A 55031-nucleotide genomic window follows, 5' to 3' on the forward strand; every position below is an offset into this window, starting at 1 on the left:
CCCGGTGCAGACGCGGGCGCTGTCGGGCGTGGATTCGCTTTATTCCATCGTGCAGATGCCCAAGGGCTTTCCGGTTGCCACCATGGCCATCGGCGCCGCTGGTGCGGCCAATGCCGGGTTGATGGCCGCTGGCATCCTCGCCCTGCAGGATCCCGCGCTTGCCACCCGTCTGGACGACTGGCGCGCAGCCCTTTCTGCCTCGATCCCGGAGGAACCCGTCGATGACTGATCCTTTGCAGCCCGGCGCAACAATCGGAATTCTCGGCGGGGGTCAGCTGGGGCGCATGCTGTCAGTTGCGGCCTCCCGCCTTGGCTTTAAGACGCATATTTTTGAACCTGGCGCCAACCCGCCCGCAGGCGATGTGGCTCACATGGTCACCACTGCTCCGTACGAAGATGAGGCCGCGCTGGCCGCCTTTGCCGCCTCGGTGGATGTCATCACCTATGAATTCGAAAACATCCCCACCGCGGCTCTGGATGTGCTGGAGCAACACCGCCCGATCCGCCCCGGGCGCGAAGCCCTGCGTGTGTCGCAGGATCGGCTGACGGAAAAGGCCTTCCTGCAGGACCTGGGCCTGCAAACCGCCCCCTTTGCCGATATCCCGGATCAGGCCGCACTGGACGCGGCGCTGGCAGAGATCGGCGCGCATGCGATCCTGAAGACGCGACGCTTTGGTTATGATGGCAAGGGGCAGGCGCGGATCATGACCGCCGAGGACGCCGCACCCGCGCTGGCCTCGCTCGCCGGTGCGCCTGCCATTCTCGAAGGGTTTGTCAATTTCACCCATGAAGCCTCGGTGATTGCCGCGCGCAGCCCTAGCGGCGAGGTCGCCTGTTTCGATCCCGGCGAGAACGTGCACCGCGACGGCATCCTGCACACCACTACCGTGCCTGCCCGCCTCAGCCAGAGCCAACGCATGGATGCGGTGCTGATGGCGGCGAAGATCCTGAACGCGCTCGATTATGTCGGCGTCATGGGGGTCGAGCTCTTCGTCACCCCCAAAGGGCTGGTGGTCAACGAGATCGCGCCGCGCGTCCACAACTCCGGTCACTGGACCCAGAACGGCTGCGCGGTGGATCAGTTCGAACAGCACATCCGTGCAGTGGTCGGCTGGCCGCTGGGCGACGGTCAGCGGCACAGCGATGTGGTGATGGAGAACCTGATTGGCGACGACGTTACCCGTATCCCCGATCTGGCGCGGGAGCGCGATTGCGCCTTGCATCTCTATGGCAAGGCCGACGCCAAACCCGGGCGCAAGATGGGCCATATCAACCGGGTCATTCGCGCGCAGAAATAACACTTCGCCAGCCGCACGCATCCGAAATTCGCCAATGGCGGGTTTCGGGCGCAGCACCGAGGGCCCGCCAGCCGGGCGTGAGAGGCTGCGCTCCCCCCCTACCCGTTTGAAGGTTAGCCTAGAAAGCGCGCTGCGATATCGCCGCTCATATAGCTGACGCGCCCGCCCGACAGGGTTGCCGCAACCCGCTGGCTGTCTTTCTCAAGGATCACCACATCGGCGCGTTTGCCTGGCGCCAACTCTCCGCGATCCTCCAGCCCCAGAACTTCGGCAGGGCCCTTTGAAACCAGATCCCAGGCCCCTGCCAGATCCAGCAGCCCGCTACGGGCCAGCATCAGCGCAGCGCGGCGCGGGCTTGGATAGTGATAGTCCGAGGCAATCGCATCACAGAGCCCCATGGCGATCAACTCAACCGCAGACACGTTGCCCTTATGCGAGCCACCCCGCACCACGTTCGGGGAGCCCAGAATGATATGATCGCCCCCGGCCCGTGCCGCCTCTGCCGCTTCCAATGTTTCCGGAAACTCGCTGATCCGCACACCGCGACCCCGCCATTCGGCCCGCATGGCCGCGTTTTGGTCATCATGGCTTCCAAGACGCACGCCCATAGCGCCAAGTTCGGCGCAGATCGCATTCAGGGCAGCAGGCACCTCATCCGATCTGGCGTGCATATCCTGCAGCATCTGCCAGTGGACCTCCGGGTTGCGCCCCGCCTTCAGCGCCTGCCCCACAAGCCGGGGCGGCTTCTTTCCCGCTGCCAGCCGGTCATGCGGCAGGTGATCATTGAAAACGACATAGCCCACTCCGGCCGCCGCAATACGCTGAGGCAGGCCCGCGTAGTCATCCAGCATATGAGTCTCGAACCGCAGCTGTGGTAGGATATCCGTCACTACCCGGTCCCGCACAGCAGTGATCGCAGCAAAGACCTGGTCGGCATAGTCCGGCGCGCGCAGCCCGCCTTCCCAGCTGTGGAACTGCGCCAGAACCGCCGTGGTGATACCGTTGGCAGCCAATTCTGCCTCGGCAGCGATCACGCCCTCGCCCATCTGCTTCATCGCGCCGCGCCGGGGGGCGAGATGGCGTTCGAACCCGTCGCCGTGCAGGTCGATGATGCCCGGCAGTACCAGATAGCCAGACAGATCCACCGCGCGACCGGCGCGATCCGCGACGATTGCCCCCTCCGCGAGAGAGAGTTCCGCGCCCGGCACCAGCCCCTCAGGCAGCAGCACATCGGCGCCCTGCAGCGTCAGTTCAAGTGTCATCAGCTCCCGGCTCCTTTGCCGCCTTGTCGGTACACGCGCCCTCATCGCACAGGCCGTCGGGCAGGCCAAGCACCGCATCAAGCCAGGTGATCTTGGGATCGAACCGGCCATGCTCCAGAAAATGTAGCGCCTGGGCGATGACCAGCGGATTGTTCATCATGAATGTATGGGTGACCGGCAGTACGATGTGATCGGCCATCCCTTTGAGCCTGGTGCTTTGAACCGAAACCTTGCCATCGTCCTGACCGGGAATGAGACTGGACCACACCGGGTTGAGCGAGCGGTTCCCCGCTATAATCCCCAAGGGGAAATCCGCAGGCGGCAGCCGGTTCGGCAGGCTCTCCGGCCCGGTGCCCAGCTGCAAACCCGCCGGTCCGTGCAGCAGGCCAAACACCTCCCAGTCGCCCAGTTCGTCCACCAGTTCGCTACCATGGTTCGGAGGCGCTAGCATGACAACGCGGCCCAGATTTTCCGGTCGGTTGTCCTGCAGCCATTGTCGCACCAGAATGCCGCCCATCGAATGGGTAATCAGATGCACCGGCTGATCGCCGCAGGCCGCAAAGGCATCAGGGAGCGTCTGTTCGGCCAGCACGGCCACAGGTTCCTCGGTCGAAGGATAGCCCGGGCTCTGCACGGTGATGCCGCGCCCCTCCAGAACCTGTTCCATCACCGAGAAGGACGATTCCGTGCGAGCCAGCCCGTGCAGCAGGATGGCGCAATCCGCCAGAGCGGGCAGAGGCAGCAACAGGGACAGCGCTGCAAGAACAGGGGACATAAGACGTTTCATGCAGATCAGATAGACATGCACCGCGCCAGCGAAAAGCCCCTATCGCGCGCGCGGTGCGCTCCAGATCACCAGGGCAATCCCGCCAAGGACCGCACAGGTTCCCAGCGCCAGCCGCAGCCCCACGGGTTCGGCCAGAAAGACAAAGCCTCCCAGAATGGCAATGATCGGGACGCTCAGCTGGATCGTCGCAGCGACCGCAGGCTGCAATTCCGGCAAAACACGGTACCAAAGCGCATAGCCCATCCCCGAGGTGACAGCCCCGGATATCACCGCCAGCAGGATACCTTCGGGCGAGACATGAAGCGATGCCGCCGCAAACAACATGAAAGGCAGCATCATCAGGGTTGCGACCACAAAATTCATCGCGCTGGCCCGCAAAGGATCGCCCGCGCCGCGCCCAAGCAGGGTATAGGCCGCCCAGCCCAGACCGCTGAGCGTCATCAGCGCAGCAGCCCCCGGCGGCACCTGCACCGGGCCGCTGGGCCAGACCACATAGGCGAGACCCGCAAACGCCACCAAGGCTCCCAACACCTGACCAGCCGTTGTCCGACTGCCACGCAGCGCGCCCCAGCCGAACATGGAAATCTGCACCACGCCAAACAGAACCAGCGCGCCAAGACCAGCATCAAGTCCCTGATAAGCGAGACAAAATCCAATCATATAGAGGGTCAGAGCCGCCCCGCCCAGCAGGGCGTCTTTCCATGCTGCGACCGGCGTCTCCCCCGCCCTCTTGCTTCGTGACCGGGCCGCTTGCAGCGCGACCAGAAGCACCAGGGCTACGGCGCCAGAAGCAAGGCGCAGCAGGCCAAAGCCCATCGCATCCATATAGCCCCAGCCGATGGCCATGCGGCCCAGAACCGAATTCGCCGCAAAGGCAATCAGGACGAGCAGAACCAGAACAACGAGTTTCATCACCGGCCTCCGTTTCAGGCCGGAATGACCCGCCTATCAGTTCAGAATACGCAGGTCGGTATCACCGTATCCGCAGGTGTAGCAACAGTCATTGCACCTTTGTGAATTGTTGAGACCGACACCCCAGTACTTGTTGCTGTCGCCGCGCACCCAGGCGCCATAGCAGATCGTCTCGCCGGTCTCACAGCTGAGGCTATATTCGCGCACATCGTAGTCGTCGACGATATAGACCTGACCGTCTCCGGGCCAGGCACGGCGATAGTCCTGACTGTAGAATTCCAGACTTACGATATGCGGATAATCGCTGCGGATCGTCCATTTCAGACTGTCCGCCTTTGCTGCCTCGACAGCTCCAAAAGTGGCAGCAACAACCGCCAGCAATGCCAATCCCTTCATCACGTCCCCCAGTGCACAATTTTTTGAACGGGTTCAGCGTACGGGACAACTTCGAAGAAAATCAAAATATTTCGATATTGGCGCAGGTCTGGAACGAAAAACGGGCAAGGAGGCACACTCGCTCCCCCAAAAAAAGAAAAAGGGGCCGCCCGAAGGCGACCCCAAATCATCCGGTTGGATGGCGTGACTTACATCATGCCGCCCATGCCGCCCATGCCGCCCATGTCGGGCATGCCGCCGCCAGCTGCGCCATCTTTCGACGGCTTGTCAGCAACCATGGCTTCGGTGGTGATCAGCAGGCCTGCGATCGAGGCTGCGTCTTCCAGTGCGGTACGGGTCACTTTGGCCGGGTCGATCACGCCGAAGGAGAACATGTCGCCATATTCTTCGGTCTGAGCGTTGAAGCCGAAGTTCTTGTCGGAGCTTTCGCGGACCTTACCGGCCACAACCGCACCGTCGACACCTGCGTTCTCGGCGATCTGGCGCAGCGGCGCTTCGATAGCCTTGCGCACGATCACGATACCGGCGTTCTGGTCGGAGTTTGCACCTTCCAGACCTTCCAGCGCCTTGCCGGCCTGAACCAGAGCAACACCGCCACCGACGATCACGCCTTCCTGCACGGCTGCGCGGGTCGCGTTCAGAGCATCGTCCACACGGTCTTTGCGCTCTTTCACTTCGACTTCGGTCATGCCGCCGACGCGGATCACGGCAACACCGCCTGCCAGTTTGGCAACGCGCTCTTGCAGCTTCTCACGGTCATAGTCCGAGGTGGTTTCTTCGATCTGGGTACGGATCTGAGCAACGCGTGCTTCGATCTCGGCCTTCTCGCCTGCACCGTCAACGATGGTGGTCTCGTCTTTGGTGATCTCGACTTTCTTGGCGGTGCCCAGCATGTCCATGGTCACGGACTCGAGCTTCATGCCCAGATCTTCGGAGATAACCTGACCGCCGGTCAGGATCGCGATGTCCTGCAGCATGGCCTTGCGGCGATCACCGAAGCCCGGCGCCTTGACGGCTGCAATTTTCAGGCCGCCGCGCAGTTTGTTGACAACCAGAGTTGCCAGCGCTTCGCCTTCGACGTCTTCGGCGATGATCAGCAGCGGTTTCTGCGATTGGATGACCTGCTCCAGCAGCGGAACCATCGGCTGCAGGGAGGAGAGTTTCTTCTCGTGCAGCAGGATCATGCAGTCGTCGAGATCTGCAATCATCTTGTCCGGGTTGGTGACGAAGTAGGGCGACAGGTAGCCACGGTCGAACTGCATGCCTTCGACCACGTCGGTCTCGGTTTCCATGCCTTTGTTTTCTTCGACAGTGATGACGCCTTCGTTGCCGACTTTCTGCATCGCGTCTGCGATCTGCTGGCCGATTTCGGCTTCGCCGTTCGCGGAGATGGTGCCAACCTGAGCGACTTCAGCGGAGTCGTTCACCGGGCGAGCCATTTCTTTGATGCCTTCAACGACTTTGGCGGTTGCCATGTCGATGCCGCGCTTCAGGTCCATCGGGTTCAGACCAGCAGCAACCTGCTTCAGGCCTTCGCGCACGATCGCCTGGGCCAGGACGGTTGCGGTGGTGGTGCCGTCACCGGCTTCGTCGTTGGTGCGGGAAGCAACTTCCTTCACCATCTGGGCGCCCATGTTTTCGAACTTGTCTTCCAGTTCGATTTCCTTGGCAACCGAAACACCGTCTTTGGTGATGCGCGGTGCGCCAAAGGATTTGTCCAGAACCACGTTGCGGCCTTTGGGGCCCAGGGTCACTTTGACAGCATCAGCGAGAACGTTCACGCCGTTCAGCATCTTGTTGCGGGCATCGGTGTCGAATTTGACGTCCTTAGCAGCCATATCTGTTTCTCCTCGAGAAAATCTGTAGTTGTCAGCGATAAAGGGGGATCAGAGAAGCCGGTGGGCTTACTCGATGATGCCCATGATGTCGCTTTCTTTCATCATCAGCAGCTCTTCGCCGTCGACGGTAACTTCTGTGCCGGACCACTTTCCGAACAGGATGTTGTCGCCGGCTTTGACGGCCATTGCGATCAGCTCACCGCTGTCTTTGCGGGCGCCTTCGCCGGTGGCGACAACAACGCCTTCGGAGGGCTTTTCCTTGGCGCTATCGGGGATGATCAGCCCGCCAGCGGTTTTCTCTTCGCTTTCGGTGCGGCGCACCAGCACACGGTCATGAAGCGGTTTCAATGCCATCTTTGCAGCTCCTTAATAGGCTCAAAGGTTGTTATATCTGGTCTGCCCCTGCTCCCCGCAGAGGCGTTATCACTCACACCCAGTGAGTGCTAACGGAGCAATAGCTAGGCAGCGGCCTGTGCCGAGTCAACAGGTTTGATGCAAGAAAATTGGCCCGCCGCACGCGAAAAATTCGGATGCCGCCATGCAGCAAAACGACGGGCAGCGCGCGGACCTGATCAAGAAAGACTGTGATCCCAGTCCGCTAACCCGGTGCGCCCCTGTTCGCTCAGCTGGTAGATGCCTTTTTCGACCTTGGTGAACCAGCCATAATGATTGTCCCGCATCAGCGTCGTGGCGCGTCCGACGCCGGTTGCCCGCGCCACCTCGGCACCCTTGCAGGCACCATTCTCAGCCAGATGTGCGGCACAGATCAGGGCATCCTGACGATAGGCCGTAACGATTCCATGGCGGGTGGCGCCGCCTGCATTCGGATCCCCGCGCAGCCGGTCGAATTCGCGCAGCAAGCGCTGTTTGCGGACCTTGGATTTGCGCGGCGCATAGGGACCGGGATCGCATTGCACCTCGACGCGGCCATCGGCCAGCACCGTGATCAGCCCAAGGCCAAGCCGACGGCATAAGGACAGGTTGTCCTTCAGCGTCCGGCGCGCCTGTTTCCCCTTTGGCTTGGGCACCGCGATATAGACCAGATCAGTGATCCCCTGCCGCGCCACGGCCTGATGGAACAGCGACAGCGAGAAGCGCAGCTTCAGCTCCACGATGACAGGATTCTCATCCCCGCGCCGCGCCACCACATCGGCGGCGCCGACCTCTCCCTTCACCTCATACCCCTGCCGTTCCAGCAGCGCCTTGATGGGGGGATATAGCTGTTCTTCTTTTTCCATGCCCGCAGCATAACCAGCGATGACAGCAAGAAAAACCACAGAAGCCAGATCGCGTCCTGCTTGTCGTGCGTGCCGCCCGCCCATAGCATGAGGGCCACAGACAAAAGGACATACCATGCGCGCCTTCCTCCTTCTTTTCCTCTGCCTTCTGCCCGGTGGGGTGTTTGCGGCCTGCGGCGGCAACGACCTTCGCCTGACGCTGAGCCCGGCCGAGCGCGAACAGATCCAGGCCGACCTCGCCGATGTGCCCTTCAAGGAAGGCAACCACTGGATTGCGACCAAAGGCACCCGCCGGGTGCATGTGATTGGCACGATGCATCTCAATGATCCCCGCATGGAGAAGATCACCAAAGATCTGAGACCACTGATCACCGGCGCCGACACGTTACTGCTTGAAGCGACGAGCGCAGATCAGGCCGCCATGCAGAAACAGATGGGGAAAACCCCATCCCTGTATCTGATCACCGAAGGCCCCTCCCTGATCGACCGCATGGGAGAAGAGGACTGGGCGCTGCTCTCTGAACGCAGCGCGGCGCGTGGCATTCCGCCCTGGATGGCTGCCAAGATGCGCCCCTGGTTTCTGTCACTGTCGCTTTCCCTGCCGCCGTGCCTCAAACAGAAGGAGCAAATCAAAGACGGCATGGACCGGCGTCTGGAGATGCTGGCGCATGAAAACGGTGTTGCGACGGCATCACTCGAAGACCCGCTGACGGTGATCGAAACGCTGAACCTGCACCCGCTGGGCGAACAGGTCCGGCAGATGCGCGCCACATTATCGATGTACGGAAACGGCAGCCCCGATGATTACCACACCATGGCGGAAAGCTATTTCGACGAAGAGGCCCGATTCTATCTCGCCTTGGCCAAGCAGCGTTTTAAAGCCGACACCAACCTGCCCGCCGCCGAGGCCGAGGCTCTCTGGGCCGAGGCGATGCAACTCCTGATCCGCGAGCGCAACCACAACTGGGTCCCGGTGATCGAGGCTGCCGATGGCGACCGCATCGTCGTTGCCGTCGGGGCGCTGCATCTTCCGGGACCGGATGGCGTGCTGAACCTGCTGGCCAAACAGGGGTATCATCTGCAACGCGCCGCGTTCTGACACCTGACTGGCGTAACCTGCATTCAGGTGATACGGGTTCCTGTGCGACCTTTCGCCCAAAACCGTGTCCCCGGCGCCTCCTGCATGGCCGCCCCGCAACAGCTGCAACGCTGGCGGGGTGACAAACCTCCCTGCCCTGTTATAAGGCGCGCAAAATCGCCCGCTATGTATAGGACTGCATCATGACCACGCTTGTTTTCGGCCACAAGTCTCCCGACACCGATTCCACCGGCTCCCCCATCGTCTGGGCCTGGTACCTGAACGAGATCAAAGGCATCGACGCCGCGCCCAAACTGCTGGGTGAACCCAACACCGAAGCCGCCTTCATGCTGCAGCGCTGGGGCCTCGAGAAGCCCGAGATCATCGCGGATGTGGCTGACGATCAGGCCGTTGTCATCGTGGACACCAACAACCCGGCCGAACTGCCTGCCAACATCAACGGCGCCGACGTTCAGGCCATCATCGACCACCACAAGCTGGTTGGCGGTCTGGAAACCAAGGGCCCGATCGACATCACCATCCGTCCGCTGGCCTGCACCGCGACCATCATGCACGACCTGATCGGCGATGACATGGCGAAGATGCCCGAAGCCATCAAAGGCGCCGCGCTGACCTGCATCCTGTCCGACACGCTGGAGTTCCGCTCGCCCACCACCACCGATCACGACCGCGCCGTCGCCGAAAAACTGGCCGCCGATCTGGGCATCAACATCGCCGACTACGCAGCCGAGATGTTCGCCGCGAAATCCGATGTGTCCTCCTTCTCCGATGCCGAGCTGATCCGCATGGACTCCAAGGAATACGAAGTCGACGGCACCAAGTTCCGCGTCTCGGTTCTGGAAACCACCGCGCCGGGCGTCGTTCTGGACCGCAAGGCCAGCCTGATGGACAGCATGACCACCGTCGCCAGCGAAGACGGCGTGGATCAGGTGCTGCTGTTCGTTGTCGACATCCTGAACGAAGAAGCCACCCTGCTGGTGCCAAACGATCTGGTCAAAACCGTCGCCAAGAAAAGCTTTGACGCAGATGCGACAGGCGACACCGTCGTTCTGCCCGGCGTGATGAGCCGCAAGAAGCAGATCATCCCGAACCTCAAGGTCTGAGTTCGAGCACATTTTCTTATGAAAAGGCGCCCCTTGGGGCGCCTTTTTTCTTAACTCGGCAATCCATCGAAACAATGCACACCGTCGGGAACGTGGTGGAATGCCTGTTTCTCGGCCAGGTACAGCGCTACTTTCGGGCCGCCGAACCGGGCCGGATCGTCAAGCGTTCCGATTTTCACAATCACCGCCTCCAGACCGTCGCGGTGGTTGGCCACATGCGTGCCGCAGCTTTCGCAGAAATCGCGCGTCACCATCGCATCGGCTGCATCACGCCGGAACTGTCTCGGGGTCCCTTGGATGTAACTGAACCCCTGTTTCGGCATCACCATGAACAAATTCGGCGCGCCGCCCGAATGATGCTGACAAGACCGGCAGTGACATTGCCCCTTCATCAACGGCCTGCCTTCTACCTGGTAGCGTAGCGTACCGCAGAAACATCCACCTTCCATTTTCATCACGTCTCTCCTTCTGGCTTTGCCACAAGATGGACAGGGGCACGTCGGCATCATAGTGTCGCATTTGACATCTTTCAGGCCAAAATGGACAAATGCCCACTATCGACACCATCATCCTTTGCCCCGATCCCTGCCAGCGCTCCAGTCTCGCGATCTCGGGCGACATGCTGGAGGCGGCCAACCGGGTTGCCCGTATGAACGGAAAGCCCCCCTATTTCACGGTCAGGCAACTCACTCCGAGTCAGGCACTTGCACCGGATGCTTCGGCGCAGCTTGTGATTCTGCCGGGGATGGGTCTTGCGACCGAACGCGAGGTGCGTGAGACGACACAAACCATCCAGTTCGCCACGCTAACTGACGCGCTGGTCAAACTGGCCGCGCCCGGAACGATCATCGCCGGGTCCTGTTCGGGCTGTTTTGCTTTGGGGCAGGCAAGGTTGCTGGACGGTCGGGTGGCCACGACAACATGGTGGCTGGCCCCTTTGCTGAAGACCATGTACCCAAGGGTCCGATTGAACAGCCGCGACATTGTAGTGGAGGATGGCCCGCTGGTCACCGCCGGGGCTGCATTCTCACACATCGACCTTCTGTTGCAACTAATCGAACGCTATGCCGGTTTCGCCGTTGCCGAAGACTGTCGTCGTTTCATGATGGCTGATAGCCGCCCCAGCCAGTTGCCTTATCTTTCGGTTGCCACTTTGCTGTCCGCAGCGCCCGATCTGCAGCAGGCCGAACTCTTCTTACGTCGCAACATCAGGCGACAGGTGAGCATTGCCGAACTGGCGGCGGCCTGCGGCATGTCTCCGCGCACCTTTTCCCGGCACCTGCAACGCGTTACCGCGATGACCCCGACGGCTTTTGTTCAGACCCTAAGGGTCACGGAAGCAATCCGTTTGCTCCGAACCCGGGGCCTGACCGCCGATGAGATCGCAGCTCGTGTGGGTTATGCTGATGCAACCGCGCTACGCCGCGCAATGCGGAAAAGAACCGGTCGGACCCTCGACAGTTTTCGGGAGGAACAATACCCGTAACCACGGCGCGGTAGATTGACCAGCGGCGCCCGGCGCCACTGGTCCAATAGATTCAGCCGCGACCACCGCCATGGCCACCACCGTGTCCGCCACCATTGCCAGCGCCACCGCCATTTCCTCCGCCGCCATTTCCGGCGCCACCTTGACCACCACCGCCGTTGCCGCCGCCATGGCCACCGCCGCCATTTCCGGCACCGCCCGCATCGGCGCTTTGACCGCCACCGCTACCCTGGCCAGTGTCACTGCCCGCGGTGCCCAACTTGCCATGCGCGCTCCGGGTCATGACGCCGTTCATCTCATCCTCGCCCGGGGTGTCTTCGGAAACCGCCTGATTTTCATCGTGATACTGGGACAGGACCTCGTCGTCCTCTTCCGCCCAGGGGTTTGCATGCGATGCGAGCACCGGATGCGCCGATGCCACAAGGACGGCCACGGCCATTGCCGGTGCAAGTCGTTGAGTGAAGGTTTTGTATGTCATTGCTATGCCTTTTCAGATCACTTGTCGTGTTCGCACGCACACACATTGTGTTTTCAGAATGTTTAATAAACCCCTACCCACCCACATCTTGCTCCGCCTAGGCGAAGACTCGCCACCAGGTCCTGTCTTGCGCCGAAACCCGCCGCATCGGGCACGGGGAATTCAAGCTGGCGCGGGGATGGGAACTCGGGCATATCTGGCGCCGTATTGCCGCGCCCGCAGTTTCACAGAGGAAAGGACCCGATCATGACCCGCATCATCGAAACGCTTGCCGAGGTTTCCGATCCCTACCGGGCGCTGTTCGTGGACCTTTGGGGCTGTGTGCACAACGGCATCACCGCCTACCCCGAGGCCGTTTCCGCCCTTCAGGCCTACCGCCAGCGTGGCGGCATCGTTGTACTGCTCACCAACTCTCCGAAACCGCGGGCCGGTGTGGCTGAGCAGCTGGCGCAATTCGGCGTGCCGCAGGATGCCTATGACACCATCGCAACCTCCGGCGACTCCGCGCGGGCCGCGATGTTCACCGGGGCCGTTGGGGAGAAGGTCTATTTCATGGGGGAATGGCAACGCGATGCGGGGTTCTTTGAACCTCTGCATGTGATCGACGCACCTGTCGAAATCACCCGCGTCCCGCTGCAGGAAGCAACCGGCATCGTCTGCTGTGGCCCCTTTGATCCGATGGCCGACCCCGGCGTCAACCGGGCTGATTTTCTCTATGCCAAGCAGAAGGGCATGAAACTTCTCTGTGCCAATCCGGATATCGTGGTGGACCGAGGCGAAACCCGGGAATGGTGCGCCGGGGCGCTGGCGCGGCTTTACACGGAAATGGGCGGTGAGAGCCTGTATTTCGGCAAGCCGCATCCGCCGATCTATGACCTAGCCCGCCGCCGCCTGGCAGAGCTGGGACAGGACATTGCCGATGGCGATATTCTGGCTATCGGCGACGGCCCACACACCGATGTTTCGGGTGCCATGGGGGAAGGAATTGATTCCCTCTTCATCTCGGGCGGGCTTGCGGCATCGGAAACCAAAACGTCGCACCAACCGGAACCAGAGGCACTAACCGCATACCTGACAAAGGAAAACAGCGCACCGACCTTTACCATCGGCCGCCTGCGGTAAACCAGAAAAGCCTTGATTTTCTGCAACTGCAAAGTAATAAAGTTGCAGAACAGGGCGCCCATGCGTCCAAAAATTTCAAAGGCATCTACCCGAGCCAGTCAACCCGGAGGGGCGCATGTTGGATAACCTGCCACGCGGAACCATCTGCATCGAAGACATTGAAATGGGCATGGTCCGCTACCTGCGGAAGGTGGTGACGGATGAGGACATTCAGAAATTCGCCGATGTCTCGACCGACCATAACCCGGTCCATATGGATGACGATTATGCCCGCGACACCATCTTTGAAGGCCGTATTGCCCATGGGATGCTGACCGCCGGTCTGATTTCCGCCGTCATCGGGGAGCAGCTGCCCGGTCATGGCACCATCTACATGAGCCAATCACTCAAATTCCTCGCCCCTGTGCGCCCCGGCGACATGGTGCTGGCCGAGGTCGAAGTGACCGACATCCAGATCGACAAACGCCGGGTCAAACTCGATTGCCGCTGCATGGTCGATGGCAAGAAGGTTCTGGTCGGCGAAGCCATGGTGATGGCGCCCTCGCGCAAGTTCGACTGACCAGGCGCGGCCCTGTCCGTAACGGCAGCACATCGCGCGCTTGCAAGCCCTGCCACAGGGCGCTAGGCAGGCGCCATGCGCATCATCCGTGACTATCAGTTTGTAGAAGAGCGGGATCGCGGCGCCTCTGCCGCGATCGGGAATTTCGACGGCGTTCACCGCGGTCACCGCTCGGTCATCGATCTGGCCCGCAAGGCGGCGCCGGAGGCCCCTCTGGGCGTGGTCACATTTGAACCGCATCCGCGCGAATTCTTTGCCCCCGCCGCGCCGCCCTTTCGCCTGATGTCCGCCGCCGCGCGCGCATCGCGGCTGGAAAAACTCGGCGTGGATAAGCTCTATCAGCTGAATTTCAACGCCGCCCTGTCCGGGCTGACCCCGGAAGATTTTGCCAGCAAGGTACTGGCCGAAGGTCTGGGTCTGAAACACGTGGTGGTGGGCGCCGATTTCTGTTTCGGCAAGGGGCGCGCCGGCACCGCCGAGGATCTGATCCGCTTTGGGCAGGATCTGGGCTTTGGCGTCACCATCGCGCCGCTGATGGAGTATTCCGAACATACCGTCTCCTCGACCGCGATCCGCCAAGCGCTGAGCGATGGCCGCCCTCGCGACGCCGCGGCGATGCTTGGGCACTGGCACCGCATCGAAGGCACTGTGATCGGCGGCGAACAACGCGGCCGCGACCTGGGCTTTCCCACTGCAAACATGTCCATCGATGGGCTGCACCCGCCCGCATTCGGAGTCTATGCGGTGCTGGTCGATGTGCTGGATGGCCCGCACAAGGGCAGCTACCACGGCGCCGCTTCGGTCGGGGTGCGCCCGATGTTCGATGGCGATCATCCCAATATCGAAACCTTCCTGTTCGACTTCACCGGTGATCTTTATGGCGCCACCCTGTCCGTGGGGCTGGTGGACTACCTTCGCCCCGAAATGACCTTTGACGGGCTGGAGGGGCTGATCGCGCAGATGGACGCCGATTGCGCCAAGGCCCGCGACATACTGGCAAACGCATGAAACGATCTGGTATCGAACGCTCCGGCCTGACCCCGCGTTTTTGGGAGAAAAAGCCGCTCGACAAACTGTCTCAGAAGGAGTGGGAGGCGCTCTGCGATGGTTGCGGCAAATGCTGCCTCAACAAGCTGGAAGACGAAGACACCGGTGAAGTCGCCCTCACCCGCGTGGCCTGCCGCCTGCTGGACGATCAGACCTGCCGTTGCGCCCATTACGAGAACCGCCACCAGTTCATTCCTGAATGTATCGTGCTGAAGCCGGACAATCTGGACACCCACGCCTATTGGATGCCGCAGACCTGCGCCTATCGCCTGTTGTGGGAGGGCAAACCGCTGCCCGCGTGGCACCCGCTGGAAACCGGCAGCCCGCACAGCGTGCATGAGGCGGGCGTATCCGTACAGGGCATGACCGTTTCCGAATTCGACACCCCCGAAGAAGACTGGGAAGACCATATCATCGAGGAGCCCATCTGATGTTTTTCGCCTCTGACAATTCCGGCCCTGTGCACCCCGAGGTTCTGGAGGCGTTGACAGAGGCAAACATGGGCTATGCCATGGGCTATGGCGCCGATGCTCAGATGGAGGCGGTACGCCACCGCCTGCGCGATATCTTCGAAGCTCCCGAGGCAGCGATCTATCTTGTCGCCACCGGCACCGCTGCCAACTCCCTTGCGCTGGCAACGCTGTCGCAGCCCTTCCAGACGATTTTCTGCAGCCCCGTGGCCCATATCCACGAGGATGAATGCAACGCCCCGGAATTCTATACCGGTGGCGCCAAGCTGACGCTGGTGCCGGGCGGCGACAAGATGAGTGCCGAGGCCCTGCGCCAGAGCATCGCGGGTGAGGAAGTGCGCGGCGTGCACGGACCGCAACGCGGCCCGGTCTCCATCACACAAGTCACCGAACGCGGATCTGTCTATACCACCGATGAACTCTCCGCCCTCTGCGCCGTGGCCAAGGACTATGACCTGCCGGTGCATCTGGATGGCGCGCGTTTCACCAACGCGCTGGTGTCGCTGAAATGCTCGCCTGCGGACATGACCTGGAAAGCGGGGATCGATGTGGTGTCCTTTGGCGGCACCAAGAACGGGCTGATGGGCGTCGAAGCGGTGATTTTCTTTGATCCCAAACACGCCTGGGAATTCGAATTGCGCCGCAAACGCGGGGCGCATCTGTTCTCCAAACACCGCTATCTGTCGGCGCAGATGCTGGCCTATCTGCGCGATGATCTTTGGCTGTCCAGCGCGCAGGCTGCCAATGATTCCTGCGCCTTCCTGGCAGACGGGTTGCAGGCCGCAGGCGCCACGCTGGAGATGCCGCAGGCCAATATGGTCTTTGCCGCCCTGCCCCGCGCCACTCACCAGCGGTTGCTGGATGCAGGCGCGGTCTATCACCTGTGGGATGGCCCGCTGGATGGTCCCGGGGATGAAATGGTCACCGCACGTTTCGTCTGCGACTGGTCGATCAGTCGGGACGAGATCACAGCCTTTCTGAACCTTCTGTAATCTGACCTGCGCCTCAGGCGCCCTGCCCTGTCAGCGCCGAGGCCAGCCGATCTGCCGCCCCTGCGGCAAAGCTGGTCCGCCTATGGGCAATCCCCATCCGGCGGCGCACATCCTTGGCGTCACGCAGCGGGCGCACCACGATCCGCTGCGAAGCACGGCCATGGGACATCGGCACCAGCGCCACACCCAGCCCGGCAGCGACCAGATCCAGCAGTTGGGCATCGTGCATGGCCTTGGCCGCAACAGGCAGAGCCTTTTCCGGGTCAGGATCCTGCAGAACCCCGCCGAACAGATCTGCCGAGGGGCAATAGGGACGCGCGATCATGGACACCTCAGCCAGATCCGCGAGGCTCAGTTCGGCCTCCCGGCTCAGCGCGTGCCCGACAGGCAGGGCTACGCCATAGCCTTCTTCCCACAAAGATCGGAACGGCATGCCCTGCGGCGCGCAGTCTTCGGCGCAAAGCACTACATCGGCAAGTGCCGCATCGTCAGTGAACTGCAGCACCGCGCCCTCCGCATCCCGGGTGATTGCCCGTAGCCCCTGTTCAAAGGGCGAAGTCAGCACATCCGCAAAGCAATAGAGACGCAGCACGGGCCGCACCCGCCGGGCCAGCCGATCCTCCATCTGGTTGAGGCTGTTCAACACCACCCCTGCCATCTGGTACAGCTCACGGCCCAGATCCGTCGGCACCAGCCCCGCAGCGCCCCTGTGAAACAACGGCCCCCCGTAATGCGCCTCCAGCCGGGCAATGGCGGCAGAGACCGACGGCTGGCGCACCTCGTTCAGCCGCGCCGCCGCGCTGAAGGTTCCGGTTTCATAAGCGGAGCGAAAATACCTGAGTGGCGCAAGATCATTCATAGGCATCAGCTATACCATGGATAGCCGATCCAGCAATTACCTATAGGCCTACGGTCTGCCAGAAAGACCCCACTCGTTACATCAGCAAGAAAGTGGAGCTTACCATGAACATCCAGACGGGCACCCCGCCATCAAATGATCAATCTCAGGGCCCTGTGATTGATCAGGTCCTGCGCCTGTTCGAGGCTGCAGATCCTGCAATCCTCGGACTTCTGGCCGAGGACATTGATTTCCGTATCGATCACTACAAGGATGAGGCCGACACCAGCTGGCAGCAGGCAAATGGCGTGAGTGAGCTTGGCGGCCTGCTGGCCCGACTGGGAACAGAGGTCTTCCCCAAGGGCACGCGTATTCTTGACCTCTCCACCACGCCGCTCGGCAATGGCTGGGCGATGACGCGTTTTGAGCAGGAGTTCTTCTACGGCGTGCGGGACGGTATGGTGCGCAGCGTCACCTATATCACCTCTCACGAGGAGGCCGGGAAGCTCGATTTCTTCAGAGAGACTGTCACCACAATCACCACATTGTGATAGAAACCGGGAGGTCCTAACGGCCTTCCGGCGCCGTTTCGCGGTCTGTATCGCTCCAAAAGGCACGAATCGCGGCTGCGGTTTCGGCAGGATGGGTGATCGACACCATATGCCCGGCGTCCGCGATCACCCCAGATCGGGCGTTGGGCAGACGGCGCAGCAGACCGTCGTTGACCACGCCGATGATAGGGTTGGTTTCACTGCCGCGCAGCAGCAGGATCGGCAGATCGAGCGCCTCAAGAACGCCCGGCGCCAGAACCCCCGGCCGGTCCTGATAGACCGCCGCGTCACAGGCCGGAACGATATGGATGGCCCGCGTCATCGCTGCGCGGGTGGTCTCGGGCAGGTCCGGCCAGCGCGGCGCGCCAGAGCTCCAGCTGCGGTTGAACAACCGCGCCGCCAGCGCCTCGTCCCCGGCCTCATAAGCGTCCAGGAAGGGCCTGTTCTCCTCCTGAACCCGGGTGCTCATTTCCGGATCATCCTCCAGCGCGACCCGGAACAGAACCGGCTCGATCAGGGTCAGGCTGCGCACCTGGTCCGGCCGGGCCAGCGCCATACGCAGCGCCACTGTGGCGCCAAAGGAATGACCAATCAGATCGATCGGCTGGCCCTTTGGCATCAGCGACAGGCCTGCCGCCGTGTTGCGATCCTGATAGTCACCCTGCCGGTCCCAATCCGGGCTGCGACCATGGGACAGCATGTCAAAGGCCGTGATGGTCACGGCCCCTTCCAGTGCCTCGCACAGACCGCGCCAGGTCCCGGAATGCGCCAGCGAGCAGTGCACCGCCAGCATCTGGCGGGGCCCCTCCCCGAAACTGCGAGAGAATACCGGTTGTGGCAGGTCGTGCGGCAGATCTTTCATCCAGGGTTTACTCCGACAGGTGCCGGTCCAGATCATCCAGCCGGTCCTGGCCCCAGAACTTGGCGCCATCACCGGTGACATAGAAGGGTGCGCCGAAAACACCAGCGGAAACCGCGTCTTCAAGGTTCTGACCGTACGTCTCAGCGCCCGCCAGAAGGCCACTGTCTGCCAAAGAGGCATCAAACCCCGCCGCCGTTAGGCACTCGCGGATCACGGCATCCTCGGCGATGTCCTTTTCCTCGGCCCAGCAGGCGCGCAGAATGCTCTGCACCAGGGCACCCAGATCACCGCCCCCTGCGTTCTGTGCTGCGATGATCGCATAGGAGGACGGCGCCGCATTGGTGGGCCAATGTGCGGGCTTCAGGTTGATCGGCAGGTCCAGCTTCTTGGCCTGACGCTCCATCTCGATCAGGCGGTATTCCTGACGGGCCGGATGACGGTCCTTCGGAGCGGTGCCGCCGGTGCGCGGGAAAAGCGCCTGAATATCGAACGGTTTGTACGTAATTTGTGCATCATGCGCGGCGGCAAGCTGCTCGAGCCTGTTTCCCGCAAGATATGTGTAAGGGGACAGGGTCGAGAAGTAGAAATCAATTGTTGCCATGTCGCTTTTCTCCGGCTTTGAACTAGGCTGGAACCTAGGCGCATGCTAAGCGGGGTTCAATATCACGAATCTGACACATTGCCGTTGCTGCCCGGGGATATCAGCCAATGCCGACCATGAACGAACCCAAGCTTATCGCTGGGAACGCCAACCTCCCGCTCGCCAATTCCATTGCCCGCCGCATGAGCATGCACCGCGGCGTCGATCAGGGGCTGGTGGATGCCCGTGTCGAGCGGTTCAACGACGGAGAGATCTTCGTAGAAGTCTACGAGAACGTCCGTGGCGAGGATATGTTCATCATTCAGCCGACCTCGAACCCGGCCAATGACAACCTGATGGAGCTGCTGATCATCTCGGATGCGCTGCGCCGCTCTTCGGCACGCCGCACCACCGCTGTAATCCCCTACTTCGGCTATGCCCGGCAGGACCGCCGCACCAAGGCCCGCACGCCGATTTCGGCCAAACTGGTGGCCAACATGCTGACCGGCGCCGGGATCGAGCGGATCCTGACCATGGACCTGCACGCGGCGCAGATCCAGGGCTTCTTCGATATTCCCGTGGACAACCTCTACGCCTCGCCGATCTTTGCGCTGGATGTGAAGCACCAGTTCAAGGACAACATGGCCGATCTGATGGTCGTTTCGCCCGACGTCGGCGGTGTGGCCCGAGCCCGCGAGCTGGCGAAACGCATCAACGCCCCCCTGTCGATCGTCGACAAACGCCGTGAAAAGCCCGGTGAAGTGGCCGAGATGACCGTAATCGGGGATGTAACGGACAAGATCTGCCTGATCGTCGACGACATGTGCGACACCGCCGGCACGCTGTGCAAGGCGGCGCAGGTGCTGCTCGACAATGGTGCGCGCGAGGTACACGCCTATATCACCCACGGCGTCATGAGCGGCCCGGCAGTGGAACGCGTCACCAACTCGGTGATGAAATCGCTGGTTCTGACAGACACCATCCAGCCGACCGAGGCAGTTTCGGCCGCGCCTAACATCCGTATCCTGCCGACCGCGCCCCTATTCACGCAGGCGATCCTCAACATCTGGCACGGCACTTCGGTCTCGTCGCTGTTCGAAGACAAGACCCTGATCCCGATCTACGAGTCGCTTTACAGCCACGTCTGACGGCCTGCACGCCCCGCTGGGTGCAGCGACCGGAAGTCCGAAATAACACCGGCCCCGCGCGAGTTCTTCGCCGGGGCCGTTTGATTACCGGGATGTGCTCAGCAGAGCCGCGCTCAGAGGCTGGTCAGTCCACCACCCAGTCATCCTCGAACGGCATATCGCCAATGGCCATCCAAGCTGCCCGTACCCGCGCAACGCGGCTGTCGGCCCAGGTACGAAACACCACATCAAACCCGGTGGCGGTTATATTCTCGGCAACCAGTTCGGCCCGCACAGCAGCCGAAGTATCCATGTCCCACATCGACATCGACACTTGCACCGCGGGCGGGCGGGCAAAGGCTTCGGAAAACCGCACGGTCTTGCGCCGCTCCCGGGCGCCCTCCCCTGTCCACATGCTGCCGCCGCTGTCGAACTCGGAAAACACCACAAGATCGCCCTGATCAATCCCGGTGCGCGGGTTTCGCAGTCTTTTCATGAATTTCCAATCCTCCGCTCGCGGGCAGCCTGACGCACCCACAACCCTGAAGCGTCATAAAACCATCTGAGCGCACAAAAGAAAACCGGCCCCATAAGGGCCGGTTTACAAAGTCTTTCTCGCTTGGCGCGGAACCTTAGAGGCTCATGTGGGTGCCAAGGGCCTCCATGTCCGCCAGAAGTTTCGCGGCTTCCTCGACGATGTCGTGGGGCTGCTCTTCTTCCTTAGCGGTCTTGTAGGTCTCACGTGCGTCCTCGATCAGCTCATCCAGGTGCGCACGGGTCATTTCATCCATCGGGATTGCCTTTTCGGCCAGAACCGAGAGCGCCTCGGAACCGATTTCGGCAAACCCACCGGTGACCACATACTCCGAAGTGCCTTGGGGGCTTTCGACCCGCAGGACACCCGGGCGCAGCGTGGTGATGGTCGGCGCATGCATCGGCATAGCCGTCATGTCGCCTTCCGCGCCGGGGATCTGAACCGCGCTCACCTGAAGCGAAGCAAGGCTCCGCTCCGGGCTCACGAGGTCGAATTGCATGGTATCAGCCATCAGGGCCCTCCTTAGGCCGCCTCAGCAGCCATTTTCTCGGCTTTTGCCTTCACCTCTTCGATGCCGCCAACCATGTAGAAGGCGCCTTCGGGCAGGTGGTCGTATTCGCCGGCCACAACTGCCTTGAACGAGGCAATGGTGTCTTCCAGCGGAACCTGCACACCATCAGAACCGGTAAACACTTTCGCAACGTCGAACGGCTGGGACAGGAAGCGCTGGATCTTACGGGCACGGGCCACGGTCAGCTTATCTTCCTCGGACAGTTCGTCCATACCAAGGATCGCGATGATGTCCTGCAGCGACTTGTAGCGCTGGAGGATCTGCTGAACGTCGGAAGCCACTGCGTAGTGCTCTTCGCCAACGATCTGCGGGTCCATCAGGCGCGACGAGGAGTCGAGCGGGTCCACAGCCGGGTAGATGCCCAGCTCGGAGATGGCACGGTTAAGAACCGTGGTCGCATCGAGGTGAGCAAAGGTGGTTGCCGGTGCGGGGTCGGTAAGGTCATCCGCGGGAACGTACACAGCCTGGATCGAGGTGATCGAGCCGTTCTTGGTGGAGGTAATACGCTCCTGCATCGCACCCATGTCGGTTGCCAGCGTCGGCTGGTAGCCCACAGCGGAGGGGATACGGCCAAGCAGAGCCGAAACCTCGGAACCGGCTTGGGTAAAGCGGAAGATGTTGTCCACGAAGAACAGAACGTCGGTACCGGACTGGTCACGGAACTGTTCCGCCAGGGTCAGACCGGTCAGCGCAACACGCGCACGGGCTCCCGGAGGTTCGTTCATCTGACCATAAACCAGCGCAACCTGCGATTCCGACAGGTTGTCGGGCTTAATCACGTTGGATTCGATCATCTCGTGGTAAAGGTCGTTACCTTCACGGGTCCGCTCACCAACACCGGCGAACACGGAGAAGCCCGAGTGCACTTTTGCGATGTTGTTGATCAGTTCCATGATGAGAACGGTCTTGCCCACGCCGGCACCGCCGAAGAGGCCGATCTTACCACCCTTGGAGTAAGGCGCCAGAAGGTCGATGACCTTGATGCCTGTCACCAGGATTTCCGACTCGGTCGACTGTTCGTTGAACTCAGGCGCCGCCGCGTGGATCGGACGGGTTTCTTCGGCTTTCACCGGGCCCTTTTCGTCAACGGGCTCGCCGACGACGTTCAGAATACGGCCCAGGGTCGCGTTACCAACGGGGATCGAGATCGGCGCGCCAGTGTCGGTGACTTCCTGACCGCGAACCAGACCTTCGGTTGCGTCCATTGCGATGGTACGGACGGTGTTTTCGCCCAGGTGCTGCGCAACTTCCAGAACCAGATTCTTACCGTTGTTGTCGGTGTTGAGGGCGTTCAGGATCGCGGGCAGGTCATCGTCGAACTGGACGTCGACAACGGCGCCGATGATCTGAACCACCTTGCCTTTTGCATTTGCCATTTGTTGGTCTCCGGTTGTCTCTTAGAGCGCCTCGGCGCCCGAAATAATTTCAATCAGCTCGTTGGTGATCACGGCCTGGCGGGAACGGTTAAACTCGATGGTCAGCTGGTCGATCATATCGCCCGCGTTGCGTGTCGCATTGTCCATCGCGCTCATCCGGGCACCCTGTTCGGATGCGCCATTTTCCAGCAGCGCCGAAAAGATCTGGGTGGATACGCCACGAGGCAGCAAGTCGGCGAGAATCGCCTCTTCGCTGGGTTCGTAGTCATATACCGCCGAGGCTTCTTCGGCTTCGCCGCCCTCGTAAGAGGCCGGAATGATCTGCTGTGCCGTCGGCACCTGTGTCACGACGTTGACGAACTCCGAGTAGAAGATCGTCGCAACGTCGAATTCACCAGCGTCAAAGCGGGTCAGGATGTCCTTTGCGATGCCCTGCGCATCGGCATAGCCAAGACGCTTGACCTCGCTCAGGTCCACGTGACCGACAAAATCGGCTTCAAAGTCACGACGCAGCGCGTCGCGGCCTTTTTTGCCAACGGTCAGGATCTTGACCGTCTTGCCTGCCGCTTTCAGCTCAGCTGCCTTTTGACGGGCCAGCTTGGCGATGTTGGCGTTGAAGCCACCACACAGTCCACGCTCGGCTGTCAAAACGACAAGCAGCTGTACCTGATCGCTTCCGGTGCCACGAAGCAGCTTGGGCGCTGCTTCGCTGTCGCCGACCGAGGCTGCCAGAGATGCCATAACGGCGTTGAACCGCTTGGCATAGGGACGGCTGTCTTCGGCAGCTTCCTGGGCGCGGCGAAGTTTCGCCGCGGCCACCATTTGCATGGCTTTTGTGATCTTACGAGTGCTTTTGACACTCGCGATCCTGTTTTTCAGGTCCTTGAGATTTGGCACTGCCTTATCTCCTTACGCGAAGTCGGCAGCGAATTCGTCGAGTACCGCCTTCATTTTTTCGACCGGCTCACCCTTTTTGAATTTGGGGTCTTCGTCGGTGATCCACTGCAGGAAGTCAGCCTTCTTGCCGCGCAGGAAGCTCAGCAGTTCGGCTTCGTACCGGCCAACGTCCTTGACGTCGACGTTGTCGAGGTAACCGTTGGTGCCAGCAAAGATGATGCAGACGATTTCCGAGTTGGTCAGCGGCGAGTACTGCGGCTGCTTCATCAGCTCGGTCAGGCGCGCACCACGGGCCAGCAGCTGCTGGGTTGCAGCGTCGAGGTCGGAACCGAACTGCGCAAAGGCCGCCATTTCGCGGTACTGAGCCAGCGACAGTTTAACCGGACCGGCAACCGAGGACATCGCGTCGGTCTGAGCCGAGGAGCCCACACGCGAAACCGACAGACCGGTGTTCACAGCAGGACGGATACCCTGGTAGAACAGTTCGGTTTCCAGGAAGATCTGACCGTCGGTGATCGAGATCACGTTGGTCGGAATAAACGCGGACACGTCGCCGCCCTGGGTTTCGATGACGGGCAGAGCGGTCAGCGAACCGGAGCCGAAGTCTTCGTTCAGCTTGGCCGAACGTTCCAGCAGACGGGAGTGCAGGTAGAAAACGTCACCCGGGTAAGCTTCACGTCCCGGCGGACGACGCAGCAGCAGGGACATCTGACGATAAGCAACGGCCTGCTTGGACAGGTCATCATAGATGATCAGGCCGTGCTTGCCGTTGTCGCGGAAGTATTCTGCCATCGCGGTTGCGGCATAGGGTGCCAGGAACTGCAGCGGAGCCGGGTCGGACGCGGTTGCGGCAACCACGATCGAGTATTCCATCGCGCCGCTTTCTTCCAGCTTCTTAACCAGCTGGGCAACGGTGGAACGCTTCTGACCGACAGCAACGTAGACGCAGTACAGTTTCTTGGACTCGTCGTCGCCTGCGGCGTCGTTGTAGACTTTCTGGTTCAGAACCGCGTCAAGAGCAACGGCGGTCTTACCGGTCTGACGGTCACCAATGATCAGCTCACGCTGGCCACGGCCGATCGGGATCATCGCGTCGACCGATTTCAGGCCGGTTGCCATCGGCTCGTGAACCGATTTACGAGGGATGATGCCCGGTGCCTTGGAGTCGGCAATGCCGCGCTCTTTGGCGTTGATGGGGCCCTTGCCGTCCAGCGGGTTGCCCAGACCGTCAACAACGCGGCCCAGCAGTTCGGGGCCAACGGGAACGTCCACGATCGAGTTGGTGCGCTTGACGGTGTCACCTTCTTTAATGTCGCGGTCCGAACCGAAGATCACGATACCGACGTTGTCGGCTTCGAGGTTCAGCGCCATGCCCATGATGCCGCCCGGGAACTCGACCATTTCGCCGGCCTGGACGTTGTCGAGGCCGTACACACGGGCGATACCGTCACCGACGCTCAGCACGCGGCCGATTTCGGCCACCTCTGCTTCTTGACCAAAATTCTTGATTTGGTCTTTCAGGATCGCAGAAATCTCTGCTGCTTGGATACCCATTTATCCGACCTCTTTCATTGCATTCTGTAGGGAGTTGAGCTTGGAGCGGATCGAGCTATCGATCATCTTCGAGCCCACTTTAACGACAAGACCGCCAATGATGCTCTCATCGACGGTTGCATTGATGGTAACCTTCTTGCCCACGCGCTCGGCCAGAGTCTTGGCCAGCTTTTCGCTTTGGGTCTTGGTCAGCGCCTTGGCCGAGGTGACCTCTGCGGTCACTTCGCCACGTGCTTCAGCCAGGCTGGCGCGCAGGGAGTCGATCAGAGCTGGCACCACGAACAGGCGGCGTTTCGCAGCCATCAGCGACAGGGTATTGCGCAAGGTGGGGTCCAGCCCCATCTTGGTGCTGACCGCATCGATTGCGGCGGCCTGCTCTTCGCGCGTCACCAGAGGCGAGCTGATCAGGTTTTGAAGGTCTTCGCTGTCAGCCAGGGCAGCTGCCAGGTCATTGATGCTGGTCTCAAGGCTGTCGAGCGCCTTGTTCTCGTCAGCGATCTCAAAGACCGCTGTGGCATAGCGCGCGGCGATGCCTGCAGAAATCGAAGCTGGTTCGGACACGTCCACCCTTCCGATATTATTTTGGCCCCGGTCTGCATACCTGCGTCAGGCAGCACCCGGGGGTGTGAGTCAGCCCACCAGCGTGGCAGGCCATCGAAATCAGCGTGGATGTAGCAGAGCGTTCCCAACCTATCAACTGCCTATAACGGTAACGGCAAAATGACCGAGTTAAGTGTTTTCAATGCCTTAGCGGAACTGCGGCCCTTTGCCCCCGCAACAGGCTACAAAAAATGAACAAGTTCTTCATCGAATTGCGATTCCTGAGGGTCAAAAAACGGCATTTGTTCCCCCTTCGTGCAGTCTTGCCGCAAAATGAGCACGCCACGCGCCAGGCAGGGCACCTGCGGGAATCACCTTTAGCATTGCGCCCTGTGCATGGCTGCGGCCATCGGCACGGGGACATGGCGCGGGTCAGGCAGGTTCTGCAACCGGGTTCGACAGCCCTTCCAGCACCCGGATCGGGTTGCTGCGTTTGACGCGGGTCATCAGCCCCTTTTGCTGATGGGTCTGCTTGCTGACCTCGACCAGGATCACCCCCCCTGCCAGCACCGCCGGCAGGCGCCGCCCCATCTTTTCCAGCAGCGCTCCGGATTTCAGCCAGAACCGCCGGGAACTCGGCAGTCGGTAAAGCGCCGCCGTATGCTGCTCGATGGTGAACTGGTGCAGCCGCAGCTGGTTTTCCAGCTGTGTCAGCGTGTAGGGGCGCCCATAGCCAAAGGGGGTTTTATCCGACCGTGCCCAGAACCCTGCTCTGTTTGGGACGATGAAAATCGCCCGCCCACCGGGGCCAAGCGCGCGCCAGGCTTCCTCCAGCAGATCCGACGGGCGTTCAGAGGTCTCCAGCCCGTGCAGCATCACCAACCGGTCCACGCGCCCGGTTTCGATAGGCCAGCTGACCTCTTCGCACAGGACCGACACATTCGGCATGCCCGCCGGCCATTGCATCACCCCCTGCGGCCCCGGCATCATCGCCATCACCCGCCGCGCATCCGCCAGATAGGGACGCAGCAGCGGCGCGGCAAAGCCAAAGCCCACAACAGTCTGCCCCGTCGCATCGGGCCACATCTGCAACAGGCGCGCCCGGATTGCCGCCTGCGCGGCCCGGCCAAGGGTACTGCGGTAGTAGAAATTCCTCAGATCCTGAACATCAAGATGCATTGCGGGCGCCTGCTGCTTGGGTCACTCTGGGGGCAGTCTAACAATGAAAAAGCGAATGACCATGCCCCTTGAGATCGTCACCGTTCCCTGCCTCTCTGACAACTACGCCTTCCTGCTGCATGACGCCGCATCGGGGCGCACCGCACTGGTTGACGCTCCGGATCCTGCCGCCATCACCGCCGCCCTGAAGAAGCGCGGATGGGGGCTGGACGAGATCCTGCTGACCCATCACCACTGGGACCATATTGACGGGACCAAGGAGCTGTGCAGCACCTTTGGTGCCTCGGTGACTGGCGCGGCCGCAGATGCACACCGGCTGCCAGATCTGGATCGCGCTGTGCAGGATGGTGAAAGCTTCGATTTGTTCGGTCACGAGGTTCAGGTGCTGGATGTTTCCGGCCACACCGTTGGCCACATCGCCTTTTACATCCCGGACAGCAACGCCGTCTTTACCGCTGACAGCCTGATGGCGCTTGGCTGTGGCCGCCTCTTCGAAGGCACGCCCGAGCAGATGTGGAACAGCCTGTCGCGCCTTGCCGCTCTGCCTCCCGAAACCGTGGTTTATTCCGGCCATGAATACACCCAGGCCAATGCCGCCTTTGCCATTACGATCGACCCGGACAACGACGCCCTAAAGACCCGCATCGCGCAGATCGACACCGCCCGCGCGGCGGGCGAGCCAACCGTGCCCTCCTCGCTGCAACTGGAATTGGACACAAATCCCTTCCTGCGTGCCCATCTTTCCAGCGTTAAGGAATCGATGGCCATGCAGAACGCTGAAGACGTTGATGTCTTTACAGAAATCCGGCGCAGAAAGGACAATTTCTGACCTCTGGCGTGTATCATTTCCGGCTTAGCAACAAGAAATGTGACCGAAAAATAAAAGAAAGCGCTTGAAGCCGGCGGTCTATCAACCAAACTCTAATACTATGAGGCCATGGTTGAGAGTGGGGAAGGATGGTAAATACGCCGCCCCGCCCCCCTCAACCCAAGACAGAGGAGCACGCCCGTGCCTTCATTCTCGAGCACATTGGAACAAGCCATTCACGCAGCGCTGGCGCTGGCGAATGAGCGGCGACACGAATTCGCAACGCTGGAGCACCTGCTGCTGGCGCTGCTGGACGAACCCGACGCAGCCCGCGTGATGCGCGCCTGCAGCGTCGACCTCGGCGAATTGCGAACGGCCCTGGTGGAATTCGTGGATGAGGATCTGTCGAACCTGGTTACCGATATTGACGGCTCCGAAGCTGTGCCCACCGCGGCATTCCAGCGGGTGATCCAGCGGGCTGCGATCCATGTCCAAAGCTCGGGCCGCACCGAAGTCACCGGCGCCAATGTGCTGGTTGCGATCTTTGCCGAGCGCGAAAGCGATGCCGCCTATTTCCTTCAGGATCAGGACATGACCCGCTATGACGCGGTGAACTTCATCGCCCATGGTGTGGCCAAGGATCCTGCATTTGGCGAACCGCGCCCGGTTTCCGGCGCTCACGAGGCTGAAGAAGAACCACAGCCGCAGGCCGCCGAGGGCGAAAATAAGGAAAGCGCGCTGGCCAAGTATTGCGTCGATCTCAACGCGAAATCCCGCGAAGGCGACATCGATCCGCTGATCGGCCGCAGCCACGAAGTGGAGCGCTGCATTCAGGTTCTGTGCCGCCGCCGCAAGAACAACCCGCTGCTGGTTGGTGATCCCGGCGTTGGCAAAACCGCCATCGCCGAAGGTCTGGCGCGCAAGATCGTGCAGGGTGAGGTGCCGGAGGTTCTCTCCGAGACCACCATCTATTCGCTCGACATGGGCGCGCTGCTGGCCGGCACCCGTTATCGCGGTGATTTCGAGGAACGCCTGAAAGCGGTTGTGACCGAGCTGGAACAACACCCCGACGCGGTTCTCTTCATCGACGAGATCCACACGGTGATCGGCGCTGGCGCCACATCTGGCGGCGCCATGGATGCCTCTAACCTGCTGAAGCCTGCGCTTCAGGGCGGCAAGCTGCGCACCATGGGCTCCACCACCTACAAGGAGTTCCGTCAGCACTTTGAAAAAGACCGCGCCCTGTCGCGCCGGTTCCAGAAGATCGACGTGAACGAACCCACGGTCGAAGACGCCATCGAAATCCTGAAGGGCCTGAAACCCTATTTCGAGGAACACCACAGCGTCAAATTCACCACCGATGCGATCAAATCGGCGGTGGAGCTGTCGGCGCGTTACATCAACGACCGCAAACTGCCGGACAAGGCCATCGACGTGATCGATGAGGCCGGCGCCGCGCAGCATCTGGTGCCCGAAGACAAGCGTCGCAAGACCATCGGCGTCAAAGAGGTTGAAGCCGTCGTTGCCAAGATCGCCCGCATTCCGCCCAAGAGCGTGTCCAAGGACGATGCAGAGGTGCTGAAGGATCTGGAGAAATCGCTCAAACGCGTTGTTTTCGGTCAGGACGATGCCATCGACGCGCTGTCCAGCGCCATCAAACTGGCGCGCGCAGGCCTGCGGGAGCCGGAAAAGCCCATCGGCAACTACCTCTTTGCGGGCCCCACCGGTGTCGGCAAGACCGAGGTCGCCAAACAGTTGGCCGATACGCTGGGTGTGGAACTGCTGCGCTTTGACATGTCGGAATACATGGAGAAACACGCGGTCTCCAGCCTGATCGGCGCGCCTCCGGGCTATGTCGGCTTTGATCAGGGCGGTCTTCTGACCGATGGCGTCGATCAGCATCCGCATTGCGTGCTGCTGCTGGACGAGATCGAAAAGGCGCACCCCGATGTCTTCAACATCCTGTTGCAGGTGATGGATAACGGGCAGCTCACCGATCACAACGGCCGCACCGTGAACTTCCGCAACGTGGTTCTGATCATGACCTCCAACGCCGGTGCCTCGGATATGGCGAAGGCCGCCATCGGCTTTGGTCGTGACCGCCGCGAGGGCGAAGACACCGCCGCCATCGAGCGGACCTTCACCCCGGAGTTCCGCAACCGGCTGGATGCGGTGATCTCCTTCGCGCCGCTGCCCAAAGAGGTCATTCTGCAGGTTGTCGAGAAATTCGTACTGCAGCTTGAGGCGCAGCTGATGGACCGCAACGTGTCGATCGAACTGACTCGCAAGGCTGCCGAATGGCTGGCCGAGAAGGGCTATGACGACAAGATGGGTGCGCGTCCTCTGGGCCGGGTCATTCAGGAGTACATCAAGAAACCGCTGGCCGAGGAACTGCTGTTCGGCAAGCTGACCAAGGGCGGTCTCGTCAAGGTTGGCATCAAGGACGGCAAGATCGACCTGCGCCTTGAAGGCCCGGGCAAGCCCCGGATTTCCGGTAACAAGCCGCCGCTGCTGACCGCAGAATAATGTATCGCACGCTTTTCGCGCTGTTTTCATCGCTCGCCGCACCCGTTGCGGCGGGCGATTTCTCATTGGACTGGCCCATCGACTGCGTGTTGGGCGACAGCTGCCACATTCAGCAATACGTCGACCGGGATCCCGGCCCCGGGGCGCAGGATTTCACCTGCAACGGCCTGACTTATGACGGGCACAAGGGCACGGATATCGCCCTGCCCTACCTTTCGGACATGCAGACCGGCGTCACGGTGCGAGCCGCCGCGGACGGGATCGTTGCGGGGCTACGCGATGGCATGCCGGATCAATACGCGACCAAGGCAAACGCTGCCGAGATCAAGGACCGAGAATGCAGCAACGGTCTGGTGCTGCGCCACGCGGGCGGCTGGGAAACCCAGTATTGTCACATGAAGCGCGGCTCCCTCCGCGTCGCCAAGGGCGACCGGGTGCCCGCTGGAACCGCCCTCGGCGAGGTTGGCCTCTCCGGCAAGACGCAATTCCCGCACCTGCATCTGTCGCTGCGCAAGGATGGCGCGGTTGTCGACCCCTTCCAGCCAGATAGCAGCGCCGCCTGCGGCACGGCATCCGGCGCCTCCCTGTGGGCGCAACCAGTTGCTTATGAGGCTGGTGGCTTCCTCGGTGCCGGGTTCAGCACCGGTGTTCCAGCCTATGACGCGATCAAATCCGGTACCACTGCGGCGAAGGGAGAGATGCTGGCAAAGGATGCGCCTGCGATGGTGTTCTGGGCCTATGCCTTTGGTGGACGGGAGGGCGACACCCTTACCCTCACCATTGACGGGCCGGGCGGCAAAATGATCGATCAGACGGCCACTCTGAAAAAGGATCAGGCGCAATTCTTCCGCGCTGCGGGCAAACGTCTGCGCCGGGCAGCCTGGCCTGCCGGGCTTTATACCGGGATTGCCCGGTTGATGCGCGACGGGGCAGAAGTGGACCGGATCATCCAGCCAATCCGGATCGACTGATCCACGTCCTTTCGTCCCGCCCTAGCGTTCGGTGAATTTCAACTCGATCCGCCGGTTCTGGGCGCGGGCCTCTGGCGTGTCGGCAGTGTTGACGGGCTGATATTCGCCAAACCCATTCGCCGCCAGCCGCCCCGGCGGAATGCCAAGCGCATCAATCATGTAGCGCACCACCGACAGCGCCCGCCCCTGGCTAAGCTCCCAGTTATCCTTGAACTTCGGATGCCCCAACAGGGTCGTGTTGTCAGTGTGGCCATCGACCCGGATGATCCAGTTGATCTCTGGCGGGATCGCAGCGGCCACGCTTTGCAGGATACGGGCAACCTTGGCGATTTCCGCCTTGCCCGCCTCCGACAGCTCGGCGCTTGCCGGAGCGAACAGCACTTCGGAGGCAAAGACGAAACGGTCACCCTCAATCCGCACACCGTCCTGGCTGCCCAGAACATCCCGCAGGCGCCCGAAGAACTCCGACCGGTAGCGCTCCAGATCCTGCGCCTTGTCGGCCAGAGCTGCCGCCTCGGCCTCCAGCCGCTTGCGCTCCTGTTCTTCCAGAATCCGGCGCTTGCGCTCTTCCGAGGCGGCGCGGGCCAGCGCGGCGTTCAGATCCTGACCCAGGTTCTGCAACTGAACCTGCTGCGCTGCATCGCGCGCCTGATAATCGTCCAGAATGGCCTGCAGGCTACCCAGCTGTTCGCGCAGGGCTGCGACCTGCTGGTTCAGCAGCGCCGCCTCGCGCTGTGCCTTGGTCGATAGCTGTTTCTGATCGGCCAGTGCCGCGCGGGCCTGCGCAAGCAGCGCGGCGCGTTCCTCTGCAAGGTTGCGCTGCCCCTCGGCGCTGTTCTCCGCCTCCTTCTGGGCATTGAGCGCAGCAAGCAGGCGCTGTTGCAGGACATCCGTATCGCTGGCCGCCGCGCGGGCGTTTTCCAGTGCTTCCAGCGCAGTCAGCAGACGTTGCTCCACCGCAGCGCGGTCCTCTGCAGTGGAACTGGCAGCGCTGCGGGCAGCGGCAAGATCAGCGCGGGCCTGCTGCAGTTGTGCCTCAAGCCCGGCCTGCAGGCTGGCAGCATCCGCCCGGACCTCGGCCAGCTGTTGTTCCAAGGCACGCCGCTCTGCGTCGGCCTTGTCTTCGGCCGCGCTCAGCGCCGCTTCCAGATCCGCCCGGGCCTTGGCGTGGTTTGCCTGAAGCTGGGCAAGCTGGTCTTCATACTGTGATTGCGTCTCGACCGAGGCCGCTTGCTGCCGCGCAAGTTCCGCTTCCAACTCGTCACGGGTGCGGGCGGCCTCTTGCCGGGCGGCCTGCAGATCTGCAGTCAGACTGGCGCGGGTTGCGTCTGCATCGGTCCGCACCCGGTCGAGTTCCGCCTCAAGGGCGCTGACCCGCGCCTCGGCCTCGGACTGGCTGACCTCCATCTGCGCCAGAACCCGGGTCAGCCGCTCGGCCAATTCGTCTCGTTCCCGCGATTGCGCGCGGGCGGCTTCCAGCGTGGCAAGCGCCTCTTCCAACTGGCTGTCCAGCTGCGCCTTGGCAGCCTCGGCGGCGGCCAGAAGGGTCAGCGTATCCTCGGCCCGCTGGCGCTGTGCCTCCAGCGACAGGGTCATGGCGGTCAGTTCGGCGTCAGCGTCTTCCAGTTTCTTGCGCAGGGCCTCAGCCGCCGCAGCTTCGGCCAGACGGGCAGTTTCTTCTTCGCTCAGCTGGTCTTTCAGATCGGCCAGCTCAGCCTCTTGCGCCGTGCCTTCCGCCTGCAAATCAGCGATCATCGCCTCCAGCGCCTCGCGCCGAGCCGCAGCCAGCCTCGCCGCTTCAACACCGGCATCGATTTCATCACGGGCCTGCGCCAGCGCCAGGTTCAAGGCTTCCTGCTCACTCAGCAGCTCAGCCCGGTCCGCCTCCAGCTGTTCCCGCTCCGCACTCAGATCCGCGATTTCAGCCGTTGCAGCCTCCTGATCGGCGATCAGGGCGGCTACCTGCGCCTCGAAGGCGGTGATGCGGCTACGCGCGGCCTCTAGATCGGCAACCCGCGCGTCCCGTTCCGAGGTGAGCGACGCAATCAGCGATTTCTGCTCGGCAATCTGTCCCTCGGCCTGCTGAAGTTCGTCCTGCGTCGTGCTCAGCGTTGCGGTGAGCGCGCCAAGCCGGGCGGTCAGAAGATTGTTCGAACGTTCCTCAAGCCCCAGCGCATTGGCCAGCGCCTGTACCTCGGACGAGAGTTCGTCCAGCTCGCTTTCCTGTCCGGTGATGGTCTCGCGCAGCACCGATTGCACCACCATGAAAATGGTCAGCACGAACATCAGCACCAGCAAAAGCCCGGTCATCGCGTCGACGAAGCCCGGCCAAATCGAGGCCTGGAACCGTTGCCCAGTGCGCCGGGACAGGGCCATGGGTCAACCCTCGTCCTGAGAGGCGGCCTTGGCTGCGCGCTGGCCGCCCCGTGGCGGAGCAAAGGCCTTGACCATCAGGTCGATATCCTTGCGCAATTCGGCCAGGCTTTCCTGTCGACCGGCCGAAATTTCCTCAAGAATGCGCAGCATCTGCACGTCGATCGAGCGCAGCCGCATGCGGCTTTCGGCATCAAGGCCCACGTCGCCATGGGCGCGCATGATCTCGGTCAGGGTTTCCTGCCCGACAGCCACCCGCTCCAAGGCCGCGCTCAGCGTTTCATTCTGTTCCTGACGCTGGTTCATGTCGTTGATACTATCGACCAGCTGCGAGAGTTTTTCCTCGACCGCGACGCGGCCCTGTGCGGTTTCGGCGAACATGCCCTGCAGGGCATCCATCTGCTCGGCCATTGTATCCAGCACCTCGGAAACGATCCCGCTGTCCCCGGCCCCATCTTCGCCCGAAGAAAAGCTGACCCGGGTAAAGGAGGACAGCCATTCTTCCAGCTCGCGGTAGAACCGATTTTGGCCGTGCCCGGCAAAAAGCTCCAAAAGGCCGACGATGAGCGACCCGGCAAGCCCCAGAAGGGAAGAGGCAAAAGCAACACCCATGCCGCCCAGCTGCGCCTCAAGCCCGGTCATCAGCCGGTTAAAGATGGTCAGGCTTTCTTCGCCCTCCTGCGGGGCAAGGCTGCGAATGGTATCTACAACCGCCGGAACCGTAGTCGCCAGACCATAGAACGTACCCAAAAGACCAAGAAAAATCAGAAGGTTGACGATATAGCGGGTGATTTCCCGGTCTTCATCGATCCGCGTTGCCACGGAATCCAGGATCGAGCGGGTCGAGGAAGAGCCAAGCTGCATCCGCGCCCCCCGCGACCGCAGGAGCGAGGCCAGCGGCGCCAGCATCGACGGCGGTCGGTCTTCGCCGCGGCTGCCGCCGCCGGCAAAGCTTTCGATCCAGCGCACCGAGCCGATCAGCTGCACGACCTGCCAGAAACAGGCCAGCACCCCAATCACAAAGACGAAAAGGATAAACCCGTTGAGCCAGGGGTTGGCCTGAAACACCGGCAGCACACGTGGCAGCGCAACAAAGGCGCCAAAACCGGCAAGTCCCAATGCAATCAGCATCAGAATGACCTGTCGGACCGGTTGGGAAAACTGGGGCCTGATCTTACCGTCTGGCTGCGCCATATTAAGGGGCTCCTGCCTCTTTCAGTGCTCTTCTCGCGCCTGAAGCCTACAAGGAAAGAGACTGCAACGCCAAGGCTTTATGCTGTGATCTGCCGCACGCGCCCCGCCAGCCAGTCCAGATCTTCATCATTCAGCCCGATCTCGGCCAGATGGCTCGCGGTATTATAGAGGTATTCGGTGTTGGGACCGCGCCCGCCCACCGCATGGGCAATGATCCGGGCCTGTTCCTCAAGGCTCATCCCGCCGCAATACTGCACATGATGGGGGGCGATCACATAGGTCACCGCGGTCACAAGATCCCCGGTGTGCAGCTCCACCTCCAGATCCCGCTCGACATAGGCCGAGGAGATCAGCTCACGCTCGCGCAGATAATCCAGCGTCTCGGTTTCAGCGCCGTTTTCCACCGCCAGAGCAAGGCCCGTGCAATGTGCCCCGGCGACCTCATCCAGTGCCAGAACCAGACCCGGTTTCTCTTCAGTGCCGCGATGGTGAACCGAACTCATGCAGAAGGAGCGCGCATAGCCCTGCAGCGTCGCGATCTCGCGGCGCGCGACGGGAAATCCCGGGTTCCACAACAGTGATCCGTATCCGAACACCCACATGGTCATGACAACTGGTCCTTTCTGATCCCTGTCTGTAAACAGCAAATCTGCTCCGGGCAAAAGAGGGTCTTTGGCATGCGCGTTGTGAAACTTCTGGTGGCTGCCGGGCTGGTATGGAGCCTGTATTGGGCCGCCAGCGCCTGGGGCCTGCGCAGCGGTATTGCCCAATGGTTCGATGAGCAGGAGCGGCAGGGTTGGCTGGCGGAATACGCTGCGCTGGAAAGTTCCGGTTTCCCGACAGCGCACCGGACGCGCATCCTGCATCCAACACTAGCCGACCCCGGCACTGGCGCCGCCTGGAGCGCGGATTGGATCAGCCTCTACAGCCTGCCCCTGAAGCCGCAGGAGGTGACGCTGCAGTTTCCCCCCGCCCCGCAGCGCCTGTCGCACTATGACAAGACAGCAGTCCTGCAGGCTGCGGACATGCAGGCGGACCTGCAGCTCGCGCCCGGATCAGCCATGTCACTGGAACGGATGTCACTGCAGGCGGCAGAGTGGAAGATATCGCGGGCGGGTAAGATCCTGCTATCCGCCCCTGCCTTTGCCCTGGACATGACCCGAACGGGGGACACGGAGAGCTATCGCATTTCGGCCCGTGCAGAGACGCTGACCCCCCGCGGCAGATTGCAACGGATGCTGATCTCAGCCGAAGAGCTGCCACCCAGCCTGACCGATGTCACGCTCGCGGCGGATGTCCTTTTTGACACCGCATGGGACCGACGCGTGCTGGAACTGCGCCGCCCGCAACCGCGCCGGATCACCCTGACGCAGGCAGAGGCGCATTGGGGCACCCTTGCCCTGCGGGCCAATGGCAGCGTGGATGTGGACGAGGCTGGCCGGATGAGCGGCAAGGTGGATATCAGGGCAGAGAATTGGCGTGGCCTGCTGCGGCTTGCAGAACGCTCCGGCCTGCTACCTGCCCGCCTGCGCGGTGGCACCGAACGGATCCTGGGGCTGCTGGCTCAGATGCATGGCCGTGAACAGGATCTCGACATTGCGCTGTCGATCACCGACGGGCAGATGTACCTTGGCCCTCTGCCACTGGGCGCGGCTCCGCGTATCACGCTCTACTGAAGGAGCCAGTCGGCATCCCTCACGGGTCTGACCCGGTCAGCGGCAGTAGGCTCCCCCCCGGTGGCGCGCCACATCCAGATGGAAGTGATCCTTGTGATAGCGATCCGCGTCAGGCCCTAGTACTGTGCCAAAGGGCCCACAAGCCGCCTTCCAGATCTTGCGCAGTTTTCTGCGGGTGCGCCGCTTCTGCCAGCCTTCCAGAACGGTGATCGTCTCACCATCTTCCAGGGTGAAGCCGGAAATATCGATCGCCTTGCCCTTGCCATGCTCCGAGATGCGCGCGCCTGGGCGGTTGTTGCGGGTGCGGCAGGAATAATGCGCAGCCACCCGCAGCGACACTACGCGGTTGCGGCGGCCAAATGCCTTTTCCACGTCCCGTTCGACCCAGCGGTTCAGCGATTTCGCCATATCGCAGGTCATCACCGATTTCTTGCTAAGCTGCACACCCGCGACCGAGGACACCCGGACCGCCGATTTCGCACCGCAGCCCGGTAGAGAGCCGACGACAGAGCCAACCGGCTCTCCCTGAATATCAATATCGCCGCAGACCGAGGTTTTACGCAGCTTGCGCCGCTTGAACAGCACCTGCTGAACAATGGCATCGGGGCGCAAGCTGGGGCGCAACGAACTGCCCGGCCCGACATCGGGCAACGTGACCACACCCAGCGCCGCCACGGCTAAGGTTTGCTCTGACATCGGCCGCCCTTGTGGCCTCATCAGCTCGGGCCCAGCCAAGGTAGAGACATCAAGTTCGGGGCCCGGTGAGGCTGCAATGCCTGCCGGGCGCCCGGCCGGACGCAGGGACGCCTCGGGCGCCGTCGCAGCGGCGGCATCGGCCAACAAAAGGCCCAGCGCAAAAGCAGCCCGGGCGATCATGTCTTCTTTGCCCGTCCGAAATCCGGTGCATCCGTATCCTGCCCGGCCTCGATGATCCCGCGGCGGATGGCGCGGGTGCGGGTGAAATATTGGTGCAGATGCTCCCCGTCGCCGGTGCGGATCGCCCTTTGCAGGGCGAAAAGCTCCTCGGTGAAACGGCCCAGGATTTCCAGCGTCGCGTCCTTGTTGGTCAGGAACACATCGCGCCACATGGTCGGGTCCGAGGCCGCGATCCGGGTAAAGTCCCGGAAACCAGCAGCCGAGTATTTGATCACCTCGCTGTCGGTCACGCGGCGCAAATCGTCAGCAACCCCCACCATGGTATAGGCAATAAGGTGCGGCGCGTGGCTGGTGACAGCCAGCACCAGATCGTGGTGATCCGCATCCATCTCATCGACATTGGCGCCCATCCCCTCCCAGAGGTCACGCAGGCGCTGCACGGCATCGGGGTCGGTGCCTTCGACGGGAACCAGAAGGCTCCACCGATTATCAAACAGTTCGGCAAAGCCTGCCTCGGGCCCGGAATGCTCAGTCCCCGCCAAAGGGTGCGCCGGGACGAAATGCACGCCATCGGGGATATGCGGCGCGACAGCCTCGATCACATGGGCCTTCACCGAGCCGACATCAGACACCGTGGCGCCGGGTTTCAGCACGCTCGCAATATCCTGCATCACCGCGCCCATGGCGCCGACCGGCACACAAAGGACCACCAGATCGGCGCCCTGCGCAGCCTCAGCGGCGCTGTCACAGACGCGATCACACAGCCCGATGCGCCGGGCAGTGTCCCGGGTTTCGGCGCTGCGAGCATAGCCCGTGACCTCACCCGCCAGACCGGCCCGCTTCATCGCCCAGAACATCGAAGAGGCGATCAGCCCCAGCCCGATCAGCGCGACACGGTTGTAGACTGGCGCGCTCATGCTGCGCCCTGCCCGGCTTTGAAGGCCTTGACCGCGGCAGCAACGGCGCGGCAGGCGGCCTCGTCGCCGATGGTGATGCGCAGCGCATTGGGCAGGTTGTAGCCCGCCACCCGCCGAACGATCAGCCCCTGCGCCTTGAGGTAATCATCACAGGCCTCAGCCTCAGCTTGGCTGGCAAAGCGCGCGAGGATAAAATTTGTGCAGGAGGTATCCGAGGGCACCCCGAGTTCAGCCAGTGCCTCGGCCAGCCAACCGCGCCATTTGGCGTTTTCCGCGCGGCAGCGGTCGACATAATCGGTATCCCGCACCGAAGCCTCGGCCGCAGCCAGCGCGGTGGTCGAGACGTTGAACGGTCCACGCAGGCGGTTCAGAACATTGATGATTTCCTGCGGGCCATAGCCCCAGCCGATGCGCGCACCACCCAGCCCGTAGATCTTGGAGAAGGTGCGGGTCATGAAGACATTGTCACGCTCAGCCACCAGCGAAGCGCCTGCATCGAAGCCTTCGACATATTCGGCATAGGCGCCATCCAGCACCAGCAGCGCCCCCTTTGGCAGGCCATCGGCCAGACGCGCCACATCGGCCGCGCCGATCATGGTGCCCGTGGGGTTGTTGGGGTTGGCGATGAACACCAGCTTGGTTCGCTCGGTGCAGCCCGCAAGCAAGGCGTCAACATCGGTCACCCGCTCATTCTCACGGACCTCGACCGGGGTCGCCCCTGCCGCCTGCGCGCTGATGCGATACATGGCAAAACCGTGCTCGGTATAAAGCACCTCGTCCCCCGGCCCCACATAGGCCTGACACAGAAAGGCGATGATCTCGTCGCTGCCAGCACCGCAGATGATCTGCGCCGGGTCCAGCCCATGCACCTCACCAATGGCGGCGCGCAGCTCAGCATGATCCGAGCTCGGATAGCGATGCATCGTCGCCGCAGCCTCGCGCATCGCTTCGATGGCGCGCGGGCTGGGGCCGAGAGGGTTCTCATTCGAGGAGAGCTTTACCGTGTTGCTCACCCCATCCACATGGGCAGCCCCACCCTGATAAAGGGCGATGTCCATAATTCCAGGCTGCGGTGTGATCTGGGTCATAAGAGGGACTCCTTGGTTCCACCCCGTTCATACCCGCGCACAACGCAATCGAAAAGCCGCAAGATGCCCTCAACAGACGCAGTGCGCTTTTTGCGCCGCCTGTCGTCCTGTGGCCGCCGACCCTGGCCTGATCAGGCTGCCCTTGGCTGGAACCGCGCGGTCGCCGGGTCCGCCTCATATCGCGCAGCCAGATCCTCGGCCCGAAGAGCCAGATCATTGACGCTGTCGATGATGTATCGCGCGGTTTCATCCCGCATCAGGTAGGAAAAATTCAGCCGCACCCAGCCGGGTTTGCGCAGCTCCTTTCCGGCCTGAAGATCCGCGAACAGCGCGTTTGAATCCTGCGCATCGATATCCAGAAGCCGATGCGCATAGGGACCTGCACAGGCGCAGCCGCCCCGCGCTTGAATGCCATAAAAGTCGCTCAGCATCCGGGTGAACAGCTGCTGATGCACGGGTCGCCCCGAAGCCCCCCGGACGGTGAAGGAAAACACCGGCAGGCGCGGCGCAGTCGGATGGCCCAAAAGGGTCAGCTGCGGATTGCCCTGCCAGCCCTCCCGCGCCATGGCGCCGAAGCGGGCCTCCCGGCGGGCGATTTCAGCTTCACCCACGGCTTCCTTGACCAGAAACGCCAGCGCGGCGCGAATATCACCGATCACGTTCGGTGTTCCCGCCTCTTCACGCGCAGCCAGATCCGCGCTGTAGGCATGATCCCAAGGCGAGACAAAGCTGACCGTGCCGCCCCCGGGCCAAGAAGGGCATTTGCGGCGCACCGCAGTGCCATTCACGATCAGCACGCCCGATGCACCGGGTCCACCGGGAAACTTGTGCGGTGAGACGACCACGGCATCCTTGCGCGCGCCCCCCTTGCCGCCCATGTCGATCGGCAGATAGGGCCCGCCCCCGGCGTAGTCCCAAACCGCAAGCGCGCCATGGGCATGCAGCAGATCACTGACCGCATCCGCATCGGTCAGGATGCCGGTCACATTCGAGGCCGCCGAAAAACTGCCGATCTTCAGATCGCAGGCGGCATATTCGCTCAACGCCACCTGGAGGACCTCCAGATCAGGCCCGCCCCCCGCCGCTTCGGGGATCTCCACGACTGTTGCGCGGCTCTCCCGCCAGGGCAGAATATTGGAGTGGTGTTCATAAGGGCCGATAAAGACCACTGGCGCGCGAGCCTCATTCACGCCCAGCAGGCTGACCAGCCGGTTGAGACCGGCAGTGGCCCCTGACCCGGCAAAGATCACCGCGTCCTCCTGTTTTGCCCCGGTGATCCGCGCGATTTCCGCGCGCGCGGCGCGACGCAGGCGGGTCATATGGGCGCCGCAATAAGAGGCCTCGGTATGGGAATTGGCGTAAAATGGAAGAACATCGGAAACGATGAAATCCTCGACCGACCGCAACGCCCGGCCGGAGGCGACATAATCGGCGTAGACCAGCGGCACCATTCCATCGGCGCCAGGGATCTGCACGCCCTCACCGATCAGCTCATCTGCCAGACGCCCTTCGCGGGCCGCATCCTTCAGGGTTTGTTTTATGGTGGCAAGGGTCATCTGTTTCTCCGCTCTTCACCACAGAAACTTGACCCTCTGGAGCTGGAAATACTCCGCCTAATTTTGGTTGATGGCACGCAAATTTGTGTCATATGATCGCTAAATGACTAACAATCTAGATCATATTGATCGCGCCATCCTGCGCTGCCTTCAGGGGGATGCCAGCCTGTCACAACGGGAACTCGCCGAAAAAGTTGGCCTGTCGCAGAACGCCTGCTGGCGGCGGCTAAAGGCGCTGAATGACAACGGCGTGCTACAGGGGGCAACCGCGCGGATTGACCGCGCGAAACTGGGACTGGATCTGGTGGTCTTTGTCATGCTGCGCACGCGCCACCATTCTGCGGACTGGCTGGAGACCTTCCGCAGGCACGTTCTGACCATTCCCGAAGTGGTGGATTTTCATCGCATCGGCGGTGATTACGACTATCAACTGAAAGTTGTTACCGAAGACATGACCAGCTACGACAAGGTCTACCAGCGCCTGATCGCGGGGGTGGAGCTGGACAGCGTCACCTCCTATTTCGCGATGGAAGCCATCGCCGAAGGACGCCCCCTGCCCCTGTGACTCACCAGGGTGATCGATCGGGGCGCAGGAAGGCAGGAAGGGCCCGGTGCGATCAGTGGCCGAAGGCGGCGTCAGGCATCCACTTCATCCGTGCGCCTTCCGCGCCCATGCGCATGTGAAGGCAAGCCGTGCCAAGGCGCTGAAAATACAAGGCATCCAGCGGATACCATCCAGCCACCGGCACTTCGACCTCGGTCATGACGGTGCTGTCGCAGGTCTGCCGCCCATCGAACTGACCAACGATCTGCCCGCCGATTTTCGCCCGTAGCCCGTCATTGGTCAGGAAATCGATATTGTAGACGCCGGGCTTGTCAAAGCGGACATAGCCGGTGATCCGGGCTACCACGTGCTGGGCCTGTTTCGACGTTAGGGTGATGTCGCCTTCGTTAGTATCCCGATGATCAAGGCCTTTCAGCGGGCGCCCGGCTTCGGATCCCTGTTTCAACGCCGCCGAAGCCTCGGACAGGGTGCGTACGTCCTGCGGATAGGCATAACGCACAGCAAGACCGGAGCGGACGCTACCCGGCTGCGGATCTGCTGGTTGCAGCTTGACAGGCGCAGCTGCCAAGGCCGTTGCCAGTGTCATTGAAGCTGCGGCCAGAAACGTGCCGAATACTGTTCTCATCTTGGTCACCTCAGTCTGATGGGCTGCGCATTCCCAATGCTCGGCCCCAAGCCTACAACTGGATACGCCAAATAGACAAATGAGAATCGGCCGCTCAGCACCATTTCGCCGCGTGAAATTGGTAGCGGCGGGTCGCAACGACTGCCAAAATGGAAAAGGAGCCGCCCGAAGGCAGCCCCTGCGCAAATCCCGAAAGGGATCCGACTTAGTTTTTGGCGTAGAATTCGACGACCAGGTTCGGCTCCATCATCACCGGGTACGGCACATCGCCCAAGGAGGGGGTGCGCACGAAGGTGGCTTTCATTTTGGAGTGGTCGGCTTCGATGTAATCCGGAACGTCGCGCTCGGCCAGCTGAGTGGCTTCCAGCAGGACAGCCAGTTGCTTGGACTTGTCGCGGACCTCGATCACGTCACCCTCTTTCACACGGTAGGAGGGAATGTTGACGCGCTGGCCGTTGACCAGAACGTGGCCGTGGTTGACGAACTGACGGGCAGCAAAGACGGTCGGCACGAACTTGGCGCGGTAGACGACGGCGTCCAGGCGGCGCTCCAGCAGACCGATCAGGTTTTCACCGGTGTCGCCTTTGACACGCTCGGCTTCACCGTAGATGCGGCGGAATTGCTTTTCGGTCAGGTCGCCGTAGTAGCCTTTCAGCTTCTGCTTGGCGCGCAGCTGGATGCCGAAATCGGACAGTTTGCCCTTGCGGCGCTGACCGTGCTGGCCGGGGCCATATTCACGACGGTTGACCGGGGACTTCGGACGGCCCCAGATGTTTTCGCCCATGCGGCGGTCGATTTTGTACTTGGCAGACGTGCGTTTGGTCACGGCTGATCTCCTTTATTTATGGCTCCGCAATTTGATCCGAAAACCGGTTCCCACTTTTCGGATTGCGGGCGCAAGGCCAGCAAACCAGATCAGCCAGAACGCAGCCGGGCAAACGGCGGCTATAAAGGGCGTTGTCCTCTTGCCTTGCGGCATGACAGGGATCCCCTTGCGGGGGCCACCAACACCAATGAAGCCGCGCTTATACAGCCAGCCCCGCCCGTGTCAACACCTGTGGACAACGGTTTCTGCCATTCAAGGAGCGAAACGGCCTAGGCCGCCTCGTGCCGCAGAATTGCGGCCTCAGATGCGGTCAGGTTGCGTCGGGCAAAGGCCCCATAGCCGAGCGGATTTTCATCAACCCCCGGCAACAGGGTCAGCAGCCGCTGCCGATCACTCTTTGACAAGGTTGTAAGGGAGGCGTTGGCGGGATGAAAGCTTTCGCTTTCCACGCCATTTGCCCAGAGCACCTGATGCTCTTCGAACAACAGGTGAATATAGGTCACTTCGCGCAGCTGGGTATCCGGGGCAACGCTGGTCCCGTTGATCAGGTCCCGCGCCGCTACCAGCACTTCGGGCGTGTTGAACAGCGCTTGCACGCGCCTGCCCCGCAGCAACAGGCGGTGTTCCGGGGAGACCAGAAGGTCTTCTTCGGGGCGGTCCAACGCCAGCGCCCCAGCGCGCACACGCACCGGACGCAGCGCGGGGTAGACGAACAGGCGGGCACCGCTCATCCGGCGCGAACCGATCCAGCGGATTGCCTGGGGACCGTTGTCACGGGTCTGTACCAGATCACCCGGGCTGAGCCGTTCAACCGGACATGTCCCGCCCGGCGTGTCGATCAGGGTCCCGGGTGTAAAACAGATCAGTCCTGTGTCGGCGCCATTCTGTGGCTGCGCCCTCTGCCCCACATTCAGTGAAAGGTGCACAACCCACAGCTCCGCATCCCACGGCGGCAGCTCATCCACAAACATCAGCAGCGGCAGCCTGCCAGCCCCGACATCGATCAGCGTTGCGGTGTATTGACGGATCCCATCGGTGACGACAAAGCCCCTGTCCGGAACCGCATCCGCCTGATCCACTGCTTCAGGGACTGCGCCGGTGTCCAGGGCAGCGCCCACCAGCCTGCGCACCGACCGCGCGGCCCTGCGCCGCAGATCCGTTTCACCCTCTGCCACTTCCAGACGCAACAACTCTGTCGGCCCGTCCAGGCGCAGGCTGTTCCCATGCCACGACCAGGCCGCCCCGATCCTCAGGGCATCGGTCGGCGCGGACGCCAGACCGTCCAATTCTGTTTGCGACCAAGAAATGACAAACGTGCCAGTAAAGCCCGTTTTCATTGCTCTTGCCTGCCTCGGTTTTTGTTATTGTGCAGAACGTACCAATGGCCGTTGTCCAGTGAAAGGTCAAAGTCCAGCCGCCGACTATCCTTGCCTACACAGCGGCAGCAAAGCCACAAATTGATCGTGAGCGCCACGATGGCAACGCACAACCTACCGCAGAAGCCACCGGTTCACACCGGTCATTCTCTCCCCCTGCCCGGCTGGATATCCTGTCCGGCGCGGCGTGCCATGCGCCAGCCCAGTAAGAGATACCAAAAGGTCAAAATTCCTGTCTGATTTTCCTTCGCCGGCCCAAGATAAAACTCCCGCAAACCACCATTTTTATTGCAGTTTTTGCGCCACCTAAACTTTGCTGATGCTCTATCATCAAATGGCGCCTAGAACCTTCGGGATGCGCGGCTTCTGACGCGACACAAAGCCCGCACCCTCCCCTTAAACGCGAATAATTTGAGCGATTTCAATGCCCTGCCAATTGTCAAAAAAATGGATAGGAAAATCTACTGCCCTGCAGCGAAAACCCCTCCAGAATACCCTGCTTACGGCCACCCGCCGCCGCAGCGCGTTTTACAGATTGTTAGCCACTGTGGCGAATAGTGACAGGGTACCCCAATGTGTGTCAGGGGTTGAACGTCGGCCAAGCCCACTCCCGGGCGATCTGAAGTGCCATAGATCCCCGATGTTAGTTAGAAGGTGATCCGGTATGACGAATGACATTGACGAAGAAACCATCAGTTCCACAGTTCCTGAGGAAGTCCCTCAGGAAGCACAGCAACCTTTGACTGCGCTGACTTTGGATGACGATCCGATCGACCGATTGCGCTTGATCAAAACCTGCAAGAAGGCAGGACTGCAGATCGAGTTCACAGAGGTCGCGACCGTCGCCGACATGCGCCGAGAACTGGACCAGAACACATTCGATATTGTGTTCCTTGATCATAATCTGGGCATGGAAACCGGGCTGGATGCGCTGAAGGCGCTGATCGCCCATGAAGACCAGGCCGACGCAATCCCAATCATGCTGACCAGCGTCACCTCCCACCATACCGCGGTCGAGGCGATGCGAAACGGCTGCGCGGATTACATCGTCAAGGAAGAGCTGACAGTGTCAGCGCTGATCAAATCCGTGACATCCGCAATCGAGCGGCGCATTTTGTTTTCCGCCCTGTCAGGAGCACAGGCCTTCCAGCGCTCGGTTGGCGAAGTGATCGAGCGGTTCATGCTGACCTGCGGCCCGGAAATGCGTGAGATCCTGAGCAAGACCCTGGCCACCCTGCGCGGCCTGAAGGCGATCGAGAAAGCAGACCAGACCCTGGATCCGGTCATCCTGTCGAATTTCACGCTGCTGGAACGTGGCTGCAAGGATCTGACGGTACTCGTCGATGATCTGGTGAGCGTGGTGGCTGCAGCCCGCGGCGTACCCGTGCGCAAGCGGCCCTTGATCAGCAAATAATATGCATCAAGCCCTGTTCCGCTAATTTGGATTCTTGCGCGCCTGCAGTGCAGTGCCAAGGCGGTACCTGGCCGATAAACACCCGTTTGCCCGGATACAATTCCCGGAGCGACCAACGCGAGACATAAGCTAACGAACGAGAGCCCTGATGCCACACCGTAGGCGCGTCACACTGCGAACGCGGATAGCCCTGGTTGTCCTGTTGTCCACTGGGCTGGCACTGACGATCTTTTCCGCCTATGGCTATTTCCACTCCTTGGAAACGGTAAAAACAGCCACCCGCGAACGCATGAAGCGGGCCGGCGACATCTACGCACAGCGGATCGACAGCGTGCTCTACATGATGGAGCTGGATACCGGAATTCTCGCCTCTGTCCCGCAAGCGGTCGGCCTCGCAGGGCTGACGCGGAAAGCCACTGCCCCTGCGCCCGACCAGACCGAGACCACAGTGACACCACCCACGGCCACACAACCCAGCGCGGTGTGGTTCAGCGACAAACAACCCAAAGCTCCGGGGGCCAGCGCTGCCCGATCCACCGAGGGTTGGACCGAGAGCGTATCGGACATTTTCCTGAAATTCCTGGGGACAAGGCCGAAATATTCGCAAGTCCGGCTCTTGGTGAAAGAAGGTAACTGGAAGGAACTGGTGCGGGTCAACCGCATTGACGAAGAGCTGATCGTCGTCCCCGCTGGCGAACTCCAGATCAAGGGAAATGAGCCCTATCTGCAGCCCATCAAAGAACGTGGCGTCAGCGAGGTGTATTTTTCAGAAGTAACCTATAACCGGGAAAACGGCCGCGTCGTTGGGCCGCCCACCATCCGGGTGGTTCGACCGCTGCAGGACAGCGACGGGGACATCTTTGGTGCGATCGTCATCAACGCCGACGCTGAACCCCTGCTGCAGAGCGCCGAACTCTCTGTTGCCCCCGGATTTCAGGTCTACGCGGTCAGCAACAACTTCGATTACATCTCCTATCACGGCGAGGCCCAAAGCTCTCCACTCGCCTTTCATCAGGATCCGGACTGGCAGCCACCGCCCTACTCCGACCGGCTTACGTCCAACGATGAAGGACCGTTTTTTGAAACCGGATCAAATGACATGGGATATCTCTCGGCCGTGCTGGGACAACAGAACGCGACGCCGTTCCGGCTGAACATTCTGACCATCGCCCCGCATGAGATCCTGATTGCCCCCGCATTTCAGGAGCTGCGCGCAACCGCCGGCCTGTCGATGCTGCTGGCCGCGATGGCAGCGCTAGCGGCCTCCTTTCCCGCATCGCGCCTGCTCTCCCCCCTGACCCGGCTCAACCACGAAATCCGCAGCAAGATTCAAAGCGCGGAACCGGTGGATTTCGAAACCAGCCGCAATGATGAGGTTTCCGATCTCGCGCTCAGCTTTTCGGAAATGATCAATACCAGAATTGAGGAGGCAAACCGCCTGGATGCCATCCTCAACGGCGCGGCGGACGGGATCATCACCATCGATGCCGATGGCACAGTCGAGGATATGAACCCTGCTGCGGAAGAGTTGTTCGGCTATACCGCGCAAGAGGTCGTGGGCCAGAACGTGACCATGCTGATGCCCACAGCAGACGCGAACATACACCATCTTCACGTGGCGCGCTCCCTGCTCACCGGGCACCCTAAACAGATGGCCAAGAACCGCGAAATCTTCGGCGTCCGCAAGGATGGCAGCCAGATCCCGCTTGGCATTGCGGTCAGCCACGCAGTCTATTCCGGCGGATCAAGATACATCGGGATGATCCGCGACATCTCCCCGCAAAAGGCCGCCGATGAAAAGGTGAACAGCCTCATCAGCGCCCTGAAACGTTCCAATGCGGAACTGGACCAATTCGCCTACGTCGCGTCGCACGATCTCAAGGCACCACTGCGGGTGATCAACAATGCCGCTTCCTGGCTGGCCGAAGATCTTGCCCCGCATCTGACCGAAGACACCCAGGAAAGCCTGGACCTGCTGCAAAACCGCGCCACCAGAATGGAGCGGTTGCTGGACGATCTGTTGCAGCATTCCAGGATTGGCCGGGAAAAGGCGAGCAGCACCTCCGTGACCGGAGCCGAGTTGCGCGAGGAGCTGACAGACCTTCTGGACATACCCGAGGGCCTCACAGTGCAGTTCTGCGACGCGTTCGACCAGATCAAGGTTCAGCGCCTTCCCTTGCAGATTGTTCTCCTCAACCTGATCAGCAATGCCATACGGCATCATGACAAATCCGATGGGCACGTCTGGATAGACCTGACGCACCGCCCCGAAGAGATTGAGTTCCGGGTCGCCGACGATGGCCCCGGCATTCCGCAGGAATACCAGGAGAAGGTATTCGAAATATTCCAGACCCTGAAACCCCGTGACGAGGTCGAAACCAGCGGCATGGGGCTCGCCTTCGTCAAGAAACATGCCGGGCTGGTCGGCGCCACGATCAAGATCGACTCGGACGGCAAATCCGGCACAACCTTTATCCTGCACTGGCCCACCGGGCCGGACACCACATCGTTGGAGAATTGATATGAACACCGTCGCCCTCCAATCCGAAAAAGCGCTTAATATCGTGCTAGTCGAAGACGATGATGGCGACGCCAAAGCCTTGCGACGCGCCTTTAAAAAAGCGAAGATTGCAAATCCGATTACACGTTTCAAAGATGGGGTAGAGGCGCTCGCGTTTTTGCGTGGAAATCTGGAAACTACACCCCCCAAAACCTTTGTCGTTTTATGCGACATTAATATGCCGCGCATGAATGGTTTAGAATTACTGGGCAAAATTAGAGAGGACCCTCAGCTTCGCAAAACGCTTATTTTTATGTTGACCACATCGGATGATGAACGTGATATTGAAATGGCCTATCTGAACAATGTTGCAGGTTATATTGTCAAAGCCCGCGCCGGACATATGTTCTTGGATCTGATGACAACCTTGGACAACTATTGGCGCGTCGTCGAAATTCCGGAAATTTAGAGCAGGCACAAAAGGAAAATTTTCAAATGCTCGACATTATGATCGTGGACGATGATGAGGGTGATCGCAAGCTGGTCCGAAGGCTGCTGCGGGCTCCGGCGGGAAAGCGGTCATTCCGGGAAGCAAGCAACGGACAGGCGGCGCTGGATTACACGGATGACAACATCGATGTCATTTTCCTGGACTACCTGCTGCCCGGCATGTCCGGCCTGGAGCTTCTGGAACATTTTTCAAAGACATGGCCAAAGGCGACGATTTTCCTGATGACCGGCCAAGGAGACGAGGAAATCGCCAAGAGCGCCATTCTGCAAGGCGCCTCGGATTACATTCCAAAATCGATCATGACCGAAACGGCGCTGAACCGGATGATCGAAAACGGCATAAAGCTCTCCAAGATGCGCTGGAAACTGGAAGAACACCGGCAGGAGCTGAGCCTGTTTTCGGATGTTCTGGTGCATGACCTGCGGGCTCCCGTCCGAGCCATCGAGTTTCTGAGCGAACAGATCATCGAGGATTTCGAGAGCGGCAATATGGATGAGGTTGCCCGGGAATTCGAAATGATGAAACTTTCGGTAAGGCGCATGTCCGAGCTGATCGAAAGTCTTGCCAGCCACATCAACCTGAATGGCCCCTCCAACCAGGAGAAGGTGTCCGTGGAAAACCTTTTTGAACGCGCCCAGATGGCTCTGGCCAAGGATATTTCGGAAAGCGGCGCCGAGGTGCGTTGGAAGGCCAACGGGCTGTCGGTGGATTGCATCGCGCCGCAGGTCGCGCAGCTGCTGCAGAACCTGATCGGGAACTCGATCAAATACGCTGGCCCTTCCAGCCCGGTCATTTCAGTCTCTGCCGCCGAAATTCCAAACGGGATCCAGTTCACGGTAGCGGACAATGGCGTCGGGGTGCCTGAAGATTTCCGCGACAAAATCTTCGAACCCTTCCGCCGCCTGCAGCAAACCGAAGAATTGCCTGGCACCGGGCTTGGCCTTGCCACCTGTCGCAAGATCGCCGAACGCCATGATGGGGAAATCTGGTGCGCCGCCGATACCGACGTCGGCACCACGATACATTTCACAATCAAACAGCGCCCCGAGGAAGAAGACGACTAGGAACGTCGCCCTATAGCGGGAGGCTCAGCAGGGTTCGCGGGCGGGTCTGTCCCGCCCCACCGTTCAGGCTGTCGTTACCGGTTAGCAGCTCTGAGCAGGCTTCAACCAGCCCGCAAATTGGCAGCAGAGGTGCTCTCCGGCATGGCATCTGCCTCAGCGCAACCGATTGTCGGCCTTCCGATATCAAAGGATCCAATCAGCGTGTTCAGCCTGCCGACGTCCTCGGTCATGGAGAGCGCCGCCGCCGTCACCTGTTCCGCCATTGCCGCATTCTGCTGCGTCACCTGATCCAGTTGCGACACACCGACGTTGATTTCACCAAGACCAGTGGATTGCTGCTGCGCTGAGTTGGCGACTTCCGACGTCAACTCGACCGTCCGGCCAATATCACCGCGGATCATGGTCAAAGCCTCGCCGGTATCATTAACCAGCGTCACTCCCCCCTCCACGTGGCCCGCACTGACATTGATCAGTGATTTGATTTCATTTGCAGAATCCGCTGACCTTTGCGCCAGCGCTCGCACTTCAGAGGCAACCACGGCAAAGCCTTTGCCGGTTTCCCCCGCCCTTGCGGCCTCCACCCCGGCATTCAGTGCCAGCAGGTTGGTCTGAAAGGCGATATCATCGATCACATTGATGATCTGCGAAATCTGATGCGATGAATCCTCGATATCCTGCATCTTTCGAATGGCGCTCTGAACCACCTCGCCCCCGCGCGCGGCCCCGTCTCTGGTGCTATGGACGATCTTGGTGGTTTCCGATGTCGCATCGGCCGACGCATGCATGCTCACGGTAATCTGCTCGACCGCAGCCGCTGTTTCTTCCAAGGTCGCTGCCTGGGATTCCGTACGCTGTGACAGATCCTCTGCCGACTGGACCACCTCACTGGCGCGAATGTTCAACCGGGAGGCCGCATCCTGGATGGTATGCAGCACATCACGCTGAGTACAGATCAACCCATTGAAGGCCTTGCGCACCGGATCGTAGCGCTCAGGGTAGTCGCTTGCCTCCGGCCCGGGGATAAGCTGTGTCAGATCCCGCGCCGCCATCCGGTCGATACCCGCCGTCAGATGCGCAAAAGCCGTTTCCTGCTCTTCCTTTTCGGCAGAAAAATGCGCATCCAGAACCAGATGGGTGTCCAGCGAAAAGGCACGAGTCAGGGCGCTTATGATCTTTGGAACATTGTGCCTTCTAAACAGACCTAAAATACCCTGGTTCCGCTCCAGAAGAAGCTCCTGAATGTGCGAAACCGCCTGCGCATAGCCGGAAAGATAGAACAAAAATGGCAAGCCGATGCGGGGGTGGATTCGGCCGATCCGATAGGCACTTGCAAAATACTCTTCGCTAAACGCGCCCGACAACAACATCTCCCAGTGTTTTTGCTGCCCAAGCTTCGCCTGATCCATCAATTCCTGATTTGGAAAAAAACGCGCCATTTCGGGATCATCCATTACGACACCATAAAAACGATCCAAAACCTGAGGCAACAGCGGAACAACCAATTCTCCGCCCTCAATCAGATATTTTTTCACGACTTCATCAAAGCCAAACTTCGACAGCGCCTCTTCGTGCTCCTTTATCATAACAGCCTCGCAACCACTGAAAACATTAAAAGATTCGGCCCCAAGCGAGGCCACCAATCTCTCACTAAATGAAATCCATTAAAAATATGCAATTTTCTATTATTTTACGAACGCATTACGGGAGCGGGATCAGCTTAAACGCGATGCGGTCGGATCAACGGGCAAGAGTGCTAGCCCATGACAGGGCCAGGGTCGGTTCGCAGCGCGCCAAACCGTTGCAACAGCGCGCCCCTGCTCGACACTCCCCAAAAAACCGGGACCGTAACCGTGGCGATTTGGGGCTTAACGGATGAGCCGAGTACTTAATCTGTCGGGAAAGGGCCGATGGCTGGGGTGGTAGGAAGCCTAGCCTTCCGAGTCTTTTCTTCCACTTAGCCGACCCGTCGCCGAACCTGGGGCGGTAACTGGGGCGAAACTCCTTTGCTTGGAAGTTCCAACAGTCTAACCTAACAGAGGTTTTGGGGAGAAAATTAGTGTCGAAAGATAGCAAGGAATTGGTTACAGCGTCTGGCGCGATCATTGGTGGTGGCGCAGCGGTAGCAGGAGTTTCCCAACTCGGAGTGGTTACCGGACTGGGTGCAACTGGCATAACGTCTGGCCTGGCCACCGTTGGGGCTGCTGTTGGCGGGGGGATGGCCGCTGGCTTGGCCCTAACCGCTGCCGCTCCCGTGCTCGGCGGTTTGTTGGCCTATACAGGATACCGCTATTTCACTGAAGAAGACGAGCCCGCTTCGGAGGAGTGAGCCTGGGGCTAGCCAGCCCTGTCTTCTCTAATTGCATTCAGCTTTTAAGGGATGCAGGAACGTGTGTTCCTCGTTCATGTCTAGCCTTCCCAACGTCTTTTTCGGCTTAGCCGACCCGTCGCCGAACTTGGGGCGGTTGCTGGGGCGGAACGCGGCTAACGACCCGCCCGGAGGCACTATATTGAGGTTAGGTTCGGTTCTTTATTCCTGGAAGCTTGGGCAGACTATGAAGTCCATCTAGCTTAGGTATTTGAAACCAAGGATCTTTTGGCAGAAACTCAGCTACATGCTGGATCATCAGTTCCTCTAGCTCATGGATCTGCCCATCAGCTTCGGCAATCTCTCGGAGCAATTGGATAATCTTTTCGCGAACCCTCTTATGATTGCAGTCTCGGCTCTCCAACGTGAACTTACGCAGTTCCTCTGTCAGATCGCGAAGAGACAACTCGTCAAGTTTTGCAGAGAATATCTGTAGGGCAACCTCAACGTATTCAGGGTTAAACCCCCAGCCCTCAACGAAATATGAGCGAATGACTTCCAGCTCTTCCTCGAGTGTCTTCCCGTCGGCTGCGGCGACTTTCAGAGCCAAGGGAGCAATTAAGTCAAGAAGTGAAGCAGCAAGCACATCAAGGGGGGTGTTGATGAACTTTGGTACGACTTCTACCCGCTCATCATCGAGCCCTTTCATCAGGCGCACGATCCCGTAGTAGGCTCCTCCAGACGCAAGACCTGCAGCGATCACCCAGCCGATAGGCGTAAAGGCGGTCGTGGTGGCGAAAAAACCTAGAAAGCCGCCGGAAGTAGTCGAAAAGAAAGCGGAAGCGATAGTGGCGGATTTGGCCACTTGTGCGCCGGTCATAGCCATCCCCGCCAAGTCCCAAAACTCGAATGCCTTGTTGCGCAGGGTTAGCGTCTGGAAGGCTTTCTCCCCGATCTCTAGCCGAGCTTTGAAACGGAACGGGTCAGAGACAACGACATCAACATGATTGAGCCGGTCGGCAAGTGCGCGGTCGTTTCCCATCCTCTTCATGCCTTTAGGACGCTGAATGGCTCAAGATATGACTTGATCCTGGCTTCCATCGCGGCTTCAAGAAAGTCGGTCTTGGCACCCAGAACGATCCCCAAGAGTAGCAAGATAGGAGAAACCAAGGGCCCGAGAACAAAGCCAATAATCGGGATACTGGAAATCAGGGTTCCGGCAATTGCACCAAACACTATGCCGAAGGTCGTGTTCGGGTAGCGCGAAATGACCGTGAAGACGACCTCAAGCACCTTCTGGCCGATTTTGATGACGGCATCGCCAACCTTGACCACCTTGGTTGCCAGTTGCAACAGGATTACCTTGGCATCTGCTGAAATATCCAGTGTCTCGATTTTCGCTTTAATATCATGGGATTTCAAGCCCAGCTGACCAAGCCATTGAATGCTTTCGCTGTTGGCATCCGGTATCTGAGTGAACATCTGTTCACCTGTATCGGGCGCTACGCCGGTAACTTTCATCTTTCTCTCCCAATGCCACTTGCAAATTCAATAGTGAAGCGAGGCAAATCCCTTTGCTCTGCGTAAGATTGAAGCCCCTATGTCGCCTTTTGCAACCCCCACCATCGGAAATTCTGATTACCCTGTAGGGATTGCATGTGGTTCATTTGGTTTTGTAATTGGCCTAGGTCAGTACTTCTCCCAGCGCTCACGGCCAAAGGCTCCGGGTGATCGCATCCGGCCAGTCGAGGGATCGTAGACGCATAACCGGGAGTTTCTGGACTTGCTGGACCGGCTTTCCTTCCAGCCCACGTCGACCACTACCTGCCCGTTCTTTTCCCAGCTTTCATAGGCTTTGGCAGGATTTAGTGTTCTCCCATTGTTGAACTCGCCATTGATCCACGAAGCGCACTGAGACCGTATGTGAGCGGTCAGATATGCTTGGACAGCCTTGGCCTGTTCCGCAGATTTCATCGTGTACCAGCCAGCGATGAAAACCGCGACCACGCCGAGAGCCGCCAACCAGTGCCAGGGTTTCGCCCTCGCCAGTATCTCTCTCTTTGCCGCGTTCGCCCCGGCCACCGCTTGCTGAGCTGCCGTGTTCGCCTTGCCCAGATCAAAGGTCTGAGGGATCCAGAAAAACAGCAATCCCGCTGCTCCGATCAGCAGTAGGGTGCCAGCAGACACGCCGACAGCTTCGACGAATGCGGTTACCGGCTGGAACACCGCGTACCAGAACCAAGCAACACATCCGGCCAGTCCAGCCCAAAATATGATCTTAAAAGTGCTTTGCATGAGCTTCCTCGTTCAATGATTTCTCGAGCCGAAAACCTGCCCAGTTTTTTGTCCTGTTGCGCCGCGTAGTTTTGAAGCGGGTGAAGACTCAACTCGGCTCTAGAAGACGATTAAGGCAACAAATATCGAAACTTGAGTTCATGGGAAAGGGTTTTGCCCGTCTCTATAATTCGAGTCATGAGTGAGCAGTTGAAACGAAACATCGGGAAGCGGGTAAAGTCCGAGAGACTTCAGAGGGGTCTCACTCAGGCTGAGCTAGCAGAAGCCATAGACAAAGCATTTGAGACGATTTCGAACATCGAAAGAGGAAAAACTGCCCCTAGTTTCTCAACGCTCTCAGATATTTCTGATGTACTCGGCATGCCCATGAGGGCCTTTTTCGAGTTCGAGGACGTTAATCTGCCGGAAGAACGGCAGGCACTGCTGCTCCAGCTGAGCACCCTGGTAGGTCAAATGGATGATGCCAAACTTAGTCAGTTCTTGAAGCTCGGGAGAGCGTTGAGCGATCCTTGAATGTTATCCTCTCAGTGGGCCGTCTGGCTGTCGGGGATCGGCTTATTCTGAAGGAGAAAGGCCCACCGCCATCCTGAGGACAGAGGTGAGCCAAGGTTTAGTTAGCAAGCAAAGGGCTTCAGTTTCCCTTCAGCTATCAGCTGTGCAGTCGACCGACGGTGTAGTGGCGACCATCGGCGGGGATGAACACCGTAGTCTCGGTTCGGTCGGCATGGTCGAGGTCATCCAGACTTACGCCTGAGTGGGTCTCGAACTCTTCGAACTGGTCAACTCCGTAGTGGGCAGGGTCCAGAAAGTAGGCCTGGCTACCGTCGACGGCGATGATTTCGAATGCGGCATCAAGTTGAGTGGTCAT

At 60.6% G+C, this 55031-nt stretch carries 56 protein-coding genes (1 of these 56 cut by a window edge); 22 read left to right on the plus strand and 34 right to left on the minus strand.

What is annotated here, in order from left to right; translation table 11 throughout:
• Positions 1 to 229, plus strand: the 3' end of a protein-coding gene (gene purE / locus AC5SSZ_RS11290) for a 5-(carboxyamino)imidazole ribonucleotide mutase (RefSeq protein ID WP_495438228.1). Its footprint begins 272 nt before the window's first position; only the last 229 of its 501 coding nucleotides appear in the window; its start codon lies off the left edge, out of view; it ends in the stop codon at positions 227 to 229.
• Positions 222 to 1298: a 5-(carboxyamino)imidazole ribonucleotide synthase gene (locus AC5SSZ_RS11295; RefSeq protein WP_495438229.1), complete on the plus strand. Its 1077-nt coding sequence runs from the start codon at positions 222 to 224 to the stop codon at positions 1296 to 1298. The genes purE and AC5SSZ_RS11295 overlap by 8 nt, the downstream gene beginning before the upstream one ends.
• A 113-nt stretch (positions 1299 to 1411) precedes the next feature.
• Here the strand turns inward: AC5SSZ_RS11295 and AC5SSZ_RS11300 are convergent, their stop codons facing one another.
• The 7 genes from AC5SSZ_RS11300 to AC5SSZ_RS11330 form a co-directional block, all read right to left on the minus strand.
• Positions 1412 to 2563 carry an alpha-D-ribose 1-methylphosphonate 5-triphosphate diphosphatase gene (locus tag AC5SSZ_RS11300; protein WP_274835151.1) on the minus strand — a complete coding sequence of 384 codons (1152 nt, stop codon included), beginning with the start codon at positions 2561 to 2563 and terminating at the stop codon, positions 1412 to 1414.
• Positions 2550 to 3335: an alpha/beta fold hydrolase gene (locus AC5SSZ_RS11305; RefSeq protein WP_274835062.1), complete on the minus strand. Its 786-nt coding sequence runs from the start codon at positions 3333 to 3335 to the stop codon at positions 2550 to 2552. The genes AC5SSZ_RS11300 and AC5SSZ_RS11305 overlap by 14 nt, the downstream gene beginning before the upstream one ends.
• A 51-nt stretch (positions 3336 to 3386) precedes the next feature.
• Positions 3387 to 4259, minus strand: coding sequence for a DMT family transporter (locus AC5SSZ_RS11310; RefSeq protein WP_274835063.1), 873 nt, complete (start codon positions 4257 to 4259; stop codon positions 3387 to 3389).
• A 36-nt stretch (positions 4260 to 4295) separates the two neighbouring features.
• Entirely contained in the window at positions 4296 to 4655 is a 360-nt protein-coding gene (locus tag AC5SSZ_RS11315; protein ID WP_274830147.1) for a hypothetical protein, read from the minus strand.
• 188 nt (positions 4656 to 4843) lie between these two features.
• Positions 4844 to 6493 (minus strand): chaperonin GroEL, encoded by a 1650-nt coding sequence (gene groL, locus AC5SSZ_RS11320; RefSeq protein ID WP_065272892.1) that lies wholly within the window; start codon positions 6491 to 6493, stop codon positions 4844 to 4846.
• A 66-nt stretch (positions 6494 to 6559) separates the two neighbouring features.
• Positions 6560 to 6847 carry a co-chaperone GroES gene (locus tag AC5SSZ_RS11325; RefSeq protein ID WP_065272891.1) on the minus strand — a complete coding sequence of 96 codons (288 nt, stop codon included), beginning with the start codon at positions 6845 to 6847 and terminating at the stop codon, positions 6560 to 6562.
• Between the two features lie 218 nt (positions 6848 to 7065).
• Complete coding sequence (locus AC5SSZ_RS11330; protein ID WP_495438340.1) at positions 7066 to 7731, minus strand: DUF2161 domain-containing phosphodiesterase; 666 nt, start codon at positions 7729 to 7731, stop codon at positions 7066 to 7068.
• Between the two features lie 115 nt (positions 7732 to 7846).
• Here AC5SSZ_RS11330 and AC5SSZ_RS11335 point away from each other — a divergent pair, with 115 nt between their 5' ends.
• A complete protein-coding gene (locus AC5SSZ_RS11335; RefSeq protein WP_495438230.1) occupies positions 7847 to 8830 on the plus strand; it encodes a TraB/GumN family protein in 984 nt (327 codons plus the stop codon).
• Positions 8831 to 9012: 182 nt separating this feature from the next.
• Positions 9013 to 9933 (plus strand): manganese-dependent inorganic pyrophosphatase, encoded by a 921-nt coding sequence (locus AC5SSZ_RS11340; protein ID WP_274832905.1) that lies wholly within the window; start codon positions 9013 to 9015, stop codon positions 9931 to 9933.
• Between the two features lie 50 nt (positions 9934 to 9983).
• On the opposite strand, the gene AC5SSZ_RS11345 is transcribed toward AC5SSZ_RS11340, so the two are convergent.
• Complete coding sequence (locus tag AC5SSZ_RS11345; protein WP_495438231.1) at positions 9984 to 10388, minus strand: GFA family protein; 405 nt, start codon at positions 10386 to 10388, stop codon at positions 9984 to 9986.
• 92 nt (positions 10389 to 10480) lie between these two features.
• On the opposite strand from AC5SSZ_RS11345, the gene AC5SSZ_RS11350 reads away from it, so the two are divergent.
• On the plus strand, positions 10481 to 11419 hold the full coding sequence (locus AC5SSZ_RS11350; protein WP_495438232.1) for a GlxA family transcriptional regulator: 939 nt from the start codon (positions 10481 to 10483) through the stop codon (positions 11417 to 11419).
• Between the two features lie 52 nt (positions 11420 to 11471).
• Here the strand turns inward: AC5SSZ_RS11350 and AC5SSZ_RS11355 are convergent, their stop codons facing one another.
• Positions 11472 to 11897 carry a hypothetical protein gene (locus tag AC5SSZ_RS11355; protein ID WP_495438233.1) on the minus strand — a complete coding sequence of 142 codons (426 nt, stop codon included), beginning with the start codon at positions 11895 to 11897 and terminating at the stop codon, positions 11472 to 11474.
• A gap of 246 nt (positions 11898 to 12143) precedes the next feature.
• Between AC5SSZ_RS11355 and AC5SSZ_RS11360 the strand changes: the two genes are divergently transcribed.
• The 5 genes from AC5SSZ_RS11360 (at position 12144) to AC5SSZ_RS11380 (ending at position 16087) form a co-directional block, all read left to right on the plus strand.
• Complete coding sequence (locus AC5SSZ_RS11360; protein ID WP_495438234.1) at positions 12144 to 13019, plus strand: HAD family hydrolase; 876 nt, start codon at positions 12144 to 12146, stop codon at positions 13017 to 13019.
• A 115-nt stretch (positions 13020 to 13134) separates the two neighbouring features.
• Positions 13135 to 13578 (plus strand): MaoC family dehydratase, encoded by a 444-nt coding sequence (locus AC5SSZ_RS11365; RefSeq protein WP_065272884.1) that lies wholly within the window; start codon positions 13135 to 13137, stop codon positions 13576 to 13578.
• A 75-nt stretch (positions 13579 to 13653) separates the two neighbouring features.
• Positions 13654 to 14586, plus strand: a complete 933-nt coding sequence (locus tag AC5SSZ_RS11370) for a bifunctional riboflavin kinase/FAD synthetase (protein ID WP_274832901.1) — start codon at positions 13654 to 13656, stop codon at positions 14584 to 14586.
• Positions 14583 to 15056, plus strand: coding sequence for a YcgN family cysteine cluster protein (locus AC5SSZ_RS11375; RefSeq protein ID WP_274830156.1), 474 nt, complete (start codon positions 14583 to 14585; stop codon positions 15054 to 15056). The genes AC5SSZ_RS11370 and AC5SSZ_RS11375 overlap by 4 nt, the downstream gene beginning before the upstream one ends.
• Positions 15056 to 16087, plus strand: a complete 1032-nt coding sequence (locus tag AC5SSZ_RS11380) for a threonine aldolase family protein (RefSeq protein ID WP_274837802.1) — start codon at positions 15056 to 15058, stop codon at positions 16085 to 16087. The genes AC5SSZ_RS11375 and AC5SSZ_RS11380 overlap by 1 nt, the downstream gene beginning before the upstream one ends.
• A gap of 13 nt (positions 16088 to 16100) precedes the next feature.
• On the opposite strand, the gene AC5SSZ_RS11385 is transcribed toward AC5SSZ_RS11380, so the two are convergent.
• Positions 16101 to 16952: a LysR family transcriptional regulator gene (locus AC5SSZ_RS11385; RefSeq protein ID WP_082996109.1), complete on the minus strand. Its 852-nt coding sequence runs from the start codon at positions 16950 to 16952 to the stop codon at positions 16101 to 16103.
• Positions 16953 to 17050: 98 nt separating this feature from the next.
• Between AC5SSZ_RS11385 and AC5SSZ_RS11390 the strand changes: the two genes are divergently transcribed.
• Positions 17051 to 17476, plus strand: coding sequence for a hypothetical protein (locus AC5SSZ_RS11390; RefSeq protein ID WP_495438235.1), 426 nt, complete (start codon positions 17051 to 17053; stop codon positions 17474 to 17476).
• Positions 17477 to 17492: 16 nt separating this feature from the next.
• On the opposite strand, the gene AC5SSZ_RS11395 is transcribed toward AC5SSZ_RS11390, so the two are convergent.
• Positions 17493 to 18338 carry an alpha/beta fold hydrolase gene (locus tag AC5SSZ_RS11395; RefSeq protein WP_495438236.1) on the minus strand — a complete coding sequence of 282 codons (846 nt, stop codon included), beginning with the start codon at positions 18336 to 18338 and terminating at the stop codon, positions 17493 to 17495.
• Positions 18339 to 18345: 7 nt separating this feature from the next.
• Complete coding sequence (locus AC5SSZ_RS11400) at positions 18346 to 18939, minus strand: 2-hydroxychromene-2-carboxylate isomerase (protein WP_274837806.1); 594 nt, start codon at positions 18937 to 18939, stop codon at positions 18346 to 18348.
• A gap of 107 nt (positions 18940 to 19046) precedes the next feature.
• Between AC5SSZ_RS11400 and AC5SSZ_RS11405 the strand changes: the two genes are divergently transcribed.
• Positions 19047 to 20066: a ribose-phosphate pyrophosphokinase gene (locus tag AC5SSZ_RS11405; RefSeq protein WP_065272876.1), complete on the plus strand. Its 1020-nt coding sequence runs from the start codon at positions 19047 to 19049 to the stop codon at positions 20064 to 20066.
• 124 nt (positions 20067 to 20190) lie between these two features.
• Here the strand turns inward: AC5SSZ_RS11405 and AC5SSZ_RS11410 are convergent, their stop codons facing one another.
• The 7 genes from AC5SSZ_RS11410 to AC5SSZ_RS11440 form a co-directional block, all read right to left on the minus strand.
• A complete protein-coding gene (locus AC5SSZ_RS11410; protein WP_065272875.1) occupies positions 20191 to 20541 on the minus strand; it encodes an H-type lectin domain-containing protein in 351 nt (116 codons plus the stop codon).
• Positions 20542 to 20677: 136 nt separating this feature from the next.
• On the minus strand, positions 20678 to 21091 hold the full coding sequence (locus AC5SSZ_RS11415; protein WP_065272874.1) for a F0F1 ATP synthase subunit epsilon: 414 nt from the start codon (positions 21089 to 21091) through the stop codon (positions 20678 to 20680).
• 11 nt (positions 21092 to 21102) lie between these two features.
• The gene (gene atpD / locus AC5SSZ_RS11420; protein WP_274830162.1) at positions 21103 to 22527 is read right to left on the minus strand and encodes a F0F1 ATP synthase subunit beta; all 1425 of its coding nucleotides are present in this window, start codon (positions 22525 to 22527) and stop codon (positions 21103 to 21105) included.
• A gap of 21 nt (positions 22528 to 22548) precedes the next feature.
• Positions 22549 to 23424 (minus strand): F0F1 ATP synthase subunit gamma, encoded by an 876-nt coding sequence (locus AC5SSZ_RS11425; protein ID WP_065272872.1) that lies wholly within the window; start codon positions 23422 to 23424, stop codon positions 22549 to 22551.
• Between the two features lie 12 nt (positions 23425 to 23436).
• Entirely contained in the window at positions 23437 to 24978 is a 1542-nt protein-coding gene (gene atpA, locus AC5SSZ_RS11430; protein WP_065272871.1) for a F0F1 ATP synthase subunit alpha, read from the minus strand.
• Positions 24979 to 25539: a F0F1 ATP synthase subunit delta gene (locus tag AC5SSZ_RS11435; protein ID WP_065273759.1), complete on the minus strand. Its 561-nt coding sequence runs from the start codon at positions 25537 to 25539 to the stop codon at positions 24979 to 24981.
• A 411-nt stretch (positions 25540 to 25950) separates the two neighbouring features.
• Entirely contained in the window at positions 25951 to 26697 is a 747-nt protein-coding gene (locus AC5SSZ_RS11440) for a methyltransferase domain-containing protein (protein WP_065272870.1), read from the minus strand.
• A 55-nt stretch (positions 26698 to 26752) separates the two neighbouring features.
• On the opposite strand from AC5SSZ_RS11440, the gene gloB reads away from it, so the two are divergent.
• The 3 genes from gloB to AC5SSZ_RS11455 all read left to right on the plus strand — a co-directional run bounded on the left by gloB (position 26753) and on the right by AC5SSZ_RS11455 (position 31002).
• Positions 26753 to 27526, plus strand: coding sequence for a hydroxyacylglutathione hydrolase (gene gloB, locus AC5SSZ_RS11445; protein WP_495438237.1), 774 nt, complete (start codon positions 26753 to 26755; stop codon positions 27524 to 27526).
• A gap of 180 nt (positions 27527 to 27706) precedes the next feature.
• Complete coding sequence (gene clpA / locus AC5SSZ_RS11450) at positions 27707 to 30031, plus strand: ATP-dependent Clp protease ATP-binding subunit ClpA (protein WP_495438238.1); 2325 nt, start codon at positions 27707 to 27709, stop codon at positions 30029 to 30031.
• Positions 30031 to 31002, plus strand: a complete 972-nt coding sequence (locus AC5SSZ_RS11455) for a M23 family metallopeptidase (protein WP_495438239.1) — start codon at positions 30031 to 30033, stop codon at positions 31000 to 31002. The genes clpA and AC5SSZ_RS11455 overlap by 1 nt, the downstream gene beginning before the upstream one ends.
• Before the next feature lie 21 nt (positions 31003 to 31023).
• On the opposite strand, the gene AC5SSZ_RS11460 is transcribed toward AC5SSZ_RS11455, so the two are convergent.
• From AC5SSZ_RS11460 to AC5SSZ_RS11470, 3 genes are all read right to left on the minus strand, one after another.
• The gene (locus tag AC5SSZ_RS11460) at positions 31024 to 33378 is read right to left on the minus strand and encodes a peptidoglycan -binding protein (RefSeq protein WP_495438240.1); all 2355 of its coding nucleotides are present in this window, start codon (positions 33376 to 33378) and stop codon (positions 31024 to 31026) included.
• 3 nt (positions 33379 to 33381) lie between these two features.
• A complete protein-coding gene (locus AC5SSZ_RS11465) occupies positions 33382 to 34569 on the minus strand; it encodes a biopolymer transporter ExbB (protein WP_065272865.1) in 1188 nt (395 codons plus the stop codon).
• A 77-nt stretch (positions 34570 to 34646) separates the two neighbouring features.
• The gene (locus tag AC5SSZ_RS11470) at positions 34647 to 35177 is read right to left on the minus strand and encodes a gamma-glutamylcyclotransferase (RefSeq protein WP_495438241.1); all 531 of its coding nucleotides are present in this window, start codon (positions 35175 to 35177) and stop codon (positions 34647 to 34649) included.
• A gap of 69 nt (positions 35178 to 35246) precedes the next feature.
• On the opposite strand from AC5SSZ_RS11470, the gene AC5SSZ_RS11475 reads away from it, so the two are divergent.
• Positions 35247 to 36245 (plus strand): DUF2125 domain-containing protein, encoded by a 999-nt coding sequence (locus tag AC5SSZ_RS11475; RefSeq protein WP_495438242.1) that lies wholly within the window; start codon positions 35247 to 35249, stop codon positions 36243 to 36245.
• 36 nt (positions 36246 to 36281) lie between these two features.
• Here AC5SSZ_RS11475 and AC5SSZ_RS11480 read toward each other — a convergent pair whose 3' ends face one another.
• The 4 genes from AC5SSZ_RS11480 to AC5SSZ_RS11495 form a co-directional block, all read right to left on the minus strand.
• Complete coding sequence (locus AC5SSZ_RS11480) at positions 36282 to 37121, minus strand: extensin-like domain-containing protein (protein ID WP_495438243.1); 840 nt, start codon at positions 37119 to 37121, stop codon at positions 36282 to 36284.
• Positions 37118 to 38038 carry a prephenate/arogenate dehydrogenase family protein gene (locus AC5SSZ_RS11485; RefSeq protein WP_495438244.1) on the minus strand — a complete coding sequence of 307 codons (921 nt, stop codon included), beginning with the start codon at positions 38036 to 38038 and terminating at the stop codon, positions 37118 to 37120. The genes AC5SSZ_RS11480 and AC5SSZ_RS11485 overlap by 4 nt, the downstream gene beginning before the upstream one ends.
• A complete protein-coding gene (gene hisC / locus AC5SSZ_RS11490) occupies positions 38035 to 39126 on the minus strand; it encodes a histidinol-phosphate transaminase (RefSeq protein WP_495438245.1) in 1092 nt (363 codons plus the stop codon). Before hisC ends, AC5SSZ_RS11485 begins: the two co-directional genes overlap by 4 nt.
• A 131-nt stretch (positions 39127 to 39257) precedes the next feature.
• Positions 39258 to 40682, minus strand: coding sequence for an aminotransferase class V-fold PLP-dependent enzyme (locus AC5SSZ_RS11495; protein ID WP_495438246.1), 1425 nt, complete (start codon positions 40680 to 40682; stop codon positions 39258 to 39260).
• A 103-nt stretch (positions 40683 to 40785) separates the two neighbouring features.
• Here AC5SSZ_RS11495 and AC5SSZ_RS11500 point away from each other — a divergent pair, with 103 nt between their 5' ends.
• A complete protein-coding gene (locus AC5SSZ_RS11500; RefSeq protein WP_369001911.1) occupies positions 40786 to 41247 on the plus strand; it encodes an Lrp/AsnC family transcriptional regulator in 462 nt (153 codons plus the stop codon).
• 52 nt (positions 41248 to 41299) lie between these two features.
• On the opposite strand, the gene AC5SSZ_RS11505 is transcribed toward AC5SSZ_RS11500, so the two are convergent.
• The 3 genes from AC5SSZ_RS11505 to AC5SSZ_RS11515 all read right to left on the minus strand — a co-directional run bounded on the left by AC5SSZ_RS11505 (position 41300) and on the right by AC5SSZ_RS11515 (position 44035).
• Positions 41300 to 41872, minus strand: a complete 573-nt coding sequence (locus AC5SSZ_RS11505) for a PA14 domain-containing protein (RefSeq protein WP_065272857.1) — start codon at positions 41870 to 41872, stop codon at positions 41300 to 41302.
• 205 nt (positions 41873 to 42077) lie between these two features.
• Positions 42078 to 42698 (minus strand): 30S ribosomal protein S4, encoded by a 621-nt coding sequence (gene rpsD / locus AC5SSZ_RS11510; RefSeq protein WP_065272856.1) that lies wholly within the window; start codon positions 42696 to 42698, stop codon positions 42078 to 42080.
• 269 nt (positions 42699 to 42967) lie between these two features.
• Positions 42968 to 44035: a Hint domain-containing protein gene (locus AC5SSZ_RS11515; RefSeq protein ID WP_495438247.1), complete on the minus strand. Its 1068-nt coding sequence runs from the start codon at positions 44033 to 44035 to the stop codon at positions 42968 to 42970.
• A 703-nt stretch (positions 44036 to 44738) separates the two neighbouring features.
• Between AC5SSZ_RS11515 and AC5SSZ_RS11520 the strand changes: the two genes are divergently transcribed.
• The 4 genes from AC5SSZ_RS11520 to AC5SSZ_RS11535 all read left to right on the plus strand — a co-directional run bounded on the left by AC5SSZ_RS11520 (position 44739) and on the right by AC5SSZ_RS11535 (position 49563).
• Positions 44739 to 45488 carry a response regulator gene (locus AC5SSZ_RS11520; RefSeq protein WP_274830175.1) on the plus strand — a complete coding sequence of 250 codons (750 nt, stop codon included), beginning with the start codon at positions 44739 to 44741 and terminating at the stop codon, positions 45486 to 45488.
• A gap of 148 nt (positions 45489 to 45636) precedes the next feature.
• Positions 45637 to 48009 carry a sensor histidine kinase gene (locus AC5SSZ_RS11525; RefSeq protein WP_495438248.1) on the plus strand — a complete coding sequence of 791 codons (2373 nt, stop codon included), beginning with the start codon at positions 45637 to 45639 and terminating at the stop codon, positions 48007 to 48009.
• Position 48010: 1 nt separating this feature from the next.
• Positions 48011 to 48457, plus strand: coding sequence for a response regulator (locus AC5SSZ_RS11530; protein WP_065272853.1), 447 nt, complete (start codon positions 48011 to 48013; stop codon positions 48455 to 48457).
• A 26-nt stretch (positions 48458 to 48483) separates the two neighbouring features.
• Positions 48484 to 49563 carry a sensor histidine kinase gene (locus AC5SSZ_RS11535; RefSeq protein WP_274830177.1) on the plus strand — a complete coding sequence of 360 codons (1080 nt, stop codon included), beginning with the start codon at positions 48484 to 48486 and terminating at the stop codon, positions 49561 to 49563.
• A 101-nt stretch (positions 49564 to 49664) separates the two neighbouring features.
• Here the strand turns inward: AC5SSZ_RS11535 and AC5SSZ_RS11540 are convergent, their stop codons facing one another.
• The 4 genes from AC5SSZ_RS11540 to AC5SSZ_RS11555 all read right to left on the minus strand — a co-directional run bounded on the left by AC5SSZ_RS11540 (position 49665) and on the right by AC5SSZ_RS11555 (position 54163).
• Complete coding sequence (locus tag AC5SSZ_RS11540; RefSeq protein WP_495438249.1) at positions 49665 to 51146, minus strand: methyl-accepting chemotaxis protein; 1482 nt, start codon at positions 51144 to 51146, stop codon at positions 49665 to 49667.
• Between the two features lie 930 nt (positions 51147 to 52076).
• Positions 52077 to 52910: a tellurite resistance TerB family protein gene (locus AC5SSZ_RS11545; protein WP_495438250.1), complete on the minus strand. Its 834-nt coding sequence runs from the start codon at positions 52908 to 52910 to the stop codon at positions 52077 to 52079.
• 5 nt (positions 52911 to 52915) lie between these two features.
• On the minus strand, positions 52916 to 53389 hold the full coding sequence (locus tag AC5SSZ_RS11550; protein WP_495438251.1) for a hypothetical protein: 474 nt from the start codon (positions 53387 to 53389) through the stop codon (positions 52916 to 52918).
• A gap of 168 nt (positions 53390 to 53557) precedes the next feature.
• A complete protein-coding gene (locus AC5SSZ_RS11555) occupies positions 53558 to 54163 on the minus strand; it encodes a hypothetical protein (RefSeq protein WP_495438252.1) in 606 nt (201 codons plus the stop codon).
• A gap of 177 nt (positions 54164 to 54340) precedes the next feature.
• On the opposite strand from AC5SSZ_RS11555, the gene AC5SSZ_RS11560 reads away from it, so the two are divergent.
• Positions 54341 to 54676 (plus strand): helix-turn-helix domain-containing protein, encoded by a 336-nt coding sequence (locus AC5SSZ_RS11560; protein ID WP_495438253.1) that lies wholly within the window; start codon positions 54341 to 54343, stop codon positions 54674 to 54676.
• Between the two features lie 136 nt (positions 54677 to 54812).
• Here AC5SSZ_RS11560 and AC5SSZ_RS11565 read toward each other — a convergent pair whose 3' ends face one another.
• Positions 54813 to 55031, minus strand: a complete 219-nt coding sequence (locus AC5SSZ_RS11565) for a hypothetical protein (RefSeq protein WP_495438254.1) — start codon at positions 55029 to 55031, stop codon at positions 54813 to 54815.

The organism is Phaeobacter sp. CC-HEC084, assembly GCF_059429255.1.

Excerpts from the sequence above, each read along its gene's own strand:
- AC5SSZ_RS11295 (WP_495438229.1), top strand. The coding sequence starts at position 222 with ATGACTGATCCTTTGCAGCCCGGCGCAACAATCGGAATTCTCGGCGGG.
- AC5SSZ_RS11305 (WP_274835062.1), bottom strand. The coding sequence starts at position 3,335 with ATGTCCCCTGTTCTTGCAGCGCTGTCCCTGTTGCTGCCTCTGCCCGCT.
- AC5SSZ_RS11390 (WP_495438235.1), top strand. The coding sequence starts at position 17,051 with ATGAACATCCAGACGGGCACCCCGCCATCAAATGATCAATCTCAGGGC.
- AC5SSZ_RS11335 (WP_495438230.1), top strand. The coding sequence starts at position 7,847 with ATGCGCGCCTTCCTCCTTCTTTTCCTCTGCCTTCTGCCCGGTGGGGTG.
- groL (WP_065272892.1), bottom strand. The coding sequence starts at position 6,493 with ATGGCTGCTAAGGACGTCAAATTCGACACCGATGCCCGCAACAAGATG.
- AC5SSZ_RS11375 (WP_274830156.1), top strand. The coding sequence starts at position 14,583 with ATGAAACGATCTGGTATCGAACGCTCCGGCCTGACCCCGCGTTTTTGG.
- AC5SSZ_RS11460 (WP_495438240.1), bottom strand. The coding sequence starts at position 33,378 with ATGGCCCTGTCCCGGCGCACTGGGCAACGGTTCCAGGCCTCGATTTGG.
- AC5SSZ_RS11330 (WP_495438340.1), bottom strand. The coding sequence starts at position 7,731 with ATGGAAAAAGAAGAACAGCTATATCCCCCCATCAAGGCGCTGCTGGAA.
- AC5SSZ_RS11535 (WP_274830177.1), top strand. The coding sequence starts at position 48,484 with ATGCTCGACATTATGATCGTGGACGATGATGAGGGTGATCGCAAGCTG.
- AC5SSZ_RS11515 (WP_495438247.1), bottom strand. The coding sequence starts at position 44,035 with ATGAAAACGGGCTTTACTGGCACGTTTGTCATTTCTTGGTCGCAAACA.
- AC5SSZ_RS11340 (WP_274832905.1), top strand. The coding sequence starts at position 9,013 with ATGACCACGCTTGTTTTCGGCCACAAGTCTCCCGACACCGATTCCACC.
- AC5SSZ_RS11565 (WP_495438254.1), bottom strand. The coding sequence starts at position 55,031 with ATGACCACTCAACTTGATGCCGCATTCGAAATCATCGCCGTCGACGGT.
- AC5SSZ_RS11545 (WP_495438250.1), bottom strand. The coding sequence starts at position 52,910 with ATGGGAAACGACCGCGCACTTGCCGACCGGCTCAATCATGTTGATGTC.
- AC5SSZ_RS11480 (WP_495438243.1), bottom strand. The coding sequence starts at position 37,121 with ATGATCGCCCGGGCTGCTTTTGCGCTGGGCCTTTTGTTGGCCGATGCC.
- AC5SSZ_RS11325 (WP_065272891.1), bottom strand. The coding sequence starts at position 6,847 with ATGGCATTGAAACCGCTTCATGACCGTGTGCTGGTGCGCCGCACCGAA.
- AC5SSZ_RS11560 (WP_495438253.1), top strand. The coding sequence starts at position 54,341 with ATGAGTGAGCAGTTGAAACGAAACATCGGGAAGCGGGTAAAGTCCGAG.
- AC5SSZ_RS11540 (WP_495438249.1), bottom strand. The coding sequence starts at position 51,146 with ATGATAAAGGAGCACGAAGAGGCGCTGTCGAAGTTTGGCTTTGATGAA.
- AC5SSZ_RS11530 (WP_065272853.1), top strand. The coding sequence starts at position 48,011 with ATGAACACCGTCGCCCTCCAATCCGAAAAAGCGCTTAATATCGTGCTA.
- AC5SSZ_RS11455 (WP_495438239.1), top strand. The coding sequence starts at position 30,031 with ATGTATCGCACGCTTTTCGCGCTGTTTTCATCGCTCGCCGCACCCGTT.
- AC5SSZ_RS11315 (WP_274830147.1), bottom strand. The coding sequence starts at position 4,655 with ATGAAGGGATTGGCATTGCTGGCGGTTGTTGCTGCCACTTTTGGAGCT.
- AC5SSZ_RS11415 (WP_065272874.1), bottom strand. The coding sequence starts at position 21,091 with ATGGCTGATACCATGCAATTCGACCTCGTGAGCCCGGAGCGGAGCCTT.
- atpA (WP_065272871.1), bottom strand. The coding sequence starts at position 24,978 with ATGGGTATCCAAGCAGCAGAGATTTCTGCGATCCTGAAAGACCAAATC.
- AC5SSZ_RS11525 (WP_495438248.1), top strand. The coding sequence starts at position 45,637 with ATGCCACACCGTAGGCGCGTCACACTGCGAACGCGGATAGCCCTGGTT.
- AC5SSZ_RS11475 (WP_495438242.1), top strand. The coding sequence starts at position 35,247 with ATGCGCGTTGTGAAACTTCTGGTGGCTGCCGGGCTGGTATGGAGCCTG.
- AC5SSZ_RS11365 (WP_065272884.1), top strand. The coding sequence starts at position 13,135 with ATGTTGGATAACCTGCCACGCGGAACCATCTGCATCGAAGACATTGAA.
- AC5SSZ_RS11555 (WP_495438252.1), bottom strand. The coding sequence starts at position 54,163 with ATGCAAAGCACTTTTAAGATCATATTTTGGGCTGGACTGGCCGGATGT.
- atpD (WP_274830162.1), bottom strand. The coding sequence starts at position 22,527 with ATGGCAAATGCAAAAGGCAAGGTGGTTCAGATCATCGGCGCCGTTGTC.
- AC5SSZ_RS11395 (WP_495438236.1), bottom strand. The coding sequence starts at position 18,338 with ATGAAAGATCTGCCGCACGACCTGCCACAACCGGTATTCTCTCGCAGT.
- AC5SSZ_RS11500 (WP_369001911.1), top strand. The coding sequence starts at position 40,786 with ATGACTAACAATCTAGATCATATTGATCGCGCCATCCTGCGCTGCCTT.
- AC5SSZ_RS11550 (WP_495438251.1), bottom strand. The coding sequence starts at position 53,389 with ATGAAAGTTACCGGCGTAGCGCCCGATACAGGTGAACAGATGTTCACT.
- AC5SSZ_RS11350 (WP_495438232.1), top strand. The coding sequence starts at position 10,481 with ATGCCCACTATCGACACCATCATCCTTTGCCCCGATCCCTGCCAGCGC.
- AC5SSZ_RS11465 (WP_065272865.1), bottom strand. The coding sequence starts at position 34,569 with ATGGCGCAGCCAGACGGTAAGATCAGGCCCCAGTTTTCCCAACCGGTC.
- AC5SSZ_RS11405 (WP_065272876.1), top strand. The coding sequence starts at position 19,047 with ATGCCGACCATGAACGAACCCAAGCTTATCGCTGGGAACGCCAACCTC.
- AC5SSZ_RS11495 (WP_495438246.1), bottom strand. The coding sequence starts at position 40,682 with ATGACCCTTGCCACCATAAAACAAACCCTGAAGGATGCGGCCCGCGAA.
- AC5SSZ_RS11360 (WP_495438234.1), top strand. The coding sequence starts at position 12,144 with ATGACCCGCATCATCGAAACGCTTGCCGAGGTTTCCGATCCCTACCGG.
- AC5SSZ_RS11355 (WP_495438233.1), bottom strand. The coding sequence starts at position 11,897 with ATGACATACAAAACCTTCACTCAACGACTTGCACCGGCAATGGCCGTG.
- AC5SSZ_RS11380 (WP_274837802.1), top strand. The coding sequence starts at position 15,056 with ATGTTTTTCGCCTCTGACAATTCCGGCCCTGTGCACCCCGAGGTTCTG.
- AC5SSZ_RS11470 (WP_495438241.1), bottom strand. The coding sequence starts at position 35,177 with ATGACCATGTGGGTGTTCGGATACGGATCACTGTTGTGGAACCCGGGA.
- AC5SSZ_RS11410 (WP_065272875.1), bottom strand. The coding sequence starts at position 20,541 with ATGAAAAGACTGCGAAACCCGCGCACCGGGATTGATCAGGGCGATCTT.
- AC5SSZ_RS11440 (WP_065272870.1), bottom strand. The coding sequence starts at position 26,697 with ATGCATCTTGATGTTCAGGATCTGAGGAATTTCTACTACCGCAGTACC.
- gloB (WP_495438237.1), top strand. The coding sequence starts at position 26,753 with ATGACCATGCCCCTTGAGATCGTCACCGTTCCCTGCCTCTCTGACAAC.
- AC5SSZ_RS11520 (WP_274830175.1), top strand. The coding sequence starts at position 44,739 with ATGACGAATGACATTGACGAAGAAACCATCAGTTCCACAGTTCCTGAG.
- AC5SSZ_RS11385 (WP_082996109.1), bottom strand. The coding sequence starts at position 16,952 with ATGCCTATGAATGATCTTGCGCCACTCAGGTATTTTCGCTCCGCTTAT.
- AC5SSZ_RS11370 (WP_274832901.1), top strand. The coding sequence starts at position 13,654 with ATGCGCATCATCCGTGACTATCAGTTTGTAGAAGAGCGGGATCGCGGC.
- AC5SSZ_RS11310 (WP_274835063.1), bottom strand. The coding sequence starts at position 4,259 with ATGAAACTCGTTGTTCTGGTTCTGCTCGTCCTGATTGCCTTTGCGGCG.
- AC5SSZ_RS11505 (WP_065272857.1), bottom strand. The coding sequence starts at position 41,872 with ATGAGAACAGTATTCGGCACGTTTCTGGCCGCAGCTTCAATGACACTG.
- AC5SSZ_RS11485 (WP_495438244.1), bottom strand. The coding sequence starts at position 38,038 with ATGAGCGCGCCAGTCTACAACCGTGTCGCGCTGATCGGGCTGGGGCTG.
- hisC (WP_495438245.1), bottom strand. The coding sequence starts at position 39,126 with ATGACCCAGATCACACCGCAGCCTGGAATTATGGACATCGCCCTTTAT.
- AC5SSZ_RS11345 (WP_495438231.1), bottom strand. The coding sequence starts at position 10,388 with ATGAAAATGGAAGGTGGATGTTTCTGCGGTACGCTACGCTACCAGGTA.
- AC5SSZ_RS11400 (WP_274837806.1), bottom strand. The coding sequence starts at position 18,939 with ATGGCAACAATTGATTTCTACTTCTCGACCCTGTCCCCTTACACATAT.